The organism is Shimia sp., from assembly GCF_965227725.1.
In the GTDB taxonomy this organism is placed as follows: domain Bacteria; phylum Pseudomonadota; class Alphaproteobacteria; order Rhodobacterales; family Rhodobacteraceae; genus Shimia.
Genome location: NZ_CBDDGH010000005.1, coordinates 1,463,469 through 1,518,602, shown reverse-complemented (window position 1 = coordinate 1,518,602; position 55,134 = coordinate 1,463,469). Strand labels below are relative to the sequence as shown.

General features: G+C 59.7%; 58 protein-coding genes and 1 pseudogene (1 of these 59 cut by a window edge). 32 read left to right on the top strand and 27 right to left on the bottom strand.

What is annotated here, in order from left to right; all coding sequences use genetic code 11:
• Nucleotides 1-19 precede the first annotated feature (19 nt).
• Genes ACO07T_RS17725 through ACO07T_RS17705 form a run of 5 tightly spaced genes read left to right on the top strand, consistent with a single transcriptional unit; the run spans nt 20 to nt 3,267 of the window.
• Complete coding sequence (locus ACO07T_RS17725; protein ID WP_422050450.1) at nt 20-628, top strand: VOC family protein; 609 nt, start codon at nt 20-22, stop codon at nt 626-628.
• Nucleotides 625-1,104, top strand: a complete 480-nt coding sequence (locus tag ACO07T_RS17720) for a GNAT family N-acetyltransferase (RefSeq protein WP_422050449.1) — start codon at nt 625-627, stop codon at nt 1,102-1,104. The genes ACO07T_RS17725 and ACO07T_RS17720 overlap by 4 nt, the downstream gene beginning before the upstream one ends.
• A 42-nt stretch (nt 1,105-1,146) precedes the next feature.
• Nucleotides 1,147-1,824 (top strand): molecular chaperone DjiA, encoded by a 678-nt coding sequence (locus ACO07T_RS17715; protein WP_209063862.1) that lies wholly within the window; start codon nt 1,147-1,149, stop codon nt 1,822-1,824.
• Nucleotides 1,824-2,849, top strand: a complete 1,026-nt coding sequence (locus ACO07T_RS17710; RefSeq protein ID WP_422050448.1) for an endonuclease/exonuclease/phosphatase family protein — start codon at nt 1,824-1,826, stop codon at nt 2,847-2,849. The genes ACO07T_RS17715 and ACO07T_RS17710 overlap by 1 nt, the downstream gene beginning before the upstream one ends.
• Before the next feature lie 25 nt (nt 2,850-2,874).
• Nucleotides 2,875-3,267, top strand: a complete 393-nt coding sequence (locus ACO07T_RS17705) for a hypothetical protein (RefSeq protein WP_422050447.1) — start codon at nt 2,875-2,877, stop codon at nt 3,265-3,267.
• A gap of 44 nt (nt 3,268-3,311) precedes the next feature.
• On the opposite strand, the gene ACO07T_RS17700 is transcribed toward ACO07T_RS17705, so the two are convergent.
• The 4 genes from ACO07T_RS17700 to ACO07T_RS17685 all read right to left on the bottom strand — a co-directional run bounded on the left by ACO07T_RS17700 (nt 3,312) and on the right by ACO07T_RS17685 (nt 8,753).
• Entirely contained in the window at nt 3,312-4,847 is a 1,536-nt protein-coding gene (locus ACO07T_RS17700; RefSeq protein WP_422050446.1) for a Ppx/GppA family phosphatase, read from the bottom strand.
• 86 nt (nt 4,848-4,933) lie between these two features.
• The gene (locus ACO07T_RS17695) at nt 4,934-7,108 is read right to left on the bottom strand and encodes an RNA degradosome polyphosphate kinase (RefSeq protein WP_422050445.1); all 2,175 of its coding nucleotides are present in this window, start codon (nt 7,106-7,108) and stop codon (nt 4,934-4,936) included.
• Nucleotides 7,109-7,270: 162 nt separating this feature from the next.
• A complete protein-coding gene (locus ACO07T_RS17690) occupies nt 7,271-8,212 on the bottom strand; it encodes a sterol desaturase family protein (protein WP_209086884.1) in 942 nt (313 codons plus the stop codon).
• Nucleotides 8,213-8,375: 163 nt separating this feature from the next.
• A complete protein-coding gene (locus tag ACO07T_RS17685) occupies nt 8,376-8,753 on the bottom strand; it encodes a winged helix-turn-helix transcriptional regulator (protein ID WP_209063850.1) in 378 nt (125 codons plus the stop codon).
• A gap of 190 nt (nt 8,754-8,943) precedes the next feature.
• On the opposite strand from ACO07T_RS17685, the gene ACO07T_RS17680 reads away from it, so the two are divergent.
• Nucleotides 8,944-9,708 carry a nuclear transport factor 2 family protein gene (locus ACO07T_RS17680; protein WP_422050444.1) on the top strand — a complete coding sequence of 255 codons (765 nt, stop codon included), beginning with the start codon at nt 8,944-8,946 and terminating at the stop codon, nt 9,706-9,708.
• Nucleotides 9,709-9,764: 56 nt separating this feature from the next.
• On the opposite strand, the gene ACO07T_RS17675 is transcribed toward ACO07T_RS17680, so the two are convergent.
• From ACO07T_RS17675 to ACO07T_RS17665, 3 genes are all read right to left on the bottom strand, one after another.
• Nucleotides 9,765-10,433 (bottom strand): DnaA ATPase domain-containing protein, encoded by a 669-nt coding sequence (locus ACO07T_RS17675; protein WP_209063846.1) that lies wholly within the window; start codon nt 10,431-10,433, stop codon nt 9,765-9,767.
• Nucleotides 10,434-10,439: 6 nt separating this feature from the next.
• Complete coding sequence (locus tag ACO07T_RS17670) at nt 10,440-11,525, bottom strand: AI-2E family transporter (RefSeq protein WP_209063844.1); 1,086 nt, start codon at nt 11,523-11,525, stop codon at nt 10,440-10,442.
• A gap of 113 nt (nt 11,526-11,638) precedes the next feature.
• Nucleotides 11,639-13,324 (bottom strand): ATP-binding protein, encoded by a 1,686-nt coding sequence (locus ACO07T_RS17665; RefSeq protein ID WP_422050443.1) that lies wholly within the window; start codon nt 13,322-13,324, stop codon nt 11,639-11,641.
• 461 nt (nt 13,325-13,785) lie between these two features.
• On the opposite strand from ACO07T_RS17665, the gene proS reads away from it, so the two are divergent.
• The 3 genes from proS (at nt 13,786) to ACO07T_RS17650 (ending at nt 17,311) form a co-directional block, all read left to right on the top strand.
• Entirely contained in the window at nt 13,786-15,138 is a 1,353-nt protein-coding gene (proS, locus tag ACO07T_RS17660) for a proline--tRNA ligase (RefSeq protein ID WP_422050442.1), read from the top strand.
• A gap of 210 nt (nt 15,139-15,348) precedes the next feature.
• Nucleotides 15,349-16,635, top strand: a complete 1,287-nt coding sequence (locus ACO07T_RS17655; protein ID WP_422050441.1) for a lipoprotein-releasing ABC transporter permease subunit — start codon at nt 15,349-15,351, stop codon at nt 16,633-16,635.
• Nucleotides 16,628-17,311, top strand: coding sequence for an ABC transporter ATP-binding protein (locus ACO07T_RS17650; RefSeq protein ID WP_422050440.1), 684 nt, complete (start codon nt 16,628-16,630; stop codon nt 17,309-17,311). Before ACO07T_RS17655 ends, ACO07T_RS17650 begins: the two co-directional genes overlap by 8 nt.
• Before the next feature lie 334 nt (nt 17,312-17,645).
• Here ACO07T_RS17650 and ACO07T_RS17645 read toward each other — a convergent pair whose 3' ends face one another.
• Nucleotides 17,646-18,308 carry a DNA-3-methyladenine glycosylase I gene (locus tag ACO07T_RS17645; protein WP_422050439.1) on the bottom strand — a complete coding sequence of 221 codons (663 nt, stop codon included), beginning with the start codon at nt 18,306-18,308 and terminating at the stop codon, nt 17,646-17,648.
• Between the two features lie 299 nt (nt 18,309-18,607).
• Nucleotides 18,608-19,189, bottom strand: coding sequence for a 2OG-Fe(II) oxygenase (locus tag ACO07T_RS17640; RefSeq protein ID WP_422050438.1), 582 nt, complete (start codon nt 19,187-19,189; stop codon nt 18,608-18,610).
• 524 nt (nt 19,190-19,713) lie between these two features.
• On the opposite strand from ACO07T_RS17640, the gene ACO07T_RS17635 reads away from it, so the two are divergent.
• The 4 genes from ACO07T_RS17635 (at nt 19,714) to ACO07T_RS17620 (ending at nt 23,179) form a co-directional block, all read left to right on the top strand.
• Nucleotides 19,714-20,346 (top strand): ATP-dependent Clp protease proteolytic subunit, encoded by a 633-nt coding sequence (locus tag ACO07T_RS17635; RefSeq protein ID WP_209063822.1) that lies wholly within the window; start codon nt 19,714-19,716, stop codon nt 20,344-20,346.
• Nucleotides 20,347-20,480: 134 nt separating this feature from the next.
• Nucleotides 20,481-21,746: an ATP-dependent Clp protease ATP-binding subunit ClpX gene (clpX, locus tag ACO07T_RS17630; protein ID WP_209063820.1), complete on the top strand. Its 1,266-nt coding sequence runs from the start codon at nt 20,481-20,483 to the stop codon at nt 21,744-21,746.
• Nucleotides 21,747-21,993: 247 nt separating this feature from the next.
• Nucleotides 21,994-22,611, top strand: a complete 618-nt coding sequence (locus ACO07T_RS17625) for a hypothetical protein (protein WP_422050437.1) — start codon at nt 21,994-21,996, stop codon at nt 22,609-22,611.
• A gap of 298 nt (nt 22,612-22,909) precedes the next feature.
• Complete coding sequence (locus tag ACO07T_RS17620) at nt 22,910-23,179, top strand: glutaredoxin family protein (RefSeq protein WP_209081046.1); 270 nt, start codon at nt 22,910-22,912, stop codon at nt 23,177-23,179.
• Nucleotides 23,180-23,224: 45 nt separating this feature from the next.
• Here ACO07T_RS17620 and ACO07T_RS17615 read toward each other — a convergent pair whose 3' ends face one another.
• Nucleotides 23,225-24,097 carry an AraC family transcriptional regulator gene (locus ACO07T_RS17615; RefSeq protein ID WP_422050436.1) on the bottom strand — a complete coding sequence of 291 codons (873 nt, stop codon included), beginning with the start codon at nt 24,095-24,097 and terminating at the stop codon, nt 23,225-23,227.
• Nucleotides 24,098-24,247: 150 nt separating this feature from the next.
• Here ACO07T_RS17615 and ACO07T_RS17610 point away from each other — a divergent pair, with 150 nt between their 5' ends.
• The 3 genes from ACO07T_RS17610 (at nt 24,248) to ACO07T_RS17600 (ending at nt 26,404) form a co-directional block, all read left to right on the top strand.
• Nucleotides 24,248-24,772: an SRPBCC family protein gene (locus ACO07T_RS17610; RefSeq protein WP_422050435.1), complete on the top strand. Its 525-nt coding sequence runs from the start codon at nt 24,248-24,250 to the stop codon at nt 24,770-24,772.
• A 327-nt stretch (nt 24,773-25,099) separates the two neighbouring features.
• Nucleotides 25,100-25,483 (top strand): RidA family protein, encoded by a 384-nt coding sequence (locus ACO07T_RS17605; RefSeq protein WP_422050434.1) that lies wholly within the window; start codon nt 25,100-25,102, stop codon nt 25,481-25,483.
• Nucleotides 25,484-25,519: 36 nt separating this feature from the next.
• On the top strand, nt 25,520-26,404 hold the full coding sequence (locus ACO07T_RS17600) for a DMT family transporter (protein ID WP_209063811.1): 885 nt from the start codon (nt 25,520-25,522) through the stop codon (nt 26,402-26,404).
• Between the two features lie 3 nt (nt 26,405-26,407).
• Here ACO07T_RS17600 and ACO07T_RS17595 read toward each other — a convergent pair whose 3' ends face one another.
• Entirely contained in the window at nt 26,408-27,523 is a 1,116-nt protein-coding gene (locus tag ACO07T_RS17595; RefSeq protein WP_422050433.1) for a Hint domain-containing protein, read from the bottom strand.
• Between the two features lie 209 nt (nt 27,524-27,732).
• Here ACO07T_RS17595 and ACO07T_RS17590 point away from each other — a divergent pair, with 209 nt between their 5' ends.
• From ACO07T_RS17590 to ACO07T_RS17575, 4 genes are all read left to right on the top strand, one after another.
• Nucleotides 27,733-28,143, top strand: a complete 411-nt coding sequence (locus ACO07T_RS17590) for a glyoxalase superfamily protein (protein ID WP_209081041.1) — start codon at nt 27,733-27,735, stop codon at nt 28,141-28,143.
• A 102-nt stretch (nt 28,144-28,245) separates the two neighbouring features.
• Nucleotides 28,246-28,635, top strand: coding sequence for an NADH:ubiquinone oxidoreductase subunit NDUFA12 (locus ACO07T_RS17585; RefSeq protein ID WP_209063804.1), 390 nt, complete (start codon nt 28,246-28,248; stop codon nt 28,633-28,635).
• Nucleotides 28,636-28,642: 7 nt separating this feature from the next.
• On the top strand, nt 28,643-29,092 hold the full coding sequence (mlaD, locus tag ACO07T_RS17580; protein ID WP_209081031.1) for an outer membrane lipid asymmetry maintenance protein MlaD: 450 nt from the start codon (nt 28,643-28,645) through the stop codon (nt 29,090-29,092).
• 1 nt (nt 29,093) lies between these two features.
• A complete protein-coding gene (locus ACO07T_RS17575) occupies nt 29,094-29,585 on the top strand; it encodes a DUF2155 domain-containing protein (protein ID WP_422050432.1) in 492 nt (163 codons plus the stop codon).
• On the opposite strand, the gene aat is transcribed toward ACO07T_RS17575, so the two are convergent.
• The 11 genes from aat to tldD form a co-directional block, all read right to left on the bottom strand.
• Entirely contained in the window at nt 29,516-30,166 is a 651-nt protein-coding gene (gene aat / locus ACO07T_RS17570; protein ID WP_209081027.1) for a leucyl/phenylalanyl-tRNA--protein transferase, read from the bottom strand. The two genes, ACO07T_RS17575 and aat, sit on opposite strands and share 70 nt — an antisense overlap.
• Before the next feature lie 19 nt (nt 30,167-30,185).
• A complete protein-coding gene (gene accC / locus ACO07T_RS17565) occupies nt 30,186-31,538 on the bottom strand; it encodes an acetyl-CoA carboxylase biotin carboxylase subunit (protein WP_209063796.1) in 1,353 nt (450 codons plus the stop codon).
• Nucleotides 31,539-31,548: 10 nt separating this feature from the next.
• The gene (accB, locus tag ACO07T_RS17560; protein ID WP_209081025.1) at nt 31,549-32,052 is read right to left on the bottom strand and encodes an acetyl-CoA carboxylase biotin carboxyl carrier protein; all 504 of its coding nucleotides are present in this window, start codon (nt 32,050-32,052) and stop codon (nt 31,549-31,551) included.
• Nucleotides 32,053-32,386: 334 nt separating this feature from the next.
• Nucleotides 32,387-32,929 carry a LuxR C-terminal-related transcriptional regulator gene (locus ACO07T_RS17555; RefSeq protein WP_422050431.1) on the bottom strand — a complete coding sequence of 181 codons (543 nt, stop codon included), beginning with the start codon at nt 32,927-32,929 and terminating at the stop codon, nt 32,387-32,389.
• 45 nt (nt 32,930-32,974) lie between these two features.
• Nucleotides 32,975-33,340 carry a VOC family protein gene (locus ACO07T_RS17550; RefSeq protein WP_422050430.1) on the bottom strand — a complete coding sequence of 122 codons (366 nt, stop codon included), beginning with the start codon at nt 33,338-33,340 and terminating at the stop codon, nt 32,975-32,977.
• Nucleotides 33,341-33,460: 120 nt separating this feature from the next.
• The gene (locus ACO07T_RS17545; protein WP_422050429.1) at nt 33,461-34,090 is read right to left on the bottom strand and encodes a 3-oxoacid CoA-transferase subunit B; all 630 of its coding nucleotides are present in this window, start codon (nt 34,088-34,090) and stop codon (nt 33,461-33,463) included.
• 2 nt (nt 34,091-34,092) lie between these two features.
• Nucleotides 34,093-34,815 (bottom strand): CoA transferase subunit A, encoded by a 723-nt coding sequence (locus tag ACO07T_RS17540; RefSeq protein WP_422050428.1) that lies wholly within the window; start codon nt 34,813-34,815, stop codon nt 34,093-34,095.
• A gap of 190 nt (nt 34,816-35,005) precedes the next feature.
• Nucleotides 35,006-36,361, bottom strand: a complete 1,356-nt coding sequence (locus ACO07T_RS17535; protein ID WP_422050427.1) for an adenylate/guanylate cyclase domain-containing protein — start codon at nt 36,359-36,361, stop codon at nt 35,006-35,008.
• A 129-nt stretch (nt 36,362-36,490) separates the two neighbouring features.
• A complete protein-coding gene (gene topA / locus ACO07T_RS17530; protein ID WP_422050426.1) occupies nt 36,491-39,094 on the bottom strand; it encodes a type I DNA topoisomerase in 2,604 nt (867 codons plus the stop codon).
• 179 nt (nt 39,095-39,273) lie between these two features.
• On the bottom strand, nt 39,274-40,422 hold the full coding sequence (dprA, locus tag ACO07T_RS17525) for a DNA-processing protein DprA (RefSeq protein ID WP_422050425.1): 1,149 nt from the start codon (nt 40,420-40,422) through the stop codon (nt 39,274-39,276).
• 133 nt (nt 40,423-40,555) lie between these two features.
• Nucleotides 40,556-41,977, bottom strand: coding sequence for a metalloprotease TldD (gene tldD / locus ACO07T_RS17520; RefSeq protein WP_209079406.1), 1,422 nt, complete (start codon nt 41,975-41,977; stop codon nt 40,556-40,558).
• A 179-nt stretch (nt 41,978-42,156) separates the two neighbouring features.
• Here tldD and coxB point away from each other — a divergent pair, with 179 nt between their 5' ends.
• The 11 genes and pseudogenes from coxB (at nt 42,157) to ACO07T_RS17465 (ending at nt 52,164) form a co-directional block, all read left to right on the top strand.
• Entirely contained in the window at nt 42,157-43,005 is an 849-nt protein-coding gene (gene coxB, locus ACO07T_RS17515; protein ID WP_422050424.1) for a cytochrome c oxidase subunit II, read from the top strand.
• Between the two features lie 95 nt (nt 43,006-43,100).
• Nucleotides 43,101-44,040: pseudogene (gene cyoE, locus ACO07T_RS17510) on the top strand (heme o synthase).
• 2 nt (nt 44,041-44,042) lie between these two features.
• On the top strand, nt 44,043-44,213 hold the full coding sequence (locus tag ACO07T_RS17505; protein WP_422050423.1) for a hypothetical protein: 171 nt from the start codon (nt 44,043-44,045) through the stop codon (nt 44,211-44,213).
• Nucleotides 44,213-44,812 (top strand): cytochrome c oxidase assembly protein, encoded by a 600-nt coding sequence (locus ACO07T_RS17500; protein ID WP_209079403.1) that lies wholly within the window; start codon nt 44,213-44,215, stop codon nt 44,810-44,812. Before ACO07T_RS17505 ends, ACO07T_RS17500 begins: the two co-directional genes overlap by 1 nt.
• A 48-nt stretch (nt 44,813-44,860) precedes the next feature.
• Entirely contained in the window at nt 44,861-45,661 is an 801-nt protein-coding gene (locus tag ACO07T_RS17495) for a cytochrome c oxidase subunit 3 (RefSeq protein ID WP_209063767.1), read from the top strand.
• 110 nt (nt 45,662-45,771) lie between these two features.
• Entirely contained in the window at nt 45,772-46,458 is a 687-nt protein-coding gene (locus ACO07T_RS17490; RefSeq protein WP_422050422.1) for an SURF1 family protein, read from the top strand.
• Entirely contained in the window at nt 46,455-47,843 is a 1,389-nt protein-coding gene (gene thrC / locus ACO07T_RS17485) for a threonine synthase (protein ID WP_422050421.1), read from the top strand. The genes ACO07T_RS17490 and thrC overlap by 4 nt, the downstream gene beginning before the upstream one ends.
• On the top strand, nt 47,840-49,102 hold the full coding sequence (locus tag ACO07T_RS17480) for a M16 family metallopeptidase (protein WP_422050420.1): 1,263 nt from the start codon (nt 47,840-47,842) through the stop codon (nt 49,100-49,102). Before thrC ends, ACO07T_RS17480 begins: the two co-directional genes overlap by 4 nt.
• Entirely contained in the window at nt 49,102-49,692 is a 591-nt protein-coding gene (locus ACO07T_RS17475; RefSeq protein WP_209079398.1) for a GNAT family N-acetyltransferase, read from the top strand. The genes ACO07T_RS17480 and ACO07T_RS17475 overlap by 1 nt, the downstream gene beginning before the upstream one ends.
• Before the next feature lie 173 nt (nt 49,693-49,865).
• A complete protein-coding gene (locus ACO07T_RS17470; RefSeq protein ID WP_422050419.1) occupies nt 49,866-50,687 on the top strand; it encodes an MBL fold metallo-hydrolase in 822 nt (273 codons plus the stop codon).
• 73 nt (nt 50,688-50,760) lie between these two features.
• Complete coding sequence (locus ACO07T_RS17465; RefSeq protein WP_422050418.1) at nt 50,761-52,164, top strand: FAD-binding oxidoreductase; 1,404 nt, start codon at nt 50,761-50,763, stop codon at nt 52,162-52,164.
• A gap of 28 nt (nt 52,165-52,192) precedes the next feature.
• Here the strand turns inward: ACO07T_RS17465 and ACO07T_RS17460 are convergent, their stop codons facing one another.
• The 3 genes from ACO07T_RS17460 to ACO07T_RS17450 form a co-directional block, all read right to left on the bottom strand.
• The gene (locus tag ACO07T_RS17460; RefSeq protein ID WP_422050417.1) at nt 52,193-52,579 is read right to left on the bottom strand and encodes a VOC family protein; all 387 of its coding nucleotides are present in this window, start codon (nt 52,577-52,579) and stop codon (nt 52,193-52,195) included.
• A 94-nt stretch (nt 52,580-52,673) separates the two neighbouring features.
• Nucleotides 52,674-53,213, bottom strand: a complete 540-nt coding sequence (locus ACO07T_RS17455) for an adenine phosphoribosyltransferase (protein ID WP_209063752.1) — start codon at nt 53,211-53,213, stop codon at nt 52,674-52,676.
• Between the two features lie 72 nt (nt 53,214-53,285).
• Nucleotides 53,286-53,414 carry a hypothetical protein gene (locus ACO07T_RS17450; protein WP_280637739.1) on the bottom strand — a complete coding sequence of 43 codons (129 nt, stop codon included), beginning with the start codon at nt 53,412-53,414 and terminating at the stop codon, nt 53,286-53,288.
• A gap of 110 nt (nt 53,415-53,524) precedes the next feature.
• Here ACO07T_RS17450 and ACO07T_RS17445 point away from each other — a divergent pair, with 110 nt between their 5' ends.
• Nucleotides 53,525-53,749, top strand: coding sequence for a hypothetical protein (locus tag ACO07T_RS17445; RefSeq protein WP_209063943.1), 225 nt, complete (start codon nt 53,525-53,527; stop codon nt 53,747-53,749).
• Between the two features lie 221 nt (nt 53,750-53,970).
• On the opposite strand, the gene ACO07T_RS17440 is transcribed toward ACO07T_RS17445, so the two are convergent.
• Both ACO07T_RS17440 and ACO07T_RS17435 read right to left on the bottom strand, forming a co-directional pair.
• Nucleotides 53,971-54,600 carry a LysE family translocator gene (locus ACO07T_RS17440; protein WP_422050416.1) on the bottom strand — a complete coding sequence of 210 codons (630 nt, stop codon included), beginning with the start codon at nt 54,598-54,600 and terminating at the stop codon, nt 53,971-53,973.
• Between the two features lie 79 nt (nt 54,601-54,679).
• Nucleotides 54,680-55,134, bottom strand: partial view of a hypothetical protein gene (locus tag ACO07T_RS17435; protein WP_422050415.1) — the 3' portion only. The gene runs 385 nt beyond the window's last position; 455 of the gene's 840 nt are visible here — the last part of the coding sequence; the start codon falls outside the window, past its right edge; the stop codon is at nt 54,680-54,682.

The following is a 55,134-nucleotide window of genomic DNA, read 5'->3' as shown; positions in this document are numbered from 1 at the left end:
GCCAAAGCAGGAGGGTGTGATGCTGAGATTGGATCATTTGGCGGTGGCCGCAGAAACGCTGGCAGAGGCGGTGGCGCATGTGGAAGAGGCGCTGGGCATCAAAATGGGGCCGGGTGGTGAGCACGCGCATTTTGGCACGCACAATCAACTGATTGGTCTGGCGGATGGGCTCTATCTGGAAGCGATTGCCGCCAATCCGGCGGCAGAGGCGCTGCCCTATCCACGGTGGTTTGATCTGGATCGCCTGCAAGGCGGGCCGCGTCTGGGGAACTGGATTTGCCGCAGTGATGATCTGGACGGCGAGTTGGCGCGTCTGGACGTGGAGGCGGGCAAGCCGATTGCCCTGTCGCGCGGGGATCTGAAATGGCGGATGGCGGTGCCCGATAGTGGCGTGCTGCCGTTTGACAACCGCTTTCCGGCGCTCATTCAGTGGGATGTGGCGGTGACACCGGCGGAGCTTCTGCCCGCCTCCGGCGTGTCGCTGACACGGCTGGAGGTGGCACATCCGGAGGCGACAGCGCTTGCGGCGGCGGTGGGTTTGCAGGACGCGCGTGTGGTGTTTGTGGACGGGCCTTCCGAGTTGCGCGCAACCTTTGAGACACCGCATGGCACGCGGGTATTGCGATGACGCTGCGCAGAGCCGCGGCGGCCGATGCCGAGGCGGTGGCGGCGATTTGGAACGCCGAGATCCGCGAGGGTGTGAGCACCTTCACCACGGTTGAAAAGACCTCAGAGCAGGTGCGCGCGGTGATTGAGGCCGAGGCGGCAGCGTTTTTTGTGGCCGAGCGGGCAGGGCAGATTGTGGGCTTTGCCACCTATGGCGCGTTTCGTGGCGGGCCGGGTTATGCGCGCACGGTGGAGCATACCGTCTATCTGACACCTTCGGCGCGCGGGCAGGGCCTTGGGCGCGCTTTGCTGGGGCAGCTTGAGGATGCAGCAAAAGCGGCCGGACATCATGTGATGGTGGCCGGTGTGGGGAGTGAAAACGCCGCAGGCATCGCATTTCACAAAACGATGGGATTTCAGGAGGTTGGACGGCTTCCTGAGGTGGGGCGCAAGTTTCATCGCTGGATGGATCTGGTCTTGCTGCAAAAAATGCTGTGATGCAGCACTGGCATTTGACGGCAGAGAGGATAGGTTAGGGATATGTCTATTTGGTCCCGCATCAGCCAAGCTTTGTCCGCCCTCAGCCAGGGGGAATCCCTCGCGGAGGTTTTTGAACAGTTGCGCGCGCCGCCGGAGCGCTCTGTGGCTTTCACCATTGCGGTGATTGCGCTGGGGGCAAAGATGGCCAAAGCCGACGGTCTGGTGACCCGCGATGAGGTGACAGCCTTCCGCGAAGTCTTTCAGATTGCGCCCAAAGATGAGGCCAAGGCGGCCAAGGTCTTTAATATGGCGCGGCAGGACGTGGCGGGGTTTGAGGAATATGCCCATCGCATCAAAGGCATGTTTGGTGCGGTGCGCGGGCGGCCCGGAGATTTGATGGAAGGGCTGTTCCATATCGCCGTGGCGGATGGGGAGTATCACCCCAATGAGGATATCTTCCTCAGCCGCGTTGCGGAAATCCTCGGCATGGATGACCATTGCTTCAAAGCTTTGCGGGCGCGCTATGTGCCGGATGCGGAGCCTGATCCTTATAGCGTGTTGGGGGTGGACCCGGAGACGCCAATAGAGGATATTAGAAAGGCCTGGCGACAACTTGTGCGCGACACCCATCCGGACAGCATGATTGCGCGGGGCGTGCCTGAAGAAGCGGTGAAAATCGCTGAAAAACGTATGATTGATATCAACAGAGCCTGGGATCAGATCAACGAGGCCGCGTGATGCGCATCGCCACATATAATGTGGAGTGGTTTTCGAGCCTCTTTGATGAGGACAACAGGCTTTTGCGCGATGACGAGGCATCCGGGCGGCAAGGCGTGAGCCGGGCGGCGCAGATTGAGGCGCTGGGGCGCGTGTTCACCGAGATGGATGCGGATGCGGTGATGGTGGTGGAAGCGCCCGATCAGGGGCGGCGGAGAAACACCGTTGCGGCGCTGGAGCACTTTGCCGGACAGTTTCAGTTGCGCGCGCGCAAGGCGATCATGGGCTTTGCCAACACCACACAGCAGGAAATCGCCTTACTGTTTGATCCGGCGGCCCTGGTGCCGATGCATGATCCGCGCGGGGTGGAAGCTGGGCCGGAGGGCGCGGTGGGCGCGCCACGGTTTGACGGGGCCATGCGGATTGATCTGGATGTGGATGCGCGGGAGGATCTGGTGCGGTTTTCAAAACCGCCGCTGGAGCTCGATGTGACCACAGCCAAGGGCCGCACCTTCCGCATGATCGGGGCGCATCTGAAATCCAAGGCCCCCCATGGCGCGCGCGGGGACGATGAGGTCATGCGCATCTCCATTGCCAACCGGCGCAAGCAGTTGGCGCAGGCGATCTGGCTGCGGCGGCGGATCGAAGAAGATCTGGCGGCGGGCGATGATGTGATCCTGCTCGGGGATTTGAACGACGGGCCGGGGCTTGATGAGTTTGAACATCTGTTTGGTTATTCTTCGGTGGAAATCCTGATCGGGCCGGAGGATGGCGCGCGCATGTTTGACCCGCATGCGCAGGATGCGCTGCGCCACCCGTTGGCGGCGCAGGCCAGCACGGCGCGGTTTCATATTGAGCGGCAGGGGCGCTATTTGTCGGCCTTGCTGGATTACGTGATGATTTCGGAAGGGCTGCGCAATGCGCGGCCAAAATGGCGCATTTGGCATCCGTTTGAAGATCATGCCTGTTGGCAGAATGCCCCGCTGCGCGAGGCTTTGCTGGCGGCGTCAGACCACTTTCCCGTGGTGCTGGACATTGATCTCTGAGCGGGGCGGCGCAGGAAGGAAGACCATGAAACAGAGAATTTTGGCAGCGGGCCTATGCGTGGCTGTGAGCCTGTTGGGAAGCGCGGGCTGGGCTGAGGAAGAGGCCGAGGGGCGCAGCCTGATGGAAGAAGGCGCGCTGTTGTTTTTCAAAGGCTTGCAGGAAGAAATGGCGCCAGCGCTGGAGGGGCTTCAGTCTTTCATGGAAGACGCTGGTCCGAGCATTCAGGCCTTTATGCTGGAGATGGGTCCCAAGCTGGGCGAGGTGTTTTCACAGGTGCAGGACTGGAGCCAGTATCATGCGCCGGAAATGCTGCCCAATGGGGACATCATTTTGCGCAAGAAGGTGCCTGAGGTCATAACGCCAGAAGACGAGGGCGGTGTGAGCGAAGGCGGCGAGGATGGCGCGATAGAGTTGTGAGTGCGCACGCTCGGCGCGCACCCATGAGACTTGCCGCGATCTGATCAGTCGCGCACTTTCACGGTTGGGGCGGCCCCCAGTGTGTTGCAGAGCGCGTTGAAACGGGATTCGGCCACCTCGCCATACAGCGCTCCGGTGCTGGTGGGCAGACGCAGGTGCAGCTCTGCCTTCTTCGGGTAGTATTTCAGACTGCCCATATTCTCGCTGTCACTTTGCCAGAGCATGGCCCCAAAGCGCATGGATTTGCCGATGACCTCGGCCTGATGGCGCTGTTTGTTGCTCAAGAGACGAGCAAGCTCTTCAAAGCGGGTGCCTTCAGCCTTGTTGCGGTAGCGGTGCAGTAGGGACAGGCCAAGGAACACACGTTCGCTGTGTTTCAATCCGCCGAGATTGGCGCGGGTGGTGCTGTCAAACACGGTTTCAGCGCGGTAGTCGGGATGGGCGCGCCAGCTGACGTCATGCAGCAGGCAGGCGGCTTTGATCAGGCGGTGCTGTTCCGGCTTTGCCGCGTTGAACAGCGGCTGGATGAAGCGGTAGAGCGCCTTGCCAAAACCGGGGATGCGGGCGTCTTTGGCTTCCATGAAGCGGCAGGCCTCAATCAGCGGATCACGCTGGCGGATGCGTTCTGGCATCTGCTCATAGAGCACGCCTTCGCGGATGCCGTAGGAGCTGATGGCGATGTCATGCGGCTTGAAGCGGCGCAGCACACCTTTGAGCACTTCGATGGCCAGCGGGACAAGGTCCATACGGGAGCTGGAAATCCCGCAGCGTGCGCGCAGCTCGTCGGGGTCCTGAGACTGGATATATTTGGCGGTTTCGCGCACCGAGGTGGCGGTCATGCGGTATTCATGCAGCACTTTGAGCGGGTAGTTCTGCCGCTCCATGTCGATGCGGGCGATGGCCCGCCAGCTGCCGCCCACGAGGAACAGGCGGTTTCGCTGGTTGCCCATTTGGTTGTAGAGCTGGTCAAGCGTGTCGTTGATAAAGGCGCGGCGGCCCTTTTTACCGCCTTTGACGTCGCGCAGCTTGAGCGGGCCAAGCGGGGAGGTCACGCGGCGGCCCACCTGACCGTCGTTGATTTCCGCAAGCTCCATGGAGGCACCGCCAATGTCACAGATCAGACCGTAAGCGCCGGGCCAGCCGGTGAGCACACCTTGCGCGGAGAGGCGGGCCTCTTCCGCGCCGTCGATCACGTGAATCATCACGCCGGTCTGCTCCAGCACTTCCGCGCAGAAGGCCTGACCATCGCTGGCTTCGCGCACGGCGGCGGTGGCCACGGCTGTGAGGCCAGAGACCCGCATGGTGCGCGCAATCTGGGCAAAGCGGGCGATGGCCGAGAGCGCACGCTCGCGCCCTTTGGGGTTCAGCCTGCCGGTCTCGGCAATGCCAGCGCCCAAGGCACACATGATTTTTTCGTTGTAAAAATAGGCCGGGCTGCGGGCGGCCCCGTCAAAGACCACCAGTCGGACGGAGTTGGATCCCACATCCACCACGCCAACACGAGACAGGGCTCGGGCTTCGGGATCTTCAAAGATGGGGCGTTCAAACAGGCTGTGATCCTGTTTCGGGTCATTGGGCATAGGCGTCTGGTCCGGCCAAAAAAGTCGCGTGGTTCTGCATCATTACTGTGCGCCACGCGGCTTTTTCGGTCAATCAGACGATGAGGTCAATCATCCGTATGGGTCAGTTTGGGCACATCTGATGCGCCAGCAGATCCGCGGCCCGAAAGTGAGGGGTTTTCCATGAAGAAACGGTGGCAGTTGAAGGCAAATGCGCCCTCAGGCACCGGCAGGCGTGCAAAGCTTCCATCAGGTTTCATCACCCAGCTTTGCGCCACATCGGCAAGGTTGGCAGCCAGAACCTGGCTCATGATCTGCGCTTTCACCGTGGCGTTTTTGACCTCGACCAGCGTTTCCACACGGCGTTTGAGGTTGCGCCCCATCCAGTCGGCCGAGGACATAAAGACGCGGGCCTTCTTGTTGGGGAGTTCTTGACCATTGGCAAAACACATCACGCGGGAATGCTCCAGAAAGCGGCCGACGACGGATTTGACGCGGATGTTGTCAGAAAGTCCCTCAATACCGGGCCGCAGACAGCAGATGCCGCGCACCACGAGTGAGATTTTCACACCGGCCTGAGAGGCCGCATACAGCGCGTCGATCACCTCCGCATCCACCAGCGAATTCATCTTGGCCCAGATTGCGGCAGGCTTGCCCGCGCGGGCGTTCTCCGCCTCAGCGCCGATCATTTCCAGAAGACGCGGCTTTAGCGTGATCGGGGAGATCGCCAGATTGTCGAGCTTTTCCGGCTCCACATAGCCGGACAGGAAGTTGAACACTTTGTTGGCGTCGCGTCCCAGATCAGCGTCGCAGGTGAAAAGGCTCACGTCTGTGTAAATTTTGGCGGTGATCGGGTGGTAGTTGCCGGTGCCATAGTGGGTGTAGGTGACGAGTCTGTCGCCCTCGCGCCGCACCACGGTAGAGATCTTGGCATGGGTTTTGAGATCCAGAAAGCCATAAACCACATGGGCGCCCGCGCGCTCAAGGCGACGGGATTGGCGGATGTTGGCGGCTTCATCAAACCGCGCCTTCAGCTCCACCAGCGCGGTGACGGATTTGCCGTCCTCGGCGGCCTCACAAAGGGCGCTGACGATGGGGGAGTTTTTCGACGTCCGGTAGAGCGTCTGTTTGATCGCCACCACATTGGGATCATGCGCCGCCTGCTGCAGGAAGCGCACCACCATGTCGAAGGTCTCATAGGGGTGGTGCAGCAGCATGTCTTTCTGGCGGATCGCGGCAAACATATCGCCGTCAAAATCCTGCACGCGCTCCGGCACACGCGGGGTGAACGATGGCCAGAGCAGGTCCGGACGTTCATCAACCACCAGTTCCTTGAGGTCGGCAAGGCCAATCATGCCCGCGATATCGACCACCTCATCGCCGCGCACTTCGAGCTCGTCCATGATGAGTTTCTTAAGCGAGGCGGGGGCATCTGCGGTGATCTTGAGGCGGACAACTTCGCCGCGGCGGCGACGTTTCAGGGCCACCTCAAATTCGCGCACGAGGTCTTCGGCCTCGTCCTCGACCTCAAGATCGCTGTCGCGCAACACACGGAAGGCGCAGTGGCCTTTGACCTTGTAGCCGGGGAAAACGCTGTCCAGATGCAGGATCAGCAGCTCTTCGAGCGGCAGGGCGCGGACGGTGTTGCCCTCGGAGGGCAGGAAGACAAAGCGGTCGATCTGATGCGGGATCGGCAGCAGCGCCTGAAGGGGACGCTTGTTTTTCTTGCGCTCAAGCTGCAACGCCAGCGAAAAGCCGGTGTTGGGGATGAAGGGGAACGGGTGCGCCGGGTCGATGGCCAGAGGCGAGAGCACCGGGAACACGCGGTTCATGAAGACATCGGCGAGGAAGGTCTGGTCGTCGTCGGAGAGGGCCTCGCGGTCCAGGATATGGATGTCTTTGTCTTCGAGTGCCTCGCGCAACTCGTTGAACATGCGCTGCTGTTCCTGCAGCAGGTTGCGGGCGTCTTCGTTGATCAGAACAAGCTGTTCCGCCGGGGAATGGCCATCCTGAGCGGGGCTGGTGTGCCCTTCGCGCACAAGCTCGCGCAGACCGGCCACGCGCACGGTGTAAAATTCATCGAGGTTGGTGGCGGAAATCGACAGAAAGCGCAGGCGTTCCAGAAGCGGCACACGCGGGTTTTCGCTTTCTTCCAGCACACGCCAGTTAAAGCCGAGCCAGCTCAGCTCGCGATTGTAGAAACGGTCCGGCCCGGAGATGTCCAGATCAGGCATCGCGGTGGCGGCGGGGAAGTCGGATTTCAGAAAGTCAGCTTGGGTCATGCGGCTCTCATGCCATTGGCAGGTAACGAGAAGATGACTTTAGGGCGGATTTTATGGAGGGTCCAGCGCGGGGGCGGCAGATGGCTGGGCAAGCGGGTGACGTTTGCGTGTCAGCCGCTCTTTGAAGTTATGCTGACACTCAGCTGGCCCAATTTGTCACCATCAGCCGCGCTGGAAGATCCGTTTGGCTTTGATCAGTGGCTCAATGTAGATGCCATAAACGGTGCGGTAGTCCTGTGTCTCTTCGCCTATGCCGAAGTCCAGCTCTTCGCGCCCTTTGGGGACATAGAGCGTGCCGCCCATGCGATCCCAGATCGCCAAACCGCCCCCCATGTTTTTGTCCCAATGCTTGGGGTCGCTGGAGTGGTGGATCTGATGCATGGCGGGTGAAATCAGCCATTTCTCGATGCGTGGGCCGTAGCTGACCCAGGCGGGGCTGTGGCGCAGGACACCGCCGATGAGGTTTGAGCCGAAGAAGATCACATTTGCGCCGCCAAGCTGATAGACGGTGAGCTGATCCCCGAAAAGGCCCACGAATACCCCATTCACCAGCGCAGCGGCGCTGATCGTGCCGGTCAGGAAGAACACGGCGTCCAGCGGGTGGTGGCGTTCTGCGGTGGCGAAGTTCAGATGTTCGGCGGAGTGGTGGATCTTGTGAAATTCCCAGAGCACCGGAATTTTGTGCTGCAGATAGTGCAGCCACCAGCGCATGAAGTCATTCACCACATAGAGCGAGACGGTCAGTGCCACGGCGACCCAGATTGAGCCGCTTTCGGATTGGAGATCTGCGCCAAAGGATTTCACGCCGCTGGCGACGATGGCACTCAGGCTCCAGAGCTTTTTGAGGAGCCAGTCAAAGGCCAGAACCATGATGATCGGGTTTGCGATCAGAATGATGTAGTCGATGAAGGCGGAACGCGAGCCCCAGACTTCTTTTCTAAAGAACACCGAATGGAATTTGCGGTCATCGCCACCCACACGATGGGCGCATACGGCGATGGCCATGCCGCAGAGGACATAGACCCAGAAATGCCGCAGATTTGCGTTGTGGGTTATTCCCGTGATTTTTGACAAGGCCAGTTGGGCCAGTTCGGTGATATCCATTCGCGCCCCCGCGTATGCAAATTGTTCAGTTAGAACGGATGATGCCTAAAAGTGTCTGCATTATGGCTGTCATCGTGTTTTTGGGTGGCGCGGGTGGTTTTGGGTGGGCCCCAACGAGGCAATGCTGCTTTGTGAAACAGGTTTGGCACTTGGACGGTGCGCTTCAACCTGCCTGATCGCGATCGTATTCCATGCGGTGTTGCCGGACCTCAGACATTTGCTCGTGTGACCAGAACACCAGCGGCTTCAGAAGCTCCAGCAGGGTGCGGCCCAGTGGGGTGAGCTCATAAGACACGGCAACGGGCGGGCCGGGGTCGACGGAGCGGGTGATATAACCGTCACGCTGCAAGCCGCGCAGGTTTTCGGTCAGCACGCTTTGGGTGACATCGCCAATGCAGCGCTTGAGGCTGCCGAACCGCTTGGGTTCATCCTCCAGCGCCATGATGATGATCATGCGCCATTTGCCGGTCACGTTGGAGAGGACCGAGCGTATGGAGCAGTTTGAAGCTTCCGCTTTGTTGGCAACGCCGATTGGTAGCATGTGAGGCTCTAGTATCGTTTCAAAACTAACTTGAACAGTAATGTAGCGTGGAGTGGAATGCAAATTCCCTTTGTTGTGTTGGTATGTTTGACCATACCAGGTCAGTTTAAGGTACGTAATTGCTATGTGGTAGGGATTTGATACCAAGTTTGTACAGAGACGAAACAGACACGAATCAGAGGATCAAATCATGTCACCGAAAGAACTTGTGCTCGCGCTTTTCACTGCTGCATTTACAGATCACGACCCTGAGGCCGCCCGTGCGCTGGTCACCGCAGATTACATTCAACACAATCCGCAGGTGCCGACCGGTGCCGAGGGGCTGATGGGGCTGGTGCCGCTTGTGGAGCAGTCGGGCATGAGCGTCACAACCCACCGTGTCATCTCGGAAGGGGATCTGGTCGTGTTGCACAGCACCTTTGACAATGCCGATGCCTTTGGCGCGCCAAGTCTGGCGGCGTTTGATGTGTTCCGGGTGGAGGATGGCAAGGTTGCCGAGCATTGGGACAACCTCCAGCCCATTCCGGAAACCACAATGTCAGGTCGGGGCATGACGGAGGGCCCCACCGAGGTCACAGATCTGGACCGTACCGAGGAGAACAAGGCGCTGGTGCTGGGTTTTGTGCGGGATGTTCTGGGTGGTGCGGCACCGGAAAAAGCGCCGATGTATTCAGAGGTCTACATGCAGCATAATCCGCAGCTGGCGGATGGGATTGACGGGTTGATTGCGGGCACCAAAGCCTGGGCCGAGCAGGGCTTTGTGATCACCAAGTTTGAACCGCAGATTGTGGTGGCGGAAGGCAACTTTGTCTTTGTGGCCTCGGATGCCACTGTCAGCGATCAGCCGTGGGCGTTCTTTGATCTGTGGCGGGTTGAGGATGGCAAGATTGTTGAGCACTGGGATGTGGTGTCTCCAACGCCGGCGCAGATGGTGCATGACAACGGCAAATTCTAAGGACGGGTAGTCACTGGCGCGCCGATAGGTATTGGCGCGCCTTTGGGGCAGGTGTTTCAGTCCTGCTCCAGCACCCGTTTGGCCAGCACTTTGGTGATCGGGCGCTTTTCGCTGAGGGAGAGCTGGTCCACGGCTTCGACCACGCGGGCCACCCCTGCAAAGGAGCGGTCCATATGTTTGGCGATGTAGCTGAGCACATCGGGGGTTGGCATCAGTTGGCGGTCGCCGAACTGTTTGGCCATCACCGCCATCAGCAGCATGTCATCCGGTTGATCCAAGGTGGCCACCGTCGTGCCCTGCATCCGGCTCAGGAGGTCGGGCAGGGTGAGGCCCCATTGCAATGGGGTGCCAAGCCCTGTGAGCAGGAGCGTGTTGCCCTCTGCCAAGGTCAGGTTGTGCAGGTGAAACAGCGCGGTCTGGGCCTCTGGATTGTCTGCGATCAGATGCACATCTTCCACGGCCACGGGGGTTTTGGCGAGTGCGGGCACGTCGTCTTTGTGAAGGCTCGTCGCGCTGACGATCTGCGCCTCGGCCAGAGCGGCCCACACATGGGTCAGATGGGTCTTGCCCGAGCCCAAAGGCCCTGACAGCACAAGTTTGCCGCCCGCCCAATTGGGCCAGAGGTCGACAAGCCCAAGAGCCATGGCGTTGGCGGGGCTGACAAAGAAATCATCACGCCCAAGCGCTGCCCGGACGGGCAGATCAAAATTTAGCTGTTCAGCCATTGTCGTTTATTCAGCGTCCTGTGCGCTTTCGCTCTGCGAAGCGCTGTGCCCGTAGTAGAGTTTTGAGGACATGTATTGGCCTGTGGCGAAACGTGCAAGCACACCGATGGCGGCTGCGACCGGAACGGCGACCAGCATGCCGACAAATCCGAAGAGCGCGCCGAAGACGGACAGTGCCAAGAGCAGCCAGACCGGGTGCAGGCCCACCGATTTGCCAACCAGTTTGGGGGTCAGGATGTTGCCTTCCACCACCTGCCCGATGGCAAAGATAATTCCGACCAGACCAACCTGCAGCCAGTCCCCCCAGAATTGGAACAGCGCCAGACCGATGGCGAGCGCGCCCCCGATCAGAGCGCCAAGGTAAGGGATGAAGGTCACAAGGCCCGCGATGGAGCCAACCACCAGGCCAAATTGCAGCCCCACCACCATTAGGGCAACGGCATAATAGGTGCCAAGGATCAGACAGACGGTGCCCATGCCGCGCACAAACGAAGCGAGTGTTTTGTCGATGTCGCTGGCAAGACGGCGAATGATCGGCGCGTGATCACGGGGCAGCAGCCCGTCGACTTCGGCGACCATCCGGTCCCAATCGAGCAGGAGATAAAAGGCCACCACTGGCGCGATCACCAGAAGGGTCACCACGTTGAGCACAGACATGGCGGAGCTGAGCGCGGTCTGCAAAAACGCGCCGCCACGCTCTTTGAGTACGGCCCCAAGCTGCTGCAGGGTCTGGTGCATGACCGAGTCCGGTTGCTGCATGCTGGGGAATTTGGCTGCCACAAAGGCGCGTACCTGTTGCACCACTTCGGGCAGGGTTTCCACAAGCGCGATGAACTGCTGGATCAGGGTTGGCACCACAGCGAGCACCAAAACCGCAAAGACCAAAAGCCCCACCAGCGTGATCAGCGCGGTGGCGGCGGCCCGTGAAAGTCCGCTGTTTTCAAGGCGGTCGGCGACCGGATCCAAAAAATAGGCAATCGCGCCGCCCAGCACGAAGGGCAGCAACACATGCCCCAGCGCCCAAAGCATCAGGGCAGATACCAGAACAAAAATACCCCAGAACTGAAATTGCTTTTTGGCGGGAAGGGCCATGTAACCGATGCTCCAAGTTGACTTAACTGGGCACAGTCATCGCCGAAGCGGCCCTAGGTTGCAAGCATAAGTGGTTTTCCTGCCTCGGCCAAAACGGCGGCGCAGGTGGTGGCTTATGCGTGGAGGCGGAACGGCTCAAGCACCGACAGCAAATCAATTCTTTTCAGAGGCTTGGCCAGACAATCGTCAAAGCCTGCATCAAGATAGCTTTGCACCTGTTCAGGGAAGGCATTGGCCGTCACAGCCACCAGTTTGGTGCATCCGGCGGAGACCCCGGAGGCAGGATCTGTGCGCAGGGCCTGGGCGATCTGATCACCGCTGAAATCGGGCATCTGAATGTCGACAAACAGGAAGTCAAAGCGCGTGTCGCGCGCCTGTTGCAGCGCGGTGGCGCCGTTGGTGGCGGTTTTTACCGATGCGCCCATGCTCTCCAGCATTTTGGACAGCACAAGGCGGTTGACTGCGCTGTCGTCCGCAACCAGAGCCTCTTTGCCCGCATAGGCATTGTGCAGGATTTCCGGTGAGATCTTCTGCTCGTCCTGCGCTTTGGTGATCGGCATGGGCAGGGTCACATGGAAGGTTGTGCCTTCGCCCAGTTTGCTCTCTACCTCAATCTCGCCGCCCATGAGGTCGACAAGTTTTTTGACGATGGACAGGCCAAGACCGGTGCCGCCCTTGCGGCGCGCCACAGAGGCGGTGGCCTGTGTGTAGGGTTGGAACAGGCGGCTCAGCTGTTTCTCATCCATGCCGCTGCCGGTGTCGGAAATGCTGAAACGCAGGCCGGTTGGCAGCGTGTGCAGGGTGATGCCCACAGCGCCGCTGTCGGTGAATTTGATGGCGTTGCTGATGAGGTTGCCCAGAATTTGGCGCAGGCGGAATTCATCCCCCAAGCGCAACAGATCGGTGCAGGCGCCTTGCTCCTCATAGGTCAGAGACAGCGCTTTGGCCTCAGAGCTGCCCCGATAAAGCGCCATCACCGCATGTGTGGTTTCTGAGGCGGAGAAGGGGAGCGCCTCCAGCGTGAGTTCGCCGGCGTCAATTTTGCTGAGGTCCAGCGAGTCATTGAGGATGCGCAGCAGACCCATCGAAGAGGTCTCTATAGAGCTGAGCAGATCCACACATTCGCTGTTTTTGGGTTTGTCGCTGGCATATTCATGCAGCATGTCCACCGAGCCAATGATGCCATTGAGCGGCGTGCGGATTTCATGGGCCATATGGGCCAGAAATGTTTCGCGTGCCTCTGCGGCCTGCTGCGCCAGTGCCTCGGCGTCCTTGGCTTCGACCAGCGCGGCTTTGAGGGCGATCTGTTCGTTCACGCAGTGTGCGACCTGCTGCAGCGTGCGCTGATCTTCTGCGCTCCAATCCCGCGGCTCGGGCGTGGCTGCGCAGAGCGCACCAATCGGTGTGCCATCGGGCAGGTGGATGGGCATCCCAAGATAGCCGATCACATTAAGATCTTTGATAGCACCGTTGAATTTGAGCACAGGGTGCTCACGGGCGTCTGAGACAACCAGCGGCGCGTTGCTGGCGCGCACGTGCTGACAGAAGGAATGGCTGAGCGGTGTTTGGCGCGCCTCGGCATAGGCCGGAGGCAAGCCGACGTGGCTTTTGAAGTATTGCCGGTCTTCGCTGGGCTGCACGATAGAAACCAGAGCAACAGGCGCGCCGAGCACGCGGCTCGCCAAGGAGCTCAGGTTGTCGAAGGCCTGTTCTTCTGCCGCGTCTACAAGCTCAAGCGCCTGTAGGGTGCGGTCGTCAGCCGGCGACATATTGGATGCCGGTTTCACAGGAATGTTCATCTTCTAGCTCATGCGTTCGCGGTTTAGACTGGGCAGATGCCCGATGCGCCCAAAAAACCTGAGGGCGCAGTCAGTTGTGCAAAGACCCGACTTCGTAATCTCAGTGAAGACTGCGGTCTACGCATATATCTAGTGCGTTTAGCGTTAATCCAAGGTGAAATTTCATACGTAACTCCCCTTATTTAATACAAACTTTACCTATTGAGCGATTGTCCGCCCGCGCCTGTGGTGGATCGGCGAACTTGTGCTGGAAAGGCGCGCGGTAAATTATTTTTTCGTGAGCGGGCTTGGTCTCCTCCCACTTGGTTGATCGCGAACAGGGGGGACGTTCGAGGGGATATCTCTGGCTATATGCGGGCTTGGCTTGCCTCGCGGCAAGCTTTGGGCTAGCCCATGGCGAACGCTGACATACGCGCGCCCAGACCTATGAGTGGGCCGCCCCATTGGAGAGAAAACCGCAGATGCGCCTGTCCCGCTATTTCCTGCCTGTGTTGAAAGAAACGCCTGCTGAAGCGCAGATTGTGAGCCACCGCCTGATGTTGCGCGCTGGTATGATCAAGCAATCCAGCGCCGGGATTTATTCCTGGCTGCCGCTGGGCTTCAAAGTGCTGCGCAAAATTGAAAACATCGTGCATGAAGAGCAGGTGCGCGCGGGCCACATTCCGATGCAGATGCCAACGCTGCAGAGCGCGGACCTCTGGAAAGAGAGCGGCCGTTATGACGCCTATGGCGAAGAGATGCTGCGCATCAAAGACCGCCATGATCGCGACATTCTTTATACGCCAACCGCAGAAGAGCTGATCACCGATATCTTCCGTTCCAATGTGAGCTCTTACAAAGATCTGCCGCTGACCATGTATCAGATCCAGTGGAAGTTCCGCGACGAGATCCGCCCGCGTTTCGGCGTGATGCGCGGCCGCGAATTCTACATGAAAGACGGCTACAACTTTGACCTCAGCAAAGAGGATGCGCTGCACGCCTATAACCGCCATCTGGTGAGCTATCTGCGCACCTATGAGCGGATGGGGCTTCAGGCTATCCCGATGCGTGCGGATGGTGGCCCGATTGGCGGTGACTACACTCACGAATTCCTCGTGCTGGCGGAAACCGGTGAGTCTGAGGTGTTCTATGACAGCGCGGTGACCGACCTGACCTTTGGCGATCGTGAGATTGACTATGACAGCGTGGCGCAGTGCCAAGGCGTGCTGGAGGAGTTCACCTCCAAATATGCGCGCACCGATGAGACACACGATGAGGCGCTGTTCAACGAGATTCCGGAAGAGCGCCGCCGTGTGGCGCGCGGCATCGAAGTGGGGCAGATCTTCTACTTCGGCACCAAATACTCTGACGCGCTGAACGCGCAGGTGCAGACCGCTGAGGGCGAGAAGGTCTCTGTTCATATGGGTAGCCACGGCATTGGCGTGAGCCGCCTGCTGGGCGCGATCATCGAAGCAAGCCATGACGACAAAGGCATCATCTGGCCTGAGGGTGTGACCCCGTTCCATGCGGGCATCGTGAACCTCAAGCAGGGTGACGAAGAAGCGGATGCGGCCTGTGAAGCGCTTGAAAAAGCGCTGATCGCAGCGGGTCTTGAGCCGCTTTATGATGACCGCAAAGAGCGCGCGGGCGGCAAGTTTGCCACCATGGATCTGATCGGTCTGCCGTGGCGCATCACTGTTGGCCCACGTGGTCTGAAGAACGGTGTGGTCGAGCTGACCAGCCGCCGCACCGGGGAGAGCGAAGAGCTGTCCCCAGAAGCGGCCGTGGCCAAGCTGATCGAGATCTACGCCGATCACCGTGTGGTTGGGCTCTAACGCAGTTGATAAAATGTGCGCCTTGCGGCGCGCTTGATTTTGAAAACCCCCGCAAGTGTGCGGGGGTTTTTTGTTGCCTCCGGCGGGGATATTTGGCGCAAGTGGAAAGGCCGCGTTTTGCGCTCAGTGTTGCCGACGGGCGCGCGCTGCCGGGTTGACCCTGCGAAAGGGGCCTCATAGGGTCGCGCTCAACCAAGAACCGGAGCAGACATGGCAGGCAGAACCGCCCCTTTTTCCCGATTTGAGTGGATGATCGCTTGGCGTTATCTGCGCGCGCGGCGTGCGGAAGGCGGCGTGAGCGTGATGACCTGGATCAGCCTGATTGGCATCACCCTGGCGGTGTTTGCGCTGATTGCGACTTTGTCGGTGCGCGCAGGCTTTAGGGCAGAGTTTGTTGATACCATTCTGGGCGCCAATGCCCATGCAACCATTTATCAGCGCGGGGAAATTTCTGACACCGGGCAGATTGATCGCACCATTCACGACTTTGACGAGATGGCCGCGCGCCTGCGGGCGGTGCCCGGGGTGACACGTGCCGCGCCTCTGGTTAAGGGGCAGGTGATGGCGAATATGCGCAGCCGCAATGCGGGCGTGGAGGTCTTTGGCATGCGGGCTGCGGATCTGGCGGAGCTGCCGCGGATTGCTGATCCGGAGACCAGCGAGGGGGATCTGGCCCGCTTTGGCGAGGGCATCGCCATTGGCTCTGGCGTTGCGCGCGAGCTGGGGGCGTTGGTGGGCGACCGGATCAAGATCATTTCGCCAAACGGGGTGAAAACCGCCTTTGGCACCTCGCCGCGGGTGAGCAGCTATGAGGTGGTTTATATCTTCTCCGCCGGGCGCTATGACATTGATCGCACACGGGTTTATCTGCCGTTTGAGGCGGCGCAGACCTTCTTTGACCGCGATGGTGTGGCCGATGAGATCGAGGTGATGGTGCTTGATCCAGAAAACGTGGGCGAGATGGCTGTTCCGCTGTTGCAGGCGGGGGGTGACAGGGCGCTGGTCTGGACCTGGCAGCAGGCGTCGGGGGGCTTTCTGAATGCGCTGGAGGTTGAGGACAATGTGATGTTTGTGATCCTGTCGGTGCTGGTGCTGATTGCGACCATGAACATTGTGTCGGGCCTTGTGATGCTGGTGAAAAACAAGGGGCGCGACATTGGTATTTTGCGCACCATGGGGCTCACAGAGGGCTCTGTGCTGCGGGTGTTTTTCATCTGCGGGGCCTTCACCGGGGTGATTGGCACGGTGATGGGGGTGGTGCTGGGATGCCTGTTTGCGATCTACATTGATCCGATTTTTTCCTTTGTAAACGTACTGTTGGGTGGTGAGGCCTGGGATCCGTCGATCCGCAATATCTATCACCTGCCTGCGCGGTTGCAGATGGAGGATGTGAGCAGCGCGGTGAGCCTGTCGCTGGGGCTGTCCTTCATTGTGACGATCTTTCCGGCGCGGCGGGCGGCGCGGATGAACCCAGTGGAGGCGCTGCGCTATGAGTGATGTTGTGCTGAAACTTGAGGGCGTAGAAAAGCGCTATAACAAGGGCTTAGCTGGAGAGATCCATGTCCTGCGCGGGGCGGAGCTGCGCCTGAAGGCGGGCGAGATGGTGGCGCTTGTGGCCCCGTCAGGCGCGGGGAAATCAACGCTGCTGCATATGGCGGGATTGCTCGATACGCCGGACGCGGGGACGGTGGAAATTGGCGGGCAAATGCTATCCGGAAAGTCTGACCGGCAGCGCACAAAAGCGCGGCGGCAGGACATTGGTTTTGTCTATCAGTTTCACCATTTGTTGCCGGAATTCAGTGCCTTAGAGAATATTGCCTTGCCGCAGATGGCCAATGGGTTGGGCAAAGGGGCCGCCTCAGAGCGGGGGCGGGCCTTGCTGGAAACCGTGGGCGTGGCGCATCGGGCGGATCACCGTCCTGCGGAGCTGTCGGGCGGGGAGCAGCAGCGGGTGGCCTTTTGCCGGGCGCTGGCCAATAAGCCACGGATTTTGTTGGCAGATGAGCCGACAGGCAACCTTGACCCAACCACCAGCGATCAGGTGTTTGACGCGCTGATGACCTTGGTGCGGGAGACCGGGCTGGCGGCGCTGGTGGCGACGCATAATATGGAGCTGGCGGCGCGGATGGACCGGGTGGTGCGGCTGGAAAACGGGCTTCTGGTAGACGGCTGAATTTCTCGGCTGAGAGCGGGTGTTGCGTGAGAGGTTAATGGGGCAGATTTGCCCTGTTTGAAACGTCGGTATCGCGTCGGTAACGCGGCTGTATTGCGGCGGTTCAATATCTTGGGGCAGGGGCGTTTGTGAACGCTAGGGGCGTTGCGTCGCATGCTGGCCTAGGCCCAGAACAAGCCGAAGGCGCTGGGGCAGCGCCCGACCGTCCGCAGGGCGGGCGCTTTGGCGACGGGGCGCGGCAGCTTGATGAAACCGGATGTGTTTGGTTGGTATAAACGGGCAGGTTGCCAGCTGGGTGCGCCCACCCTCGGTCGGGCTTTGGTTAGGCGCTCGGTTACACGCTCATCGCCAGCACGCGGCTGATTTCGGTGAGGCTGCGGCCGGATTGCTCCATCCAGATGTTGAAGGCCTCCTGCACCTGTTTCATCGCGCCTTTGGAGGTGGGCTGTTTGTCCACCACGCCTTCGGCGATCAGGCGGGCGACCACGTCGCGGGACAGGATGAAACTGTCTTTGCCCAAGAAGCGCAGCGCATATTGACCGGTGTTTCCACCGATGCGGGAGCCGCCCTTTTTCATAAATTCGAGCAGGCCGACATAGTCGGTCGCGGCCCAGCCGCCGAGCACCACGCCCGCGCCGCCCTCTGCGCGCAGGGATTGGAGGAAGTGGGCGTTCTCGATCACGGTGCGGATTTTGGGGCCGTTGCGCACGATGTCTGTGTTGGACATCAGGCGGTCCATATCCTCGTCATGCAGAAAGGCGCAGCGGTCCACATCAAAGCCATGGAAAGCGGCTTCAAAGCCCTCCCATTTGTTTTCGATCACCTGCCAGTTGAAGCCTGCTTGGAAGACACCTTTGGTGAATTGGGCAAGCCAGCGGTCCTCGGGGATGTGCGCAAGCTCTTCGGCGGATTTGGGTTTGCTCAGTTGGGCCTCAAGCGCAGCAGGGCCGCCTTTGCGGTCGGCGGCGATGGCGAAGATCTCGTCGAAGGGGCGCATGGGGTGGTCCTTTGGGTGGCGTCGATCTTCGGAGCATTGTTGCGATTTCTTGGGGGAGTGCCAGAGGTTTGTCTGCGCAGTTTCTCAAGTGTCTTGATCAAAATTGCACAGGGTCAATTGCTGAGCCGCTGCGCACGAACCGAGGGGGGAGCGAAGCGCCCGCGTTTTGTCGGAGGCAAACCTCCGGTTTGGCGGGGGCGATTCACCTTTCGGGAGCTTGCTGCGCCAGCCCCAGCCGGTCGACAGGGCGCTGCCAAATCTGTGATCTAGTCCCTGACACAGTGGGCTTCTTGAGATGGTTATTGCGCAATCTGCTCAAACATCACGTCGGTTCTGAGAACCAGTTTTTGACCTGTGATCACGGGGTCACCCCGATGAGATAGCGGATGATGAAAGAACACCGCTTTCCCCGTCGCTGGTTCGATCGTGAAATCTTCAAATACGTGGGGAGAAAACACATCTGCGAAGGTAGTGCCGCCGCCTTCGAAACCGTCGTTCAGATAGATCAGCAAGGTGAATATACTGTGATGGCCTGCATCGTTTCGGTAGGCCCCGTCTTGGTGCCAGTCGAAAAACTGACCGGGTTCATAGCGATACACCCGAAACCGGTCGTTCAATGCAATAGCTTGGTGACCCTTGAATGCGGTTGGAAAGAATGGCCGCACGTGTTGCCAGAGCTCTCTTGCAAGATCTGGATCGTCAAAAATCACGCGGTCGTTGTTGCGGATTTCGGCCGAAACATGTGTGCCGTGTTCGGTTGTAATCGTCGCGGGTTGGAAGCCAGCTTTGACCGCTAGGGCGGTCACCTCTGCACAGCGCGCATCGGTAAGGAAGTTTGGGGCTTCAAAGACCAAATGGTCCAAATCGTGTGGAATGGGCATCGTCCATCTCCGTAATTCCAGTCAAAGAGGGGGGGCGTTGGATCGCTAAGCGATCAACGGTGAGTTCCTCTGAGGAATGCGGCGTGGCTTGGCCGCGAGAGATGCTTGTTTTGACTTGCCATGGCGGGAGGAATGTCAGAGCGCGGCTTTTGTTTCAAGAGTTTATCTTTGAGGCGGGACTGGACCGCGCTGCAATGACGCCGCACTGCAATGCTATAGACACTTCCGCGCACGAACCGAGGGGCTGGAAGCGAAGCGCCCGCCCCGTGGGGGCGGTTCACCTCTCGGGAGCTTGCTGCGCAAGCCCCTGCCGGTCGGCGGGGCGCTGCCAAAGCGGAGCTTTGGCTTAGGGGTGCATTCGAACGAGGCTGATCAATAACCTCTTACGTTGTGCTTTCGGCCCCCACCTTTACCCCGCTTTAACTCAAAAATACTTAGGTGGCCTTGCAGCCCTCCGAGCCCACCACTAAGACTCTCTTGGTAGGGTCCGACGGTCGGGCCGAAGCGATCAACAGGCAGGCGATATGAAAGACCCTTTTGAGACTTATATGAACACCCTTGTGCCCATGGTTGTGGAACAGACCAGCCGTGGTGAGCGCGCCTATGATATTTTCTCGCGCCTGCTGAAAGAGCGCATCATCTTCCTCAACGGTCCTGTGCATGACGGTATGTCTTCGCTGATCGTGGCGCAGCTTCTGCACCTTGAGGCGGAAAACCCCTCCAAAGAAATCAGCATGTACATCAACAGCCCTGGCGGCGTGGTCACTTCCGGTCTGTCGATCTATGACACCATGCAGTACATCAAGCCGAAGGTGAGCACGCTGGTGATTGGCCAGGCGGCCTCCATGGGCTCCTTGCTGCTGACCGCCGGTGAAGCGGGCATGCGTTTCTCTCTGCCCAACTCGCGCGTGATGGTGCACCAGCCATCCGGCGGCTATCAGGGCCAGGCGACGGACATCATGATCCACGCCGAAGAAACCCTGAAGCTGAAGAAGCGTCTCAATGAAATTTACGTGAAGCACACCGGCCGCACCTATGAAGAGGTGGAGCAGGGGCTTGAGCGCGACAACTTCATGAGCCCGGAAGAGGCCAAAGACTGGGGTCTGATCGACGAAATCGTCGAAAATCGCGCCAAAGGCGACGACGAAGAGAATTGAAAATAAGTGCCCGGTGACGCGTGGTCGCCATCGGGCACTTTCGCATTGTACCCCGTTTGCGCCTGTCCTAAGCTGGCTGAAACGCGGGGGCCTCACAGAACTGAGGCCGAGGTTTTGGGCCTGAAAGGGAAGACATGTCGAACACATCCGGTGGTGACAGCAAGAACACTCTCTACTGCAGCTTCTGCGGCAAGAGTCAGCACGAAGTGCGCAAACTGATTGCGGGTCCAACCGTTTTCATCTGTGATGAATGTGTCGAACTTTGCATGGACATCATCCGCGAAGAGACCAAGGCCAGTGGGCTGAAGGCCTCAGAGGGTGTGCCAACACCGCGCGAGATCTGCGATGTGCTGGACGACTATGTGATTGGTCAGGCCGTGGCCAAGCGGGTGCTGTCTGTGGCGGTGCACAACCACTACAAACGCCTCAACCACGCCCAGAAGGGTGGCGACATTGAGCTGGCGAAATCCAACATCCTGCTGATCGGCCCGACGGGCTGCGGCAAGACCCTGCTGGCGCAGACGCTGGCGCGCATTCTGGATGTGCCGTTCACCATGGCGGATGCGACCACACTGACCGAAGCCGGTTACGTGGGCGAGGATGTCGAGAACATCATTCTGAAGCTTCTGCAGGCGTCGGAATATAACGTGGAGCGTGCGCAGCGCGGCATCGTCTATATCGACGAGGTCGACAAGATCACGCGCAAATCCGAGAACCCCTCGATCACCCGTGACGTGTCCGGCGAAGGGGTGCAGCAGGCGCTTTTGAAGCTGATGGAAGGCACCGTGGCAAGCGTGCCTCCGCAGGGTGGCCGCAAGCATCCGCAGCAGGAATTCCTGCAGGTGGACACCACCAACATCCTGTTCATTTGCGGTGGCGCTTTTGCTGGTCTCGACCGGATCATTGCGCAGCGCGGCAAAGGCTCTGCGATGGGCTTTGGCGCCGATGTGCGTGACAATGATGAACGCGGTGTCGGCGAGATCTTCCAGGATCTGGAACCGGAAGATCTGCTGAAATTTGGTCTGATCCCGGAATTTGTCGGCCGTCTGCCGGTTCTGGCGACGCTGGAAGATCTGGACGAAGATGCGCTGGTAATCATTCTGACACAGCCCAAGAACGCGCTGGTGAAACAGTATCAGCGTCTGTTTGAGCTGGAAGATGTGCAGCTGACCTTCACGGATGAGGCGCTGAAAGCGATTGCGCGCCGCGCGATTGAGCGCAAGACCGGTGCCCGTGGCCTGCGCTCCATCCTCGAAGAGATCCTGCTCGACACCATGTTCGAGCTGCCGGGTCAGGAGAGCGTGACCGAGGTTGTGGTGAACGAAGAAGCCGCAACCACTCAGGCTGCGCCGCTGATGATCCACGGCGAAGCAGAGAAAGAGCCAGCCTCTGCGGGCTGAGGCTTTCTGCGGATAGAGTTTGAAAGGGCGCTCCGGCTGGGGCGCCTTTTTTGATTGGCGGTGATGGCGGGTAGTGGGCGTAGCGCCATTTCGTTGGGGGTGCGCTAGCGGCGGCTTTGTCGGGTGAGGCTTCCTGTGCGCTCGTTGTGTGATTTAATCAAGAAGCTTTCTGGACAAAGCGCCAGCAACTCGCAAAAAAGGGATACAACCTTTGAATGCGGAATTCACGATCGAGGTCAGAACATGAATGCGATTGAAATCTTGCGTGTTTCTGTTCTTGGTTTTCTGGCCGGTTGTGGCTTGGCACAGGCTGTTGGTGCTTGGCGAACAACCAACAGGATTGGCACCGCCACTAAGAGTTAAGGCAGTGTTGCGCTATGTCTTGAACCTTTTTGGTTTGGGGATACTGATTTCTTTGCCGATGCTTCCGATCATGGCAATCATCGGTCCGATGATGGTCAGTGACCTTGACCCTGAAGCTCTAGCCAGAGGCGCAATGCCACCGCTTAAGTTCCTTATCTGGCCTAGTATCGCATCATTGCCGTCGCTCTACTTGGGCATACGGCTTTGTTTAATTCTTCCAGGTGCCGCTGTCGAAAACCGCGTCGGCCTGTCTGGATCATGGGATTACACAAGCAATAAAGGTATATCTCTACTCGTAGTCGTGCTCATATCAGCAGCAGTTTCAATAGCTCTCCAGATCATTTTTGGCGTGATTACTCCCAGTGTTTTGGAGGCATCTCGAGGTGTCCTGACAACCTTCCAGATCACTCAGTTTGTTGGCCAGTTGCTTGGATCTCTGTTCGTAATTTCCGTCATGAGCAAGATGTTTCTTGTCTTTGTGCAGGATAGGGCAAAGGACTAAACGCGAGCCTTGCTACTACCAAAGCTTAGCGACTGAGATTAAGCCGCGCGGTAGCATCGGTCAAAGTAGGTATCGTATGGGTTTGTGCAGTGGTTCAGGTTGTTAGATCTTTAACTTGGGGCGGCGCGTCTGTTTGACAGGTGGAAAGGGGCTTTGCCCCTCTGCGCGCTCGGCGCGCATTCACCCCAGGATATTTGACGAATGAGAAGGCGTCGCGCACGCAAATGTGAGCGGGCGGCTGGTTGCCATTGGGGGCGCGGGGGCCAATATCGGGCGCGCTAACAAAGGACCTGTTCAAATGCCCAAAGCCGTACTCTATCGCATGGATCTGCCCAATTATACCTGTGGCTATGGCACCGCTGCGCGTGACCTGCTCAAGCGGGAGAAGTTTGAGATTGAGGAACATGTGCTGCGCACGCGGCGGGAGACGGATGCGTTCAAAGACAAGCATCACATCACCACCACGCCGCTGATTTTCATTGATGGGGTCAAGATTGGCGGGTTTACCGATCTGAAGAAACATCTGCAGGGGCAAAAGCCGAAGTCCAAACGTTTCTGGAAGCGCTAGGCTGAGTGAGGCGGCGGGCGGTAAATCTGCAACTTCTGATATGACTCACCTGGCCCGCCCAAGGTGATCTCTGGGAGGGCTGCCGAATTTGCGAGAATAGTCGCGGCTGAAATGGGTGGCGCTTTGATAGCCGACTTCAAAGCCCACCGTCGAGACAGAGCAGGCGCCGCGCATAATCAGGTCGCGCGCCTCAATCATGCGCAGGTCTTTTTGGTATTGCAGCGGCGTGATGCCCATCACGGATTTGAAATGCTCATGAAATGAGGATGGGCTCATCCCCGCGATATCGGCAAGGTCGGCCACCACCAGCGGCTCGCGGAACTTCTCTTTGATCTGCAATATGGCTTTGGCAATGCGGCTGGCATGGCTGTTGACCAAAAGCAGGTTCCGCAACATCCCGCCGATCGGGGACATCAGCAACCGAAAGTGGATTTCTCTCAGGTGCATCGGGCCAAGCACCTGTGCATCCAGCGGGGCGTTCACCAGTTCGAGATAGCGCGCCATGGGCGCAATGTAGGCAGGGTCTGCGACGGTGGTGGACAAAACGCTGGCCGAAGCCTCTGCTGAGATCACATCGCCGACCTGCTCATAAAGGCCGCGCAGGATCCCGAGATCCAGGGCAAACACCAAGGCAAGGTAGGGCCGCTCCGGGCTGGCCTCAAGGATCTTTGCGGTGACGGGCAGGTCATGGCTCACCAGAAAGGCATCGCCGGGGGACAGGGTGATGGAGGTCTGCCCCATGAGCAATTCCTTCTGTCCCTGAAGGATCAGGCAGATGAAGGGATTGTAGAGAATGGTTTCAAACTCACTGACCTCATCACGCTCAAACACATGCGCCGCGGGCAAATGGGCCGCTGCCGGGCTGTTTTCGTTGATTTGAAACTGTTTTGCTAAGCGCTGTAGTCTGTCCTGTGACATGGAGCCTCCCTTATCGCTTCCTAGCAACCACGCCGCCAAAGATCACGGAAAAATGTATCCTCAGAGGAATTGGCAGGTTTGCCGGAGGATCTGGCAAGACGCTGCGCGGATTGCGCCCTAGACAGAGATCATCAGATCTTAGGAGCACATATGACACGTTCACACACCATCACATCCGCCTGCGCTGCCGCCACATGTCTTGCACTCAGCTTAGGCACGCCCGTGCTGGCTGGTGGCGCAGGTCACACATCACATGGGGCCTGTGACGACGCGATGATGCGCGGTGGCATTGCTCAGCTCAGCGCGACGCATGCCAGCATCAGCACATCCATCCTGATCGACGCTGCGCCAGCTCAGGTCTGGGCGACGTTGACAAATTTTGAGGATATGGCCAGTTGGAGCACAGGCACGCTGCAGGGGATGACCGGCGAGATTAAAAATGGCGGCAGCGTGGTGGTGACCTTCCTGTTTGGTGTGGATGATGCGGGACAGCCGATTTCAAATGACATTCCGCATAAGCTGATTTTTGAAGATGGCCAAAAAATCGGGTGGTCCGACCCCTTCCCGGTGGAGCTTGGCGGGGGGCATGACAACCATATTTACGCGGTGGAAGCCTGTGGCGGCAAACGCTGTTCACCCAGTCAGATGAGATTGTGGATAACCCCTATGCGGTGAATTTCGTGAGCCAGCTGTTTGCAGGATATCAGCTGTTCAACAGTGAGCTTAAGGCCGCTGTAGAGCGCTGATCGTGCCCGCTTGGCAGCGCGCCTCTTGTTGAGGAGGGGCGCGTTGTGTGACGTGGTTTTTGGGGGGCGGGGCTGGTCTTGGTCGCTTGGGCTCGAAGGATGGATGTGATGCTGGCCTAGGGACTTATGCCGAGCGCAAAGTGACGCCTTCGGTGAACTGCCAAAACCATTCGCATGCCGACCTGACGTCGGTAGCCATTGACAGTTCCCCTCTACCGGAGGATGTCTGACCTGAACAGAAATTCAGGAGCGCATCATGGCTGTACGTCACATTTCCACCGGATCTCCCTTTGAAGAAAAAATCGGCTATTCCCGCGCGGTTGTGGCGGATGGCTGGGTCTTTGTGTCCGGCACCACGGGCTATGATTATGAGACCATGACCCTGCCTGAGGATGTAGTGGATCAGTGCCGCAACACGCTGGCGACCATCGGTAAGGCGCTTGAGGAAGCGGGCAGCAGCCTCGATGATGTGGTGCGGGTGAACTACATCCTGCCCGACGGCAGTGATTTCGAGAAATGCTGGCCGGTGACCAGTGAGGTTTTTGCGAAGGCCAAGCCAGCGGCGACGATGATCATTGCAGATCTCATGGAAGAAGCGATGAAGATCGAGATCGAAGTCACCGCCCGCGTGTCTTCTTAACGCTATGTCCGCAGCCCTCAGCGAAAGCGCTTTGACATGACCTCTCATATTGCCACGGATCGCGCGGCCAATCGGTTGGGCAGCCTGTTTATGGTCGCGGCCATGGCCGGGTTTGCGGTGGAGGATGCCTTTTTGAAGGCCGCCGCCCAGAGCCTGCCGATCGCGCAGGTGATGGTGTTGTTCGGGGCGGGCGGGGCCATGGTGTTTGCCCTGTGGCTGCGCGCCAAAGGGCAGCCGCTGGCCCCCAAGGAGGTGCTGTCGCGCCCAATGCAGGTGCGGGTGTTTTTCGAGATTTTTGGGCGGCTGTTTTTCACCCTGTCTCTGGCGCTGACGCCGCTGTCCTCAACCACGGTGATCCTGCAGGCCACGCCGATTGTGGTGGTGGCCTTTGCGGCGCTGGTGCTGGGCGAACGTGTGGGTTGGCGGCGCTGGCTCGCGATTGTGATCGGGCTGCTGGGCGTTGTGCTGGTGGTGCGCCCCGGCGGGGACAGTTTCACCCTGTTGTCGCTGCTGGCGGTTGGCGGGATGCTGGGCTTTGCCGGGCGTGATCTGGCCAGCCGCGCGGCGCCTGCGAGCCTTGGGACGGCTGTTTTGGGGCTCTATGGGTTTCTGGCGATTGTGCTGGCCGGAGCGCTTTATGGGGCGCTGTGGGAGCAGCAGCCGTTTCACACCCCGCAGCCAAATGCGCTTCTGGCGGTGGCGGCGGCGGTGGCCTGTGGCGTCTTTGCCTATAGCGCGCTGATGCGGGCGATGCGCACCGGGGAGGTCTCTGCGGTGACGCCGTTCCGCTACAGCCGTTTGCTGTTTGGCGTGGCGCTCGGAGTGATCGTGTTTGGTGAAGGGCTCGACGCGATGATGATCGCAGGCAGCCTGCTGATCGTGCTCTCAGGGCTTGTGATCCTCTGGCGCGGGAAGCGGTGAGGATCAGGCGCTGAGAGAGCGGGTGATCTCTGCCCTCCGGTTTTCCTGAAGGGTTTGAAAGCCGTACCCGAGGTCGCCTTGCGCCGCCGCAGGCCGCTCAGTGAGCCAGTCGCGGGTCTGGCGCACCGACAAAGTGGGGCGACAGGTGTCTGCGTAGGCGTTGCTGCTACCAATCTGGGCACTCAGTGCGCTGCGGTTTTCCTCAGACAGGGCGGCGAGGGCCATGGGGCCGGGAAAGAAGCTTTCGGTTGCAAGCCCTTCGGACAAAATCACCGCGTGGTTTGGCAGCAGAATATGAACATATTCCACCTCCTGCCATTCAGAGAGCACCCGGATACCAGCCAGAGAGGTCAACGCCTTGGCCGGGGTAAAGATCTCAGCGTCCTGTTGGCGGATCAGCACCCGGTGCTGAGGGGAGACAATCAGATCGCGAAACGGCAGATCGCAGCCGAGCGCACCCGCTGAAATGAGGATCGGGTGGTGCTTTGAGCCCGCAGACAGCGCCTTATGGGTGGCGGTCGCCCATTGCACGGGTTGGGGGCCGTGATCAAAGGTCAGAACCAGATCGCCGGGGCAGAGATCCTGAACTTTGCGGGGGCCTGCTGGGGTGGCGATATGGGTGTTTGCGGCAAAGCAGGGCACGCCATCCACATCTTTGAAATCGCTGTATTTGCTGTCCCCGTAGTTGCTGCCCATGACTTTGACGTATTTTGCACCATCCACAAGCGAGGCGTCGGTGGCAAATCCCCAGACGTCTGACGCGTTTCCGCCTTGTGAGAAGACGGTGAGTTTGATCTGGGGGCCGGTTGGAAAGCCGTGGTCATCCAGTTTTTGCACATAGATGTGGGACTCAGATTCCACCTTGGTGCCATCTGCCACCAAGCCCTTACCGTCGACGATGACGTGGTTGTCCTCGGCGTTGTCGTTGAACATGGAGGTGTCGCTGCTGCTGTCCTCCAGCGAGATCATGAAATCCTGATAGCCGCCGGTGAATTGGAATACGGTGCCATCCGGGGTCGAGGAGTTGTTGATGATGGAGCTGCCTGCGGTGCCAAACGGGCTGTCGGAGGTGATCTTCAGCGCCTGACTGTCGCTGGCCATGAATTTGCGCATTACCATGAGATCATCCTTTGTGGGCCGTTTGACCCATCGATAAAGGAAACTCCCTTAGATACCTTTGACCGTTCGTATTTTACGCATTTGGCCGTTTCTTGCTGAGATGCGTCGGGTTTCCCATACCCTTAGGTCAAGAAGATTGACAACGCGCAGACGGTGGCCTTTGGTGAAGGGAGAATGCGTTTCAACTCTGACGGGAGCGGCGGGGACCTATGGCGGAAACAGCTTCACAAGGCGGCCATGAGGGCGGCAGCGTCCTGAAATCAGCCATCCCGATCTTGCGGATGTTTGATGAGGCCCATGCGCGGGCTTTCTATCTGGATTTTCTGGGTTTTTCCAAAGATTGGGAACATCGCCACGATGTGGATTTCCCGCTATATATGCAGATTTCCCGACAGAACTGTCTGTTGCATCTGACCGAGCATTTTGGCGATGCGACCCCGGGGAGCGGCTGCTTTGTGCCGATGGAGGGCGTGGAGGCCTTTCATGCGGAGCTTGTTGCGCGCAACCCGGAAAACCTGCGGCTGGGGCTTGAGACCATGCCCTGGGGCCAGCAGGTGAAAGTGACCGATCCCTTTGGCAATAAGCTGACATTTTGCGAGCAAAACGCGCAAGCGCAGTGACCGCGCGCAGGCCCTGTTCGCGATCTCTTTACCAAGGGGTTCTGCGGACTGGACCTTTGAGGGCAAATGGTCCATATGGAACATGTATTTGCGGAGACTCCCATGGGCATTCTGAGCACAATCAACAACGTATTGACCTGGTGGAATGGCGCCACGCTGAACACCAAACTCTATACGATGCGCAAAGGCATCAAAGTTGGGGAAGATGCTGAAGGCAATGTCTATTACCGCAACGCCAATGATTCAAAACGCTGGGTGATCTACAACGGTGAAGCCGAAGCCAGCCGCGTGGGCGCGGATTGGCATGGCTGGCTGCACCGGACCTTTGACGAGGTGCCCTCCGAAAAACCATTGGCGCATAAAACGTGGGAAATCCCACATCAGGAAAATGTGACCGGCTCGGCTTTGGCCTATGCGCCGGCAGGATCGATCAGAGCCACGGGCAAAGCTCCGGTAGAGCGCTCTGATTATGAGGCTTGGAGCCCGGAGTAATTAGCCCATGTCGGCGGTACGTACTGAGACTTTTGTAGGCGCGGCTGTGGTCGCGGTGGCAGCAGGCTTTCTGCTGTATGGCGCGCAGTTTTCCAATGTGGGGGGCGATACGGGCGGCTATGGGCTGAACGCATCTTTCCGCTCCATTGAGGGCATCAGCGTGGGCACGGATGTGCGGCTGGCCGGTGTGAAAATCGGCACGGTGACCGATGTGCAGCTGGACCCGGCCACCTTCCGCGCGACGGCGAATTTCAACGTCGCCAATGGCATTGAACTGCCGGATGACAGTGCGGTTGTGATTTCCTCTGAGGGGCTGCTGGGCGGCAACTTTGTGGAAATCCTGCCGGGTGGCTCGCCGTTCAATTTTGAGGCCGGTGACGAGATTGAGGACACGCAGGGCTCTGTCAGCCTGATCTCGCTGTTGCTGAAGTTTGTCAGCGGCAGCGGAGAGAGCTGAGATGCGCAGGGCGGCAACGGCGCTTGCGCTGACGGCGGGTTTGGCTGCGGCGCCCGCGGTGGCGCAGGAGATCATCATCGAGACGCTCGATATTGCGCCGCTGCGCTATGAGCCGCTGGAAATTCCTTTGGGCGATGTGACCAGTGAAACGGTTGTGGCCGCCTCGGTGGGCGAAGGGGCGATGCTGCGGGGGCTGGACAAGCTCACCGGGCAAGTGGCTGATTTTGAATTGCAAAACGGCTATAGCGTCAATTTTGGCACCCTGCGTGTGGATATGGCGCAATGCCGTCACCCCAGCGAGAATGCCACTGGTGAAGCCTATGCGTTTATCTCGGTCTTTGAGGATCAGGGGGCAGGGGCAAATCTGTTTCAGGGCTGGATGATTGCCAGCTCTCCGGCGCTGAGCGCGCTGGATCACCCGCGCTATGACGTCTGGGTCTTGCGCTGCAAAGTGGCTGAGGCCAGCACCTCTGAGGCTGACGGCAGCGAGTGAGCGGTGATGTCAGCGTCCTGACGCTGCGCCCATGTGAGCATCCGGTGATAATCGGCGCGGGGCACCTCTATGGCGCCCAGTGAGGCGAGGTGTTCGGTCAGAAATTGCGTGTCAAACAGTGTGAAGCCGCAGCGGCGCAGATGTTCGATCAAAAAGGCGAGCGCCACTTTGGAAGCGTCTGTGGCGCGGGAGAACATGCTTTCACCAAAGAAGGCGGCACCAAGGGTCACGCCATATATGCCACCGACCAAGCGGGAGCCGTCCCAGACCTCCAGAGAATGCGCCTGTTCGCGCTGGTGCAGATCGACATAGAGCTGGTGGATCTGTGCGTTGATCCAGGTCTCATCGCGATCGGCGCAGCCATAAAGCACCCCCTCAAAATCCGCGTTCAGGGACACGTCATAAGCGCCGCGCCGGATGCGGCGGGCCAAGCTGCGGGAGATGTGGAATCCGTCGAGGGGGAAAATACCGCGGCGGATCGGGTCCACCCAGAAGATATCCGGGTCATCGCGGTTTTCGGACATGGGGAACACCCCCATGCCATAGGCGCGCATCAAGAGGTCCGGTGTGACCTCGCTCATGATGCGCGCCCAAGCAGGATCAGCCCTCCGCCATATTGGCGTCGAGCCACTTCTCCAACCAGTGAATGTTGTATTCGCCGGTGTGGATGTCTTTTTCCTGAAGCAGCATGTGGAAGAGCGGCGTCGTGGTTTCGATGCCGTCGATGATCAGCTCACCCAGAGCGCGGTCCAGACGTGCAAGCGCCTCGGCCCGGTCGCGGCCATGCACGATCAGCTTGCCGATCAGGCTGTCGTAATATGGCGGGATGGAGTAGCCGTCATAAAGCGCGCTGTCCATGCGCACGCCAAGGCCGCCAGGCGCGTGGTAGGCTGTGATTTTGCCGGGACGCGGAGCGAAATCCGGCAGTTTCTCAGCGTTGATACGCACCTCAATCGCGTGGCCGTTGATCTCCAGATCATCCTGGCCAAAGGACATGGGCTCGCCTGCGGCCACGAGGATTTGCTCGCGCACAAGGTCCACACCAAAGATGCCTTCGGTCACCGGGTGTTCCACCTGCAGACGGGTGTTCATTTCGATGAAATAGAACTCGCCGTTTTCATAGAGGAACTCGATGGTGCCCGCGCCGATGTAGTTGATCTTGGCAACCGCATCCGCACAGATTTTCCCGATGCGCGCACGCTCTTCCGGTGTGATGGAGGGGCCGGGGGCCTCTTCAAACACCTTCTGGTGACGACGCTGCAGGGAGCAGTCCCGCTCGCCCAGATGCACCGCATTGCCCTTGCCGTCGCCAAACACCTGAATTTCGATGTGGCGCGGGGTGGTGAGGTACTTCTCGATATAGACTTCATCGTTGCCAAAGGCGGCTTTGCCCTCGGCCCGTGCGGTCATAAAGGCGCTTTCCATGTCCGCGGCGGTTTGCGCCACTTTCATGCCGCGACCACCCCCACCGGCGGTGGCTTTGATGATGACCGGATAGCCCATCTCTTCGCCAAGCTTCTTGGCCGCGGCCAGATCCGGCACGCCGCCGTCAGAGCCGGGCACGCAGGGCACGCCGAGTTTGATCATCGTGTCTTTGGCGGTGATCTTATCACCCATCACACGGATGTGCTCGGCGGTTGGGCCGATGAAGGTCAGGTCGTGGTCTTCGACGATCTGCACAAAGTTCGCGTTTTCAGACAGGAAGCCATAGCCCGGGTGGATCGCCTGAGCGCCGGTGACTTCGCAGGCCGCGATGATGGAGGCCATGTTCAGATAGCTGTCTGTGCCCGGCGCAGGGCCGATGCAGATCGCCTCATCCGCCATCCGCACGTGCATCGCATCCGCATCGGCGGTGGAGTGCACCGCGACCGATTTGATGCCCATTTCGCGGCACGCACGGATCACGCGCAGGGCGATTTCTCCGCGGTTGGCGATCAGGATTTTGTCAAACATTACAGAACCCTTATTCGATGATCACCAGCGGCGCGCCGTATTCCACGGTGTCGCCATCTGCCACCAGAATGCGCTTCACGGTGCCGGATTTGGTGGCCGGGATGTGGTTCATGGTTTTCATCGCTTCCACGATCAGCAGGGTGTCGCCTTCGCTGACGGTCTGACCGACGCTGATGAAGGAGGCCGCGCCGGGTTCCGGCTGCAGGTACACGGTGCCAACCATCGGCGAGGTCACAGCGCCCGGGTGGCTTGCTGGATCTGCTTCTGCTGCGGCAGGGGCGGCGGCTGCCGCAGGGGCTGCCGGTGCGGCGGCTGGGGCTGCGGCTGCGGGGGCAGCGACGGCGACTTGGGCCGGTGCGGCGACCACTTGGGTCTGGCGGCTGACACGCACGTTCAGGCTGTCGTCCTCGCCATATTCGCGCATGACTTCCAGCTCGGTCAGGTCGTTTTCGCGCAGGAGCTCTGCCAGTGCAGAGATGAAGGCCACATCGGAGTCGTGATTTTTCTTGCTCATTTCCGTTTTCTATCCTCTTCGCGCAAAGCGCGGTTGAGTCTTATTCTGGTTTCCCTTGCGGCGCTTATAGAGAAAAAGCACCCTGTAGGAAAGCTGAACTGGCCTTTCAGATGGGGGGAAAAGACGTTGTTTTCCAGCCTTGAACGGGCTTTTGTGGCCAATTTTACGCGCAGCGCTGTCCTCAGATGTCAACGCAGCGCTGTCCCTGTGCGGTGACTCGGTGACGTTGGGTCATAATTTGACCTGCCAATCGGGGGCGCGCGCCGCAGATGTCGGGCAGTGTTGGCCTGTGTCAGGCAATGCAGCGGAACGGCAAGAGCCGGCGCAGAGGGCGCTAGAGCGGCATGCCGGCAAGTTTCGCCACAAGTTCGGCCAGCTTGCGCGCGCCAAATTTGCGCAGCAGGCGGGCGCGGTATTCCTCCACCGTGCGATAAGACAGATCCAGCTCCAGACCGATTTCCTTGGAGGTCATGCCGCGGCAGGTCAGGATGGCCACTTCGCGCTCGCGCTGGGTGAGCTCGACCACGGGGCGGTCCTCAGACAGGTCTGCAAAGGACCAGACGCTTTTCTGAAACGGGTTGTCAGGCGAGGTGGACTGGCCGCGCACGCGGCACCAAAACAGCGTGCCATCGGAGCGGCGCATCACGCGCTCGTCGCTGTAGCGGCCGGTGTCGGCAATGGCGGAATAGACCCGCTCGCCAATGGTGCGGTAGTCTTCCTGAGAGGCGTAGAACTCGGCAATGGAGCGTGCGGCGCAGGCCTCAGCAGACAGGCCAAACATCTCGCCAAACCGCAGATTTGCGCGCGAAATGATGCGGTTCTGAAGAATGCAGAGCCCGACGGGGGCGTGATCAAAGGCCAGTGCGTGAAGTTCCATGGGGCGCAGTGATGGCACAGGTGTGGGGAAAGGGGAAGGGGGGCGTTAGGGGCTAACTACGAAGGCACGACTGGAGACAGAGACGGAATTGCCAGACGGGTCCTTGGCGGTGGCAAAGCAATAACCATCCGCTTGGTGGATTGGGCCGAAGTCCAGACCACGTTCTTTGGCTTTTTCGCAGAATGCGGGAACGTCTTGGACGTCAAAGACCAGTTTGATTAGGGATTGGCCCGCTTTCTGTCCCTTTGAGGCGGGGTGCAGGAGGAGGGATGCGCCGCCGTCTGGTGCGCGGAGTTCGACAATTCTATCGCCTTCAATCCGCAAATGCTGATAGCCGAAGTGGCTGCAATAGAAATCGACCAAGGCGTCGATTTTCTTGGTGTAGATGACAAGTCTTCCCAAGGGCGGCATGTGATCTCTCCGTAGCAGGCGAGGCCACCTTAGCAGGTCATGGTTGAGCGGAAAGGGCACGCGGGCAAATAAAAAGCCCCGCACAGTGGCGGGGCTTTGTTGGGTTTGGTCGCGTACCGCTTAGTTGACCAGCGTGGCCTCGGTTGCGGCGCGGAACTCTTCTTCGCTGACGCCCTCGGCCAGCTCGACAAGCTTCAGGCCGCCTTCAACCACATCAAGCACACCGAGGTTGGTGATGATGCGGTCGACCACGCCTTTGCCGGTGAGCGGCAGGGTGCATTCCTTCAGCACCTTGGACTGGCCGTGTTTGTTGGCGTGATCCATCACAACCACCACGCGGCCGACACCGGCCACCAGATCCATCGCGCCGCCCATGCCTTTCACCAGCTTGCCGGGGATCATCCAGTTCGCCAGATCGCCGTTTTCCGCCACTTCCATCGCGCCGAGGATGGCCATGGCGATTTTGCCGCCGCGGATCATCGCAAAGCTCTGCGCGCTGTCAAAATAGGCGGTCTGCGGCAGCTCAGTGATGGTCTGTTTGCCGGCGTTGATCAGGTCTGCGTCCTCATCTCCCTCAACAGGGAAGGGGCCCATGCCGAGCATGCCGTTTTCAGATTGCAGTGTGACTTCAACACCTTCGGGGATGTAGTTGGACACCAGCGTCGGGATGCCGATGCCGAGGTTCACATACCAGCCGTCCTGCAGTTCCTGTGCGGCGCGTGCCGCCATTTGATTGCGATCCCAAGCCATTGTTATGCCTCCTCGCGCGGGCGCACGGTGCGCTGTTCGATGCGTTTTTCGTGGTCGCCCTGAATGATGCGGTGCACATAGATGCCGGGCAGGTGGATCGCGTCCGGATCCAGCGAGCCGGTGGGCACGATTTCCTCAACCTCGGCGATGCAGATCTTGCCGCAGGTGGCTGCGGGCGCGTTGAAATTGCGGGCGGTTTTGCGGAATACCAGATTGCCGGTTTCATCGGCTTTCCACGCCTTTACAATGGCCAGATCGGCAAAGATGCCCTCTTCCATGATGTAGTCTTCCATCGCGCCATCCGGCCCGGTGGGGAACTGCTTTTCCAGCTTGCCTTCGGCAATCACGGTGCCCACGCCGGTCTTGGTGAAGAAGCCCGGAATGCCCGCACCACCGGCGCGCATACGTTCGGCCAGCGTGCCTTGCGGGTTGAATTCCAGTTCCAGCTCGCCGGAGAGATACTGGCGCATGAATTCCGCGTTTTCGCCCACATAGGAGCTGATCATCTTTTTGACCTGTTTGGTCTGCAGCAGGATGCCGATGCCAAAATCATCCACGCCTGCGTTGTTGGAGGCAAAGGTCAGGTCTTTGACGCCGCTGTCTTTGATGGCGTCGAGCAGAAGCTCGGGGATGCCGCAGAGGCCAAAGCCGCCTGAGGCGATGAACATGCCGTCAGACAGCACGCCCTCAAGCGCGTCTGCGGCATTGGCATATACCTTGTTCATGGGTGTCTCTCTCCCTGGGGTCAGCAAATTGCGCAAAGTTGTGACGGGGCGTCACAGGGGAGTCAACGACCGCAGGGGCAAAGGCGTATTACTACGGGGGGCGTTTGCGGGACGGGGCGAGGGGTCAGCCCCTCGCGCTCCCCGGAGTATTTGCGGCAGAATGAAGATTGGATGGGGGACTGTTTGTCCGCTAGGCCGTTGAGGGGACATTGTGTGGGGCTTGATGCACTTCAAAGATTGGCCATGGGGTGTCAAAGCCCTTGAGCTGGTGCGTGCCGATCGGATCAAAGGCCAGTGAGGTTTTGCCGATGGTGAGTTCGGTGACCGTGCGCGAGACGAGGATTTGGCCGGGCTGGCAGAGGGCTTCGATCCGGGCGGCGGCATGCACGGCGAGACCGCCGATGTCTGCGCCGCGCAACTCGATTTCGCCGGTGTGCAGGCCGATGCGGCTTTGCAGCCCCAATGCGTGTAAGGTTTTGCGCAGGTTGAGCGCGCAGTCGACGGCGCGGCCCGGTGCATCAAACAGGGCCAGTAACCCATCCCCGGTGAATTTGATCAGGCGGCCCCCGAAGAGATCAATGCAGGCCGCGGCTTGTGCTTCCATTTTCTGCAGCAGGATGTGCCACTGATGGTCACCCGCAGCTTTGGCGGCTTCGGTGGACTGCACGATATCGGCAAAGAGCGGGGTGGCCAGCACGCGTTGGGTATCAAGCTGGTGCATTGGGCGGTCCATCAGGAAAGACCGGATGGATGCCACGATCCGCGCGTTGTCATTGCCCCAGAAGAAATGCCCGCCGGGGCCGCAATCCTCAAACCGTGCGTTAGGCACCTGTTTGGCAATGTAGGTGCTGTTGTCGATGGGCACCTGCTGATCGGTGCTGTGGTGCAAAACAAGCGTCGGGTGCTGAACCAGTCCGAGAATGGCGCGGATGTCGATTTGCAGATTGAGATCAAAATATTGGCGCATGGCGGCCGGGGGGCAGGAGGCGCGCTGGATCTTGCCAAAGAGCTGTTGGGCGGCAGGCGAATGCGCCAGTTCGGGCACGAAGATCCCAAGGGTTTCCCCTGTGCCCCAACGTGCCAAAGTGTGTTCAATGGCTGCGCGGCGCACATCTGCGGGGGGCATATAGGGGTAATCGGCGCTGCCGCAGGCTTTGGCATAGGCGCCAAAAGTGATCACCTTGGAGATGTCAGAGGGGTGTGTGGCCGCATAGAGCAGGGCCATGGCCGCCCCTTCGGAGAGGCCGAAGAGCACGCAATCGTCAAGGTTCAACGCGGTGATCAATGCGGAGATGTCATTGGCGCGTTCTTCCAGCGTGGGCGCGGCAGTTAGGCGATCAGAAAACCCCTGGCCGCGTTTGTCAAATTCGACCACACGGGCAAATTCCGTCAGTCGGGCGATGAAGTCGCTGTATTGCGGGAAGTCGTGATAGAGTTCGCAATGGGAGAAAATGCCGGGCACCATGAGAATAGCGAGAGGACCGGAGCCGGAGCTGCGGTAGGCGATGCTCAGCCCGTCACACTCCACATAGCCGCTTTCACTCATACCAGCCTCACACTTTCAACACAGTTACAGTGTTGGGCATTGTCGGGCAGAAATCGACAGTTTTGTGGCGTGCCCTTTGCACAAAAGCAAAAGGCCCCGCGTGGGGGCCTTTCTTTGAACGTTGACAGCTTATTCTGTGTCAGCCGCCTTTTTGGTTGTGGTTTTCTTGGCCGTTGTCTTCTTGGCGGGGGCCTTCTTTTTCGCAGCGGTTTTCTTGGGGGCCGCTTTCTTGCGCGTGGGCTTTTTCTTGGCCGCTTTCTCCGCGATCCACTGCACAGCCTGTTCCATGGTCACATCGGCCACTTCCACCTCTTTGGGGATGGTGGCGTTAACTTTTTCCCATTTCACATAGGCGCCGTAGCGGCCGTCCATGATGTTGACTGCGCCCCCATCATCGGGGTGTTCGCCCAGCTCGCGCAGCGGTTTGGCGGCTGCGCCGCCGCCGCGACGGCCCGGGTTGTTGCGCTTTTCTGTCAGCAGCTCGACCGCGTGGTTCATGCCGATTTCAAAGACATCGTTGGGGTCTTTGAGGTTGGCGTAGACCGGCTTTGCGTCATCGGGCAGCTGGTGCATCACGTAGGGGCCAAAACGGCCAAAGTTGGAGGTGATCATGCCGCCTTCGGGGTGCATGCCGATTTCGCGAGGCAGGGACAGGAGCGTCAGGGCCTTGGCGAGGTCCATGTCGTCCTTGTTCCAGCCACGCGGCAGGGAGGCACGCGGCGGCTTTTTGTTCTCAGGCGTTGGCTCACCACGCTGCACATAGGGGCCGAAGCGGCCAGCCTTGAGCCAGATTTCATCCCCTGCGTCTTCGCCGAGCACACGCTCGTCGCCATCTGCGCCTTCGCCTGCAATCGGGCGGGTGTAGGTGCATTCGGGGTAGTTGCCGCAGCCGACAAAGCCGCCGGTGCGGGAGCTTTTGAGGTGCAGCTGGCCGTTGCCGCATTTCGGGCAGACGCGCGGATCGGAGCCGTCTTCGCGTGGCGGATAGAGCTGTGGGGCCAGCGCGTCATCCAGCACGTCGAGCACCTCGGAAATGCGCAGCTCGCTGGTTTCGCCGATGGCGGCGGAAAAATCTTTCCAGAAGCGCGCGAGCACGTTTTTGTAGTCGCGGTTGCCTGCGGAGACGTCATCAAGCTCTTCTTCGAGGTTCGCGGTGAACTCATAGCCGACATAGGTGCGGAAGAAGTTCAGCAAGAAGATCGTGACGATGCGGCCTTTGTCCTCTGGGAAGAGGCGGTTTTTGTCTTTGCGGACGTATTCGCGATCCTGAATGGTGGTGATCACGGAGGCATAGGTGGAGGGGCGGCCGATGCCGAGCTCTTCCATCTTTTTTACCAGCGTCGCCTCGGTGTAGCGGGGCGGTGGCTGGGTGAAATGCTGCTCCGGGGTCACGGTGCGTTTGTCGGCCTTTTCGCCCTGCATGATCTGGGGCAGGCGCTTGTCGTCATCATCGACAACTTGATCGTCGCGGCCTTCTTCATAGACGCGCATGAAGCCGTCAAACAGCACCACCTGACCGGTGGCGCGCAGCTCGACCTGTTGATCGTCAGAGGCGATGTCGACCGTGGTGCGCTCCATACGGGCGCCGGCCATCTGACAGGCCAGCGTGCGCTTCCAGATCAGGTCATAAAGCTTGCGCTGGTCGGCGTCGGTGACTTTCAGGTCATCGGGCTTGCGCATCATATCCGTCGGGCGGATACATTCGTGCGCTTCCTGTGCGTTCTTGGCTTTGTTTTTGTAGATGCGCGGCTCGGCGGGCACGTAGTCATCGCCATAAAGCGTCTGGATCGCGTCGCGGGCGGCGGCCACGGCCTCAGGTGCCATGTCGATGCCGTCGGTCCGCATATAGGTGATGTAGCCGGCCTCATAGAGGCGCTGGGCGGCGCTCATGCACTGACGCGCGCCCATGGAGAATTTGCGGCTGGCCTCCTGCTGCAGCGTGGAGGTCATGAAGGGCGCGGATGGGTTGCGGGAGGCGGGCTTGGCCTCCACGCGCGCCACAGAGAGGTCGCGGGACTGGATCGCCTGCACGGCCAGTTCGGCGGCGGTGCTGTTTTCCAGCGCGTATTTGTCGAGCTTCTCGCCGCCCAGAACGGTGAGGCGGGCCTCAAACTCTTTGCCACGCGGGGTGGCGAGCAGGGCTTTCACGGACCAGTATTCGCGGGCGTTAAACGCCTCGATCTCCATCTCGCGCTCAACGATGAGACGCAGGCACACAGATTGCACGCGGCCCGCAGAGCGCGCGCCGGGCAGTTTGCGCCAGAGCACGGGGGAGAGGTTGAAGCCCACAAGATAGTCGAGCGCGCGGCGGGCGAGATAGGCATCCACCAGCGGCTGATCCACCTGACGCGGGTTTTGCATCGCCTCGGTCACGGCGGTTTTGGTGATCGCGTTGAACACCACGCGGGACACGGGCGTGTCTTTCTTGATGGCGCGGCGTTTGCGCAGCGCTTCCTCAAGGTGCCAGCTGATCGCCTCTCCTTCGCGATCGGGGTCGGTTGCGAGAATGAGCGCGTTGTCTTCTTTCAGCGCATCGGCGATGGCTTTGACATGTTTGCGGCTGTCGGTGCCGACTTCCCATGTCATGTCAAATTCATTGTCGGTGTCGACCGAGCCGTCTTTGGCCGGGAGGTCGCGCACGTGGCCGTAGGACGCCAGAACAGTGTAATCTGAGCCAAGATACTTATTGATCGTTTTGGCTTTGGCTGGGGATTCTACGACAACTACTGGCATTCAATTTCCTCTCGACTCGGCGCGAGCCTTATGGCGGCGAAAAATGTGGGGCGAAAGGGGGGATTGTCAATCCATGGTGGTTTTTGTTGTTACTTTGAGCTGAACGGGGCGTGAGTGTGATGTGGGTTGGAAGGCATTTGCGTGCAAGGTTTGGGCGGTTGCTCAAAACACATGCGGGCTCAGTTTTTGCAGAGCAACCCACCGGAGAGGCGGGTGATTTTGCCGCTGACCTCCAGATCCAGAAGCGCGGGGGTGAGCTTTTGCGGGGACAGGGAAAGGTCGCGCACCAGCTGATCTTCGCTGAGCGGGGAGGGGCCGAGGCGGCCCAGGATTTCAGAATGCAGCGCGGCGGTTTCGCGCAGATTGCGGTCGCGGCGGGGCGCGGGATCTGCGGGGATGTCGGCGGGAACGGCCTGTTGCTGCGCGGGCAAAGGCAGGGTGGTCAGCACCTCAAGCACATCCTCCGCACCGCGCACAAGGGTGGCCCCGTCGCGAATGAGGATATTGGCTCCGGCGGCGCGGGCATCAAATGGATGGCCGGGCACGGCCAGCACGTCGCGGCCCTGATCGAGCGCAATGCGCGCAGTCAGAAGGCTGCCGGACTTTGAGGCGGCCTCCACCACCACAACGGCGCGGGTCAGGCCGGAGATGATCCGGTTGCGGGCCGGGAAATGGCGCGCGCGGGGCTCCATGGCGGGGGGCTGTTCTGACAGGCACAGGCCTTGCGTGGCAATGTCGCCCGCAAGCGACAGGTTCTGTGCGGGGTAGGGACGGGACAGGCCACCTGCGTAAACGGCGATGGTGCCGGTTTCCAGCGCGGCGGCATGGGCGGCGGCGTCAATGCCGCGCGCAAGGCCTGAGACAATGGTGAAGCCAGCCTCACCCAGCTCTTTGGAAAGACGCGCCGCCATGCGCAGCCCCAAGGAAGAGGCGTTGCGCGCACCGATCACGGCGATGGTGGGTTTGTGCAAAAGGTCCACTTGCCCCTGCGCCCACAGCATTGGCGGGGCATCGGGAATGTCGGCCAGAAGCGCGGGATACTCCGGTTCGCCAAAAAAAATCGGCCGCGCTCCTGTGGCACAGCCGTCTTTCAGCTCTCGCTCTGCATCTTGATGGGAGGTGGCGCTATAGCGCGCAACACCTGCGGATCTGGCAATGCCCGGCAGCGCCTCCAGCGCAGCCTCCGCTGTGCCGTATTCTGTCATCAATCTGTGGAAAGTGGTGGCCCCGACGCGTCGGGATCGCAAGAGGCGAAGCCGCAGCAATCGCGCTTCCTCCGTGGTGGGTGGGATTTGGGGGTGAGTGGAAGAAATTCGATCTTCGGTCATCCGCAACTCCGCCTGCTTGCAAGAGAATGTTTATGTCTTCAGTGGTTAACAGGGCGTAAACCAACGCATGAAAATCGAATTTTTTTCAAAATTATTTTCAAGCTCTGGTTGGAAGCCCTTGTTTTGTTGACGTTCAGGCAGCTGAGCCCCCCACGGTCAATCCGTCCATGAGAACAGTGGGTTGGCCGACACCGACCGGGACCCATTGACCAGCCTTGCCGCAGTTGCCCATGCCCGGGTCCAGCGCCATGTCATTTCCGAGCCCTTTGATCTGCATCATGGCGGTGGCGCCATCCCCGATCAGCGTTGCGCCTTTGACGGGCGCGCCGACTTTGCCGTTTTCCACGCGGTAGGCCTCGGTGCAGGAGAACACAAATTTGCCGTTGGTGATGTCCACCTGTCCGCCGCCAAAGCCGACGGCGTAGATGCCATCTTTCAGCGAGGCCACCAGATCAGCCGGATCAGAGGTGCCACCCTCCATATAGGTGTTGGTCATGCGCGGCATGGGCGCATGGGCGTAGCTTTCGCGGCGGCCGTTGCCGGTGGGGGCGACCCCCATCAAGCGCGCGTTTTGGCGATCCTGCATGTAACCGACCAGAATGCCGTCTTCGATCAGCGTGGTTTTGCCAGAGGGTGTGCCCTCGTCATCCACAGTGATGGAGCCGCGGCGATCCGGGATGGTGCCGTCATCAATTACGGTCACGCCTTTGGAAGCGACCTGCTGGCCGATCATGCCGGCAAATTTGGAGCTGCCTTTGCGGTTGAAGTCGCCCTCAAGGCCGTGGCCGACAGCTTCGTGCAGAAGAATGCCGGGCCAGCCGGGGCCGAGCACAACTTCCATCGGGCCAGCGGGAGCCGGAACCGCAGAGAGGTTCACGCAAGCGATGCGCAGTGCTTCGCGGGTTTTGGCCTGCCAGTCCGCCGGATCGAGCAGACCGTCAAGGCCAAGCCGCCCGCCACCACCGGCAGAGCCGCTTTCGCGGCGGCCGTTTTCCTCAACAATCACGGAAACATTCACGCGAGTCATCGGGCGCACATCGGTGATCTGGGTGCCGTCCGGGCGCAGGATCACCACTTCCTGATGTGAGGCGGCCAGAGTGGCTGAGACCTGAACCACACGCGGATCAAGATCACGGGCAAAGGCGTCGATCTCGCGCAGGGTTTCGATTTTCACCGGGAAGTCGATGCCGCCAATGGGGTCGGCATCCGTATAAAGCCTGCGGTTGGTGGGCGTGGGGCCAGCGGCCAATGTGCCGCCGCCCGCGCCAACAGCGAGCCGTGCGGTCTCAACCGCGCGCTTGATCGCGGATTCGCTGATCTCTGAGGCATGGGCATATCCCGACACTTCGCCGTTCACAGCACGCAGACCGAATCCCTCTGCGGCGTCATAACTGGCGGTTTTCAGACGTCCATCATCAAAAACCAAAGCTTCGGAGCTGCGACGCTCCAAAAACAGCTCTCCGTCTTCGGCGCCATCGGTGGCTGCGCGCAAAAGTCGCAGGGCGGTGCCCTCATCAACTTTATTTTCAAAGGGTTGGAAGTGGTTTTCGGCCATAGCCCATCATGCCTCTTAATTTGATCTAGATCAAAAAAGCGTCCGTTTGCCGCAAGCTTCGATCTTTATTTGAGTCTTAGAATATGGTTTCTAAGCCTAAAACAACAGCGGGGATGTGTTTGAGAGCACAGCGCTTCCGCACAATTGAAAAAACAATACGCAACCGATCAGGGTGAGACATGCGACTTCTATCGACATTCCTGGGCCTAACGGCAGCTATTTCAGCGTCCTCCGTGCTCGCGCAAAGTGCTGAGACCATTGGCAAGCCAGTCCCCAATGCCACAGGGTTCCAGCCCGCAGCGACCGAGCTGGCACGGCAAATACAGTCTCTTGATTGGTTGATCCTGGTGATCATCACGCTGATCGTGATTTTTGTGACCGCCCTGATCGTCTACTGCATGGTGCGCTTCAACCGCCGCTCCAATCCGACACCATCTGCGTTCACCCACAACACGCCGCTGGAAATTGCCTGGACGCTCGGTCCGATCCTGATCCTGCTGTTCATTGGTGTGAACAGCCTGCCGGTTCTGTTCAACCAGCAGGAAATCCCGGAAGGGGACGTACATATCAAGGTGACCGGCTACCAGTGGTACTGGGGCTATGAGTACACCGACCACGAGTTCGAGTTTGACAGCTTCCTGTTGGGCAAAGAGGCGCTAGCGGACTACGGCTACAACGAAGACGAGTATCTGCTGGCAACCGACACCAAAGTGGTTGTGCCTGTTGGCAAGACCGTGGTGATGGATGTGACCGGTGCAGACGTGATCCACAGCTGGACCATCCCGTCCTTCGGCGTAAAGCAGGACGCGGTGCCTGGCCGTATCGCGCAGCTTTGGTTTGAAGCGGAGCGTGAAGGCATCTTCTTTGGTCAGTGCTCCGAGCTTTGCGGCAAAGACCACGCCTATATGCCGATCACGGTTCAGGTGGTGTCTGAAGAAGAATATAATGAGTGGCTGAAAGGCGCGATCGAGGAATATGCGGGCGACATGTCCACGCTGCCAGGCGTGCAGGTTGCTTCTGCTGACTGATCTTACTCAGGTGCGCGGCACGCTGCGCACCCTTCCAATACCAAGGCCATATCTGTAGGGGGTGCGCTCGGCGCACACCTCAGACGGAGACAAGAATGAGCGACGCAAGCATCAACACGCAAGCCGGTTCCGGTGATGCAGAATTTGGCGACTATTTTGCGCTGCTGAAACCGCGCGTGATGTCGCTGGTTGTGTTCACCGCTGCGGTGGGCCTGCTGGCGGCGCCCGGATCGGTGCATCCTTTTGTGGCCTTCTGCGCAATCCTGTTCATCGCTGTGGGCGGCGGCGCGTCTGGCGCGCTGAACATGTGGTATGACGCGGATATCGACCGCGTGATGAAGCGCACCCAGAGCCGCCCGATCCCTGCGGGCAAGGTGACTGAGGGAGAGGCGCTGGCCTTTGGCGTGGCGCTCTCCGGGTTCTCCGTGGTGATGCTAGGCCTTGCCGCCAATTGGGTGGCCGCCGGGCTGCTGGCCTTCACAATATTTTTCTATGTGGTGATCTACACCATGTGGCTGAAGCGCTGGACCCCGCAGAACATCGTGATTGGTGGCGCGGCAGGGGCTTTCCCTCCGATGATCGGATGGGCTGTGGTCACCGGCGGGGTGTCCATCGAAAGCGTGCTGATGTTCACGCTGACCTTCATGTGGACGCCGCCACACTTCTGGGCGCTGTGCCTGTTCATGAAGTCTGATTACAAAGACGCGGGCGTGCCGATGCTGCATGTGACCCATGGCCGCCGCGTGACCCGCAACCATATTCTGGTTTACACCCTGCTGCTCGCCGTTGTGGCCATTGGCATGGGCTTCACCGATGTGGGCGGCCCGATCTATCTGACCACCGCGCTGGTGCTGAACGCGCTGTTTGTGCTGGGCGCATTTGCGATCTGGCGTCGCGATGAGGCTGCTTCTGAAGCGGATGACTATGCGCGGGAAAAAGGGTTCTTTCAAACTCTCGCTTCTATACCTCTTCTTGCATTTTGGGGCGATCCTCGCAGAGGTTGCTTTGGCCCCATACGGCTTGGGAGGCTGGTAAGCATGAGTTTTCGGGAGGAGCATGAACTACACAAGCGCAGATTTGGGCGCAACCTCGGGGTGGCGCTGGTGCTTGTGAGCTTCATTGTCTTCATCGTCTTCGGCCTGACGGTCGTGAAGGTGACACGCGGCGATTATGAGCCGGAGAATGCCAGCATCCAGAGGGGGCAGTGATGGCGATGGACCCAAAAACGAAGACGCTGGTGCAGACCGTTGGCGTTGTTGCGTTGATGGGAACCCTCGCGTGGGTGTCGGTGCCGTTTTACGACTGGTTCTGCCGGGTGACCGGATTTGGCGGGGTGACCAACACCGCTGAGGCGGGCAGTGATGTCATTCTGGACAAGACCATCAAGGTGCGGTTTGACGCCTCTCTAGATCGGGATATGCCATGGGATTTCAAGCCCATGCAGCGCGAGATGGAAGTGCGCATCGGCGAGACCGGACTGGCGTTTTACGAAGCCTACAACCCGACTGACCGTCCGGTGGCGGGCACCGCAAGCTACAATGTGGCGCCTTATGATGCCGGTGGGTTTTTCACCAAGATCGACTGTTTCTGCTTTGAGGAGCAGGTGTTGCAGCCCGGGGAACGGGTGACCATGCCGGTGAGCTTCTTTGTGGATCCTGAGATCGTGGATGACCGGGACGCGAAATACATCAAGGTGATCACCTTGGGGTACACTTTTTATGAAACCGAATTGCCCGAGGAACTCGCCGCGCTGGCGGGGGAGGCTTCTGTCGATCTGACAGATGTGGGCGCAACTGAACGAAACTGACGGGCAAAACGACAAGAAAGCAAGCCGGCCAACGAGGGAATAACTATTATGGCGCACGCTAAAAATCACGATTATCACATTCTGGCCCCCTCATGGTGGCCATTCCTGGGCTCTGTGGGCGGCTTCTTTATGCTCTTTGGGGCTGTGCTCTGGATGCATGACAGCGGCCCTTGGGTGTTCCTGATCGGTCTGGTGGCCGTGCTTTACGTCATGTTTGGCTGGTGGGCCGATGTGGTTGCGGAAAGCAAAGTCGGCGATCACACACCGGTTGTGCAGATTGGTCTGCGCTACGGCTTTATCCTGTTCATCATGTCCGAAGTGATGTTCTTTGCCGCTTGGTTCTGGACCTTCTTCAAACATGCGATGTACCCGATGGGGCCGGAAAGCCCTGCTGTGGATGGCGTGTGGCCACCTGCGGGCATCGAGACTTTTGATCCATGGCACCTGCCGTTGATCAACACGCTGATCCTGCTGTGCTCCGGCTGTGCGGCCACCTGGGCGCACCACGCGCTGGCGCATGAAGACAACCGTGAGGACATGAAGTGGGGCCTGATCATCGCTGTGGCACTGGGCGCGATCTTCACCGTGTTCCAGGCTTATGAATACAGCCACGCGGCCTTCGGCTTTGCCGGCAACATCTATGGCGCGACCTTCTTCATGGCGACCGGTTTCCACGGCTTCCACGTGGTCATCGGCACCATCTTCCTGCTGGTTTGCCTGCTGCGTCTGAACGCGGGCCATTTCACCAAGGAAAAGCACGTCGGTTTCGAGGCCGCAGCCTGGTACTGGCACTTTGTGGATGTGGTCTGGCTGTTCCTTTTCGCAGCCGTCTACATCTGGGGCCAGTAAGCCGCTCCGATATGCCGCGCCACAAAAGGTTGATCCTGTAGCGCGGATAAGATTAAAGCAAATCGCGGTGGGTGTTCCTGCCGCGATTTTTCTTTGAAAGGACCACCTCTTTGCGCCGTCTGATCCTGCCGCTGTTCTTTGGCATCTTGGGCACGGTTGTGCTGGTGTCGCTGGGCACCTGGCAGTTGCAACGGCTGACGTGGAAAGAGGGGGTTCTGGCCGACATCGCGGCACGGATTGCGAGCGCGCCGGTGGCTTTGCCAGAGGCTGTGGATCCCGAGCAGGACCGCTATCTGCCGGTTGCCGTGCAGGGCAGGGTCACGGCGGATGAAATCCACCTGCTTGCCAGCACCCGTGAAGTGGGGGCGGTTTACCGGATTGTCAGCGCCTTTGAGACGGCCGATGGCCGCCGGATCATGGTGGATCGCGGCTGGGTGAAGGCGGAAAACAAAGAGATGGCGCGGTCGTCCTTTGAGGCAGAGATCACCGGCAATCTGCATTGGCCGCAGGAGCGCGACAGTTTCACCCCGGAAAATGACCGCGCGGGCAATATCTGGTTTGCCCGAGATGTGGCAGAGATGGCGGCAGCGCTGGATGCGGAGCCGGTGCTGGTTGTGGTGCGCGAGATCAGCGAAAATGCGCCCAAAGTCACGCCGCTGCCGGTGGATGGCGCTGCCATTCCCAACAATCACCTTGAATATGTCATCACATGGTTCGGACTGGCGATTGTCTGGGTGGCGATGACGCTGTATTACCTGCGCCGGATGCGCAAAACCAAAAAGGCTGAAGAGACGTGAAATACATTTCGACCCGCGGAAACGCCCCGGAGCTGAGCTTTGAGGAGGCGATGCTGACCGGTCTCGCGCGCGATGGCGGGCTCTATGTGCCTGAGACCATCCCGACGCTGAGCGCGGAAGAGATCGCGGCCATGGCCGGGAAGACTTACGAAGAGGTGGCTTTCACCGTGATGCGCCCCTTTGTGGGTGACGCCTTCACCGATGAAGAGTTCAAAGGCATCATCGCGCGGGCCTATGCCAACTTCCGCCATGAGGCGCGCGCGCCGCTGGTGCAGCTGGCGCCCAACCATTTCCTGCTGGAGCTGTTTCACGGCCCGACACTGGCGTTCAAAGACTTCGCCATGCAGCTGATCGGTCAGCTGTTCCAATTCTCGCTGGCGCGCCGCAATGAGCGTGTGACCATCGTGGGTGCGACCTCTGGCGACACCGGCTCTGCTGCAATTGAGGCCTTCCGGGGGCTCGACAATGTGGATGTGTTCATCCTGTTCCCGCATGGCCGGGTGTCTGACATTCAGCGCAAGCAGATGACCACGCCCGCAGACAGCAATGTGCACGCGCTGGCGCTCGATGGTGACTTTGACGATTGTCAGGCGCGCCTGAAAGACATGTTCAACGATTTTGAGTTCCGCGACGGAGTGAAGCTCGCCGGTGTGAACTCGATCAACTGGGCGCGGGTGCTGGCGCAGGTGGTATATTACTTCACCTCTGCTGTGAGCCTTGGCGCGCCGCACCGCAAGGTGAGCTTCACCGTGCCAACCGGCAACTTTGGCGACATTTTTGCAGGCTACATCGCCAAGAAGATGGGCCTGCCGATTGACCGGCTGGTGATTGCGACCAACCAGAACGACATTCTGCACCGCACCATGGAAAGCGGGGCCTATACCAAAGAGGGTGTGACCCCGTCGATCAGCCCCTCTATGGATATTCAGGTGAGCTCCAACTTTGAGCGCGCGCTGTTTGATGCCTATGGCCGTGACGGCGGTGCCGTGGCGCAGCTCATGGAAGAGCTGAAAGACGGCTCCTTTGCGATCAGCCAGGGCGCGATGGAAGCGCTGCGCGAGAACTTTGACAGCGGGCGGGCCTCTGAAGAGGAGACCAACGCGACCATCACCGGGGCCTTTGGCGCCTGTGGTGAGGTGCTCTGCCCGCATTCTGCGGTCGGCGTGAAGGTTGCGAATGCCTATCTGGGCGACACACCCATGGTCACGCTGGCCACGGCCCATCCGGCAAAATTCCCGGATGCGGTGGAAGCGGCGATGGGGGCACGGCCCGCACTTCCGCCACATATGGCGGATATGATGGACAAAGAGGAGCGCGTGACCCGCGTTCCAAATGATCTCAAGGCGCTGGAAGCGCTGGTACAGGAACGGATTGCACAACGTTGACAGTTCAACTTCACACCCTTTCCAACGGGTTTCGTATCGCAACAGAACACATGCCGGGGCTGGAAAGCGCCTCGATTGGCATCTGGGTGAGCGCGGGCGGGCGCCATGAGCGTGCGCCGCAAAACGGCATCGCCCATTTTCTGGAGCATATGGCGTTTAAAGGCACCAAGCGGCGCAATGCGCTGGAGATCGCGGAGACGATCGAGGATGTGGGCGGCTATATCAACGCCTACACCAGCCGTGAGGTCACGGCCTATTACGCCCGCGTTCTGAAAGACGATGTGGCGCTGGCCATGGATGTGGTGGGCGACATTGTGCTGAACCCGATCTTTGATCCCAATGAGATCGAGGTGGAGCGCGGTGTGATCCTGCAGGAGATCGGTCAGGCGCTGGATACGCCGGATGATGTGGTCTTTGACTGGCTGCAGGAGCGTGCCTATCCGGATCAGCCGATTGGCCGCACCATTCTGGGCGAGGGCGACCACGTGCGCCGCTTTGGCCGCGAAGACCTTGCAGGGTTTGTGGCAGAGCACTACCGGCCGGAACGCATGATCCTTGCCGCAGCGGGCGGTGTGGACCACGAAGAGATCGTGCGTCTGGCAGAAGAGATGTTTGGCCATCTGGAGCGAGGCCCCGCCATTGAGGTGGTTCCGGCGCAGTTTGCCGGTGGCGAATACCGCACCGAAAAGGCGCTGGAGCAGGCGCATTTTGCGATTGGCTTTGAAAGCCCGGATTATTGCAGCCCGGACATCTACACGGCGCAGATCTATTCCACGGCGCTTGGTGGCGGCATGTCGAGCCGTCTGTTCCAAGAAGTGCGCGAGAAACGCGGCCTGTGTTACTCGATCTTTGCTCAGACCGGCGCTTATGCGGACACCGGTATGACAACGATCTATGCGGGCACCTCCGGCAACCAGATTGCGGAGCTGGCCGAGATCACCATTGACGAGCTGAAGCGCGCGGCGGAGGACATGTCCGCCAAAGAGATCGCGCGCGCACGCACTCAGATGAAAGCAGGGCTGCTGATGGGGCTTGAGAGCCCGTCAAGCCGCGCGGAACGTCTGGCGCGGATGCTGGCAATCTGGGGCAAGATCCCGGGGCTGACAGAAACCGTGGCGCGGATTGATGCGGTGAGTGACGCGGATGTGCGCGCCTTTGCCGAGCAGATGGCCACCAAGGCCCGCAGCGCCATGGCGCTTTACGGTCCTGTGTCTGACGCACCGGCGCTTGAGGCGCTGGAAGAAAGGCGTGCTGCCTGATGTTGATGACGCGGCGCAAGGTGCGGATCGAGACCGATCGGCTGACCCTGCGTCCGCCGATTCACGCGGATTTTCGCGAATGGGCCGCGCTGCGCAGCGAGAGTGAGGATTTCCTCACCCCATGGGAGCCGGTCTGGGCCAGCACCCATCTGAGCCGCAAGAGCTTTACCAATCGGGTCTACTGGGCACAGCGGTCGATCTCCGGCGATACGGCGGTGCCGCTGTTTATCTTTCGGCGCGCGGATGAAACACTGCTGGGGGCGATCACGCTCGACAATATCCGGCGCGGGCCTGCACAGGCGGGCACGCTGGGCTATTGGGTGGGGCAGGCCTTTGCCCGCAACGGCTATATGAGCGAGGCGATTGAGGCGGTGGTGCACCACGCGTTCACGCGGCTTGATCTGAGCCGCATCGAAGCCGCCTGTCTGCCTGAAAACGTCGCCAGCCGCGGGGTGCTGGAGAAATCCGGTTTCAAATACGAAGGTGTGGCGCAGAGCTATCTGCAGATCAACGGCCGCTGGCGCACCCACGTGCTTTACGCCGCACTGCGCCATGACCGGCGTGGGCGCACTCTGGCGGGGCAGGTCTGAGGGTTTCGGCGCTGTTGAGGGGGCTTTGCCCCCGCCACATCTGCGATGTGTCTCCCCCAGAGTACTTAGGCGCAGAATGAAGGTGTCTCAGACAACCTGAAATGCACGCGCGCGAGGCGGCGCGATTTCTGCTATGCTCCGGTTCAATGGCGAGCCACAGGGAGGCAGGCAGAATGCGAATTCTCATCGGATTGGGCGCGGCATTGGCGCTTTGGGTCGGAGCCGCGGAGGCGCAGGACCGACGGCCAAGCCATTGCATCGCTTTGGCGGAAGCGCCGGGGATCACCTATCTGCACAAAGCCTCCTTTCTCGACCCAGTGGCCGAACATGCGGTGCGCATCAGCTATATCTCCCACGCCTCATTCCTGATCCAGAGCCATGACGGCATTGACGTGGTGACCGACTATACCGGTTTTCTGGGCGCCACGGATTTTGTGCCGGATGTGGTCACCATGAACCACGCCCACAGCACCCATTGGACCGCCAATCCCGACCCCGCGATCCCGCATGTTTTGCCGGGCTGGGGAGACTATGGGCTGGGCATTGAGCACCACCTTGATCTGGGCTCGATGCTGGTGCGCAATGTCTCAACCGACATTCGCAGCTATGGCGGGATTGAGGAAAAGGGCAATTCGATCTTTGTCTTTGAGGTGGCGGGGCTGTGCATTGGTCATCTGGGTCATTTGCATCACGAGCCAAATCCGGCGCAATACGCGGCGCTGGGCCGGATGGATGTGGTGATGGCGGCGGTGGATGGCGGCATGAGCCTTGATGTGGTGACCATGATGCGGGTGCTGCGCAATCTGAAAGCGCAGGTGGTGATCCCGATGCATTGGTTTGAGAGCTGGACGCTGGAAGCGTTTTTGACCGGTATGTCAGATGAATACCTGATTGAGCGCAATGCTGGCTCCTCGCTCACTGTGAGCCTGCGGGATTTGCCGAAACAGCCCACAATCAAGGTGCTGATGCCCCGGTTTCTGCAGGACCCAGAGTGAGGGCAAGAGGGGCGGCGCGCTCTTTGCAGGCTGTGCTCTGGACGGGGGAGGCGGGCTCCCGTAAGTCTTTGGCATGACATTACAAGCCGCCACCCCCGCCTTTGCTGATCGTCTTGCCGCCACGCTGCCTGCAGACACCCTGCGTGCGCCTGATGAACGGTATCTGGAAGAGCCGCGCGGGCGGTTCTTTGGCGGTGGCGGTGTGTTGGCTCTGCCGCGCAGCACTGAGGAAGTCTCCGTCATCGTGAAAGCCTGTGCGGCGGCGCAGGTGCCGCTGGTGCCCTATGGCGGCGGCACGGGGCTTGTGGGTGGACAGATCAAGACCGAGGGACCGGCGCCGGTGGTGCTGTCGCTTGAGCGGATGAACCGTATTCGCGCGGTGTATCCGTTGGAAAATGTGCTGGTCGCGGATGGTGGGGCCATTCTGGCCGAGATCCAACAGGCTGCAGAGGCTGTAGACCGGCTGTTTCCGCTCTCTCTTGGTTCCGAAGGCTCTGCCCGCATTGGTGGCAATCTTTCGACCAACGCCGGAGGCCTCAATGTGCTGCGCTATGGCAATACGCGCGACCTCTGCCTTGGGCTGGAGGCGGTGCTGCCCAACGGGGAAATCTGGAACGGGCTGACGCGGCTGCGCAAGGACAACACCGGCTATGATCTGCGCAACCTGCTGGTGGGAGCAGAAGGCACGCTGGGGGTGATCACCGGCGCGGCGCTGAAGCTTTTTTCGCGGCCACGCTCGGTGGGTACGGCGATCTTGAAGGTCACCGATCCGGAAGCGGCGCTGCGGCTGCTCGCTTTGGCGCGTGATCAGGTTGGCGAAGGCGTGAGCGCCTTTGAGCTCTTGAGCGCGCAGGGGATGCATTTTGTGGCAGAGACCTTGCCGGATGTGCGCTTGCCGTTTGAGACGCCGCCCGCGTGGTCTGTGCTGATCGAGCTGGGCCTGCAAAGCGGCGCGGATGCGGCGCTGGAGGCGCTGTTTGGGACGGCGCTGGAGGCGGGCTTGGTGAGCGATGGGCTGATCGCGCAAAGCGAAACGCAGCGCGCGGAATTCTGGAGCCTGCGGGAGCATATTCCGATTGCCAACAAAAAGATCGGCTCAGTGGCGAGCCATGACATTTCGCTGCCGCTGGGCGCGCTTCCGGCGTTTATCCCGGAAGCTAATGCCAAGGTGCAGAGCTTTGGGCCGTTCCGGATCAATTGTTTCGGGCATCTGGGTGACGGCAATTTGCACTACAATGTCTTTCCGCCCAAAGGCGGCAGCCGACATGACTATGATAACATTCGCCATAGCGTGAGTGAGGCGGTTTATGACCTCGTGCACAGCTATGGCGGCTCGTTCAGTGCAGAGCATGGGGTGGGGCGGATGAAAGTCGCGGCCTTGCAGAAATACGGCGACCCGGCGCGATTGGCCGCGATGCGCGCCATCAAGGCGGCGCTGGATCCGGCCGGGATTATGAACCCCGGCGCGGTGCTTTAGGGCACGCCGTCAGAACCTGTTGGGGGCATCACCTCAAGGGTAGATGGCAAACCGCCTCAATGTTGTGGCCATCTGGATCAAACACAAAGGCGGCGTGGTAGTCTGGATGATAGTGCGGTCTAAGACCGGGCGCGCCGTTGTCTTGGCCACCGGCTTCAAGGGCCGCAGCATGGAAAGCATCCACGCTGGCGCGATCTGGAGCGGTTAGGGCAATGTGGAGTTTGCCCCGTGTGGCGTCTTCTTCGGCGATCCAGAAAAATGGTCGGTTGGCGCCGTAACCGGTGACCCGAATGCCGTCTGTGTGTTCAGGCGGCACAGTGAAGAGGCGTGTGATGCCGAGGGGGCTGAAGGCGCTGTCATAGAACGCGACGGAGCGCGCAAAATCGGTGACGCCAAAAGTGATGTGATCAAGCAAAAGCGGCTCCATCGCACAGGTCTGATCCCACCTTAGGCAGTCTCAAGCTGTCGATGAAGCCGTTTGTTGTTTTCAGGCTTTGCCGAGGCGGAGTTTACAGGCCTTCAAACTCGCAAAGCACGGAGACGTCCATGCCCATGGCTTCGAGCTTTTCACGCCCGCCCAGCTCCGGCAGGTCGATGATGAAAGAGCAGCTGATGATTTCGCCGCCCAGACGTTCGATCAGCTTGATGCCCGCCTCAGCGGTGCCGCCGGTGGCCAGCAGATCGTCCACCACCAGAACTTTTTCGCCGGGCTGGATGGCGTCATCGTGGATTTCCACGATCGCCTCGCCGTATTCCAGTTTGTAATCCTGAGAGATGGTGGTGCCGGGCAGCTTGCCTTTTTTGCGGATCGGCACAAAGCCGACGCTCAGTTGGTGGGCAATCGCGCCACCGAGGATGAAGCCACGGGCCTCAAGCCCGACCACCTTGTCGATGCGCGTGCCCGCATAGGGGTGCAGCATCTGGTCAATCGCCATGCGGAAGCCGCGCGGGTCGGCAAACAGCGTGGTGACATCACGGAACATGATGCCCTCATGGGGGAAGTCCACGATGGTGCGGATGTAGTCTTTGACATTGGCGGCTTTGGGCATGAGGTCCCTCAAAAATGGTGCTTATGTGACGGCTCACATCTGCCCAATACCGCAAGATTTCGCAAGAGGAGGTTACTGACGTTTTGCCGAGCCTTTGTAGCGGCGCAGGCGGTACATGGCGTTGGTGAGCCAGCGCGCGTGCGGTTTGTGCCAATCCAAGCGATCATTCACCAACAGAGTTTTGGCGGTGTAGAGATTCATCGCATGTCCTTTCGTTAACTGCTTCTGCTTTTTAGAATTTTCTGGACTATGTATATTTAACGTATATACGCTTCTCAAGATATCAAGGTATTCCTTACCAGGGGGTTAAGGTGGCAGATCAGGGTGCATCAGAGGCAGGGGCTGCGTCTTCGAGCAAGAAGACAAAAGCGAAGGCCAAGGAAAAGTCCAAAGCCAAGAAGGACAGTCAGCTGATTTTGCGGCTTGATAAAGAAGAGCGCGACGCCTTTGTGGAGCTGTGCAAAGAGCTCGACACCAGCGCCGCGCGGGAAATCCGCGGGTTTATCCGCAAGTTTCTCAAGAAAAACAGCGCCTGAAAACCATAAGATCCGGCTTAGCGCGGGGCGTTACTAAGAATGCGGACTGTGGATTTAGATCATCGTTCAACAAATCTGCAACGACTGTAACGAGCACATAGACTGGCCCCCGACACTGGGTGGGGGTGAAGCCCCCTCCCGTGGGGAGGGTCGGGGGCTGGTCGGCTTCGCCGCCTGAGCGTAGGTGGAGACCGTGCGTTTTAGATATTCAGGGTGGTGCGTTAACCTGCGCGTTTGAGCGTGGCGGTTAGCAGCCCCATCCCCATTAGTGTGACTCCGCCCATGCGGGTCAGTGCACGCAGAACAGACGGGCGCGAAATGCGGCTGCGCATTTTGTCTGCCAGCAGCGCATAGGCAAGCGCGTTGAGCGCGGCGAGGGTCACAAAAGTTGCGACCAGAATGGCGAATTGCGGCAGCATGGGCGCGGTCGGCGTGATGAACTGCGGCACAAAGGCGATGAAAAAGCCGATGCTCTTGGGGTTCAGAGCCGTGACGGCGGCGGCATGGCCAAACACGCCACGCGCGGGCAGATCGCTGCTTTTGGCAAGGTCCCCCAGATCGGTTGTGCCCGCACTGCGCAGCATCTTGAAGCCGAGCCAAAGCAGGTAGACGGCCCCGACCCATTTCAGCACCGTGAAGGCGGTTGCGGAGGCCAGCACAATGGCGCCAAGACCCAAGAGAGAGGCCGACATGGCGATCAGATCGCCCAGAGCCACACCAGCCGCCGTGGCCACAGCCACCTGCCGCCCTTGGGTGAGCGCGTAGCTCAGCACCAGAAGGATGGTGGGGCCGGGGATCAGCAAGAGCGCGGTGGATGCCGCGACAAAGGTCAGCCAGAGGTCAAAAGGCATGGGGCAACCTGATTTGAGGGTGATGTTGTGTTCGGGCAAGAAACAACATCACATCCGCGGCGTCCAGCGCAGATTGGGGTTAGGGCAGTTTGATGGCTTGGACATGCATCCAGTCAAAGTTCTTCTCGCGCCCGAGAGATAGCCAGCCTTCTTCTTCCCAGAAGCGCCAGAAATCGAGGCAGTCTGCGCGGGCGAGGCGGGCGCGGTCCCAGCCCCATTTCAGCTTGTTGCGGCCCGGATCAAAATCGATCGCGCAAGCGAAGGAATGGGTCGACCATGTGGAGCCGCCGCGTTTTTTGCGCACGTTCAAGCAACCGCCATAGATGTCCAGACCGAGAAGTTCGCGCGCAGACTCGTCGTAATGCTCTGCGATGTTCGTGAGCACTTTTTCCAGGCTTTGGGCCACTTTGGGGTGGCAACCAATCTTGGTGGTTTTGACCGAGCGGTCCCAAGCGAGTTTCAGCGTCCAAGGCGCTCGCACGGAGGTGGTTGCCGGTTGCCCGCCGTTGTTGGGGTTGAAGTCAAAAAAGTCAA

Bases quoted from the DNA above. Each gene is read 5' to 3' on its own strand.
- ACO07T_RS17725 (WP_422050450.1), top strand. From the start codon at position 20: ATGCTGAGATTGGATCATTTGGCGGTGGCCGCAGAAACGCTGGCAGAG.
- ACO07T_RS17720 (WP_422050449.1), top strand. From the start codon at position 625: ATGACGCTGCGCAGAGCCGCGGCGGCCGATGCCGAGGCGGTGGCGGCG.
- ACO07T_RS17715 (WP_209063862.1), top strand. From the start codon at position 1,147: ATGTCTATTTGGTCCCGCATCAGCCAAGCTTTGTCCGCCCTCAGCCAG.
- ACO07T_RS17710 (WP_422050448.1), top strand. From the start codon at position 1,824: ATGCGCATCGCCACATATAATGTGGAGTGGTTTTCGAGCCTCTTTGAT.
- ACO07T_RS17705 (WP_422050447.1), top strand. From the start codon at position 2,875: ATGAAACAGAGAATTTTGGCAGCGGGCCTATGCGTGGCTGTGAGCCTG.
- ACO07T_RS17700 (WP_422050446.1), bottom strand. From the start codon at position 4,847: ATGCCCAATGACCCGAAACAGGATCACAGCCTGTTTGAACGCCCCATC.
- ACO07T_RS17695 (WP_422050445.1), bottom strand. From the start codon at position 7,108: ATGACCCAAGCTGACTTTCTGAAATCCGACTTCCCCGCCGCCACCGCG.
- ACO07T_RS17690 (WP_209086884.1), bottom strand. From the start codon at position 8,212: ATGGATATCACCGAACTGGCCCAACTGGCCTTGTCAAAAATCACGGGA.
- ACO07T_RS17685 (WP_209063850.1), bottom strand. From the start codon at position 8,753: ATGCTACCAATCGGCGTTGCCAACAAAGCGGAAGCTTCAAACTGCTCC.
- ACO07T_RS17680 (WP_422050444.1), top strand. From the start codon at position 8,944: ATGTCACCGAAAGAACTTGTGCTCGCGCTTTTCACTGCTGCATTTACA.
- ACO07T_RS17675 (WP_209063846.1), bottom strand. From the start codon at position 10,433: ATGGCTGAACAGCTAAATTTTGATCTGCCCGTCCGGGCAGCGCTTGGG.
- ACO07T_RS17670 (WP_209063844.1), bottom strand. From the start codon at position 11,525: ATGGCCCTTCCCGCCAAAAAGCAATTTCAGTTCTGGGGTATTTTTGTT.
- ACO07T_RS17665 (WP_422050443.1), bottom strand. From the start codon at position 13,324: ATGAACATTCCTGTGAAACCGGCATCCAATATGTCGCCGGCTGACGAC.
- proS (WP_422050442.1), top strand. From the start codon at position 13,786: ATGCGCCTGTCCCGCTATTTCCTGCCTGTGTTGAAAGAAACGCCTGCT.
- ACO07T_RS17655 (WP_422050441.1), top strand. From the start codon at position 15,349: ATGGCAGGCAGAACCGCCCCTTTTTCCCGATTTGAGTGGATGATCGCT.
- ACO07T_RS17650 (WP_422050440.1), top strand. From the start codon at position 16,628: ATGAGTGATGTTGTGCTGAAACTTGAGGGCGTAGAAAAGCGCTATAAC.
- ACO07T_RS17645 (WP_422050439.1), bottom strand. From the start codon at position 18,308: ATGCGCCCCTTCGACGAGATCTTCGCCATCGCCGCCGACCGCAAAGGC.
- ACO07T_RS17640 (WP_422050438.1), bottom strand. From the start codon at position 19,189: ATGCCCATTCCACACGATTTGGACCATTTGGTCTTTGAAGCCCCAAAC.
- ACO07T_RS17635 (WP_209063822.1), top strand. From the start codon at position 19,714: ATGAAAGACCCTTTTGAGACTTATATGAACACCCTTGTGCCCATGGTT.
- clpX (WP_209063820.1), top strand. From the start codon at position 20,481: ATGTCGAACACATCCGGTGGTGACAGCAAGAACACTCTCTACTGCAGC.
- ACO07T_RS17625 (WP_422050437.1), top strand. From the start codon at position 21,994: ATGCGATTGAAATCTTGCGTGTTTCTGTTCTTGGTTTTCTGGCCGGTT.
- ACO07T_RS17620 (WP_209081046.1), top strand. From the start codon at position 22,910: ATGCCCAAAGCCGTACTCTATCGCATGGATCTGCCCAATTATACCTGT.
- ACO07T_RS17615 (WP_422050436.1), bottom strand. From the start codon at position 24,097: ATGTCACAGGACAGACTACAGCGCTTAGCAAAACAGTTTCAAATCAAC.
- ACO07T_RS17610 (WP_422050435.1), top strand. From the start codon at position 24,248: ATGACACGTTCACACACCATCACATCCGCCTGCGCTGCCGCCACATGT.
- ACO07T_RS17605 (WP_422050434.1), top strand. From the start codon at position 25,100: ATGGCTGTACGTCACATTTCCACCGGATCTCCCTTTGAAGAAAAAATC.
- ACO07T_RS17600 (WP_209063811.1), top strand. From the start codon at position 25,520: ATGACCTCTCATATTGCCACGGATCGCGCGGCCAATCGGTTGGGCAGC.
- ACO07T_RS17595 (WP_422050433.1), bottom strand. From the start codon at position 27,523: ATGGTAATGCGCAAATTCATGGCCAGCGACAGTCAGGCGCTGAAGATC.
- ACO07T_RS17590 (WP_209081041.1), top strand. From the start codon at position 27,733: ATGGCGGAAACAGCTTCACAAGGCGGCCATGAGGGCGGCAGCGTCCTG.
- ACO07T_RS17585 (WP_209063804.1), top strand. From the start codon at position 28,246: ATGGGCATTCTGAGCACAATCAACAACGTATTGACCTGGTGGAATGGC.
- mlaD (WP_209081031.1), top strand. From the start codon at position 28,643: ATGTCGGCGGTACGTACTGAGACTTTTGTAGGCGCGGCTGTGGTCGCG.
- ACO07T_RS17575 (WP_422050432.1), top strand. From the start codon at position 29,094: ATGCGCAGGGCGGCAACGGCGCTTGCGCTGACGGCGGGTTTGGCTGCG.
- aat (WP_209081027.1), bottom strand. From the start codon at position 30,166: ATGAGCGAGGTCACACCGGACCTCTTGATGCGCGCCTATGGCATGGGG.
- accC (WP_209063796.1), bottom strand. From the start codon at position 31,538: ATGTTTGACAAAATCCTGATCGCCAACCGCGGAGAAATCGCCCTGCGC.
- accB (WP_209081025.1), bottom strand. From the start codon at position 32,052: ATGAGCAAGAAAAATCACGACTCCGATGTGGCCTTCATCTCTGCACTG.
- ACO07T_RS17555 (WP_422050431.1), bottom strand. From the start codon at position 32,929: ATGGAACTTCACGCACTGGCCTTTGATCACGCCCCCGTCGGGCTCTGC.
- ACO07T_RS17550 (WP_422050430.1), bottom strand. From the start codon at position 33,340: ATGCCGCCCTTGGGAAGACTTGTCATCTACACCAAGAAAATCGACGCC.
- ACO07T_RS17545 (WP_422050429.1), bottom strand. From the start codon at position 34,090: ATGGCTTGGGATCGCAATCAAATGGCGGCACGCGCCGCACAGGAACTG.
- ACO07T_RS17540 (WP_422050428.1), bottom strand. From the start codon at position 34,815: ATGAACAAGGTATATGCCAATGCCGCAGACGCGCTTGAGGGCGTGCTG.
- ACO07T_RS17535 (WP_422050427.1), bottom strand. From the start codon at position 36,361: ATGAGTGAAAGCGGCTATGTGGAGTGTGACGGGCTGAGCATCGCCTAC.
- topA (WP_422050426.1), bottom strand. From the start codon at position 39,094: ATGCCAGTAGTTGTCGTAGAATCCCCAGCCAAAGCCAAAACGATCAAT.
- dprA (WP_422050425.1), bottom strand. From the start codon at position 40,422: ATGACCGAAGATCGAATTTCTTCCACTCACCCCCAAATCCCACCCACC.
- tldD (WP_209079406.1), bottom strand. From the start codon at position 41,977: ATGGCCGAAAACCACTTCCAACCCTTTGAAAATAAAGTTGATGAGGGC.
- coxB (WP_422050424.1), top strand. From the start codon at position 42,157: ATGCGACTTCTATCGACATTCCTGGGCCTAACGGCAGCTATTTCAGCG.
- ACO07T_RS17505 (WP_422050423.1), top strand. From the start codon at position 44,043: ATGAGTTTTCGGGAGGAGCATGAACTACACAAGCGCAGATTTGGGCGC.
- ACO07T_RS17500 (WP_209079403.1), top strand. From the start codon at position 44,213: ATGGCGATGGACCCAAAAACGAAGACGCTGGTGCAGACCGTTGGCGTT.
- ACO07T_RS17495 (WP_209063767.1), top strand. From the start codon at position 44,861: ATGGCGCACGCTAAAAATCACGATTATCACATTCTGGCCCCCTCATGG.
- ACO07T_RS17475 (WP_209079398.1), top strand. From the start codon at position 49,102: ATGTTGATGACGCGGCGCAAGGTGCGGATCGAGACCGATCGGCTGACC.
- ACO07T_RS17470 (WP_422050419.1), top strand. From the start codon at position 49,866: ATGCGAATTCTCATCGGATTGGGCGCGGCATTGGCGCTTTGGGTCGGA.
- ACO07T_RS17465 (WP_422050418.1), top strand. From the start codon at position 50,761: ATGACATTACAAGCCGCCACCCCCGCCTTTGCTGATCGTCTTGCCGCC.
- ACO07T_RS17455 (WP_209063752.1), bottom strand. From the start codon at position 53,213: ATGCCCAAAGCCGCCAATGTCAAAGACTACATCCGCACCATCGTGGAC.
- ACO07T_RS17450 (WP_280637739.1), bottom strand. From the start codon at position 53,414: ATGAATCTCTACACCGCCAAAACTCTGTTGGTGAATGATCGCTTGGAT.
- ACO07T_RS17440 (WP_422050416.1), bottom strand. From the start codon at position 54,600: ATGCCTTTTGACCTCTGGCTGACCTTTGTCGCGGCATCCACCGCGCTC.